This window comes from Micromonospora sp. BL1 (genome assembly GCF_003667485.1).
Taxonomy (GTDB): Bacteria; Actinomycetota; Actinomycetes; order Mycobacteriales; family Micromonosporaceae; genus Micromonospora; species Micromonospora tulbaghiae.
Window position 1 is genome coordinate 1 of record NZ_RCVK01000284.1, and the last position, 57,671, is coordinate 57,671.

The window sequence follows — 57,671 nt, forward strand, 5'->3', positions numbered from 1 at the left end:
GGGTGTGGGTGGCCTCGGCGCGACATGATGTCTGCAGCGCCGAGACGGGGCGCGAGGCCGCATGATGGAGGGCGGCCGACGAAGACAGGAGTGAGGTACCGGTGGACCCGCTCGATCGCATCGACGAACTGATCGCCATGGTGGAGCAGGCCCGCTCCGTCCCGATGTCGCGCAACAACTGCATGGTCGACCGGGGCGAGATGATCGCCGCGCTCGACGAGCTGCGCGCGGAGCTTCCCGCGGACCTGCGCCGGGCCGCCGCGCTGCTGGAGGAGCGGGACAAGATCATGGAGGCCGGCAAGCGTGAGGCCGACCGGATCATCAGCGAGGGTGAGGCGGAACACGCCCGGCTGGTCTCGGTCAACGAGATCACCGTCTCGGCCGAGCACGAGGGCGCCCGGATCATCGCCGAGGCACGGGCCGAGGCGCAGCGCCTCCGCGAGGAGGTGGACGACTACGTCGACACCGCGCTGGCCAACTTCGAGCAGTTCCTCACCCGGGCGCTGGCCTCGATAGAGCGTGGCCGCGACAAGATGCACGCGCTGCGTGAGATCGGCACCTTCGCCGGGGACGAGGCGGACCGCCCGCTACCCTTCTGAGCGGCGCGCGGGCCGGTCGCCGACAGCCGGCTGCCGTCGGGCCGGAGGTGAGCCCCCGGTTCGACGGTCCGCCCGTCTGGCAGGTAACCTTCTTTGTCGGCCTCTCAACGGCCGGAGTCTGACTATGCCCAAACACTCGCCAAGCACACTCGACCCCAGGTCGCCGCTGGTCCTCGACACGAGGGAACTGCCGCGCCGACCTGGCGCGTTGCGTACGCACAAGCGGGTCGTGCCGGCACCGGCGGACCTCGGCGTCGAGTTGATCGGCGTGCCGGAGGGTGCGGACCTCGACCTCGACCTGAGGTTGGAGTCGGTGTCCGAGGGCGTGCTCGTCTCCGGGACCGTCACCGGTCCCGTCAAGGGCGAGTGCGGCCGCTGCCTGCGCGAGATCGACGACTCGTTGGCCGTGACGATCCAGGAGCTGTACGCGTACGAGCACAGCACCACGGACGACACGACCGACGAGGACGAGGTGGGCCGGATGCAGGGCGATCTGATCGACCTGGAGCCGGCGTTGCGGGACGCGGTGGTGCTGGCGCTGCCGACGAACCCGCTCTGCCGGGAGGACTGCCCAGGCCTGTGCCCCGAGTGTGGGGTGCACTGGGACGATCTGCCGGCCGACCACAGCCATCAGCAGGTCGACCCGCGTTGGGCGAGCCTGACGCAACTGACCCGTACAGAGGAGTAAGAACCGTGGCCGTCCCCAAGCGCAAGATGTCGCGCAGCAACACCCGCGCCCGCCGGGCGAACTGGAAGGCCTCGGCGGTGGCGACCGTGGCCTGCCCGCAGTGCAAGTCGGCCAAGCTGCCGCACGCCGCCTGCTCCGTCTGCGGCACCTACAACGGCCGTCAGGTCCTCGAGGTCTGACCCGGCCGCCGAGTGACGTCCCCGACCACCGGTCGGGTGACGCGCGCACCAAGGCTCTCGCCCGGTGCCCCGGCTCCCGCCACCGCCGACCGGCTTCAGGCCGGCGGACCGTCGGAGCCGGGCACCGCGCGGATCGCCGTCGACCTCCTCGGCGGGGACGATGCTCCCGCCGTCGTGGTTGACGGCGCTCTGCGAGCGGTACGCACGGATCCCGCCCTGCACCTGCTGCTCGTCGGCCCGATCGAGGTGGCCGACGAGCTGATCGGTGCGCTCGAACCGGCCCAGCGCGCCCGGGTCACGGTCCGCCCGGTGCGGACCGCCGTCGGCATGGCCGACCATCCCACCGCCGCCCGCGGCGAGAGCACGGTACGCACCGCCGTGCAGGCCGTCCGCGACGGACTCGCCGACGCGGTCGTCTCCGCCGGCTCGACCGGCGCCACGGTCACCGCCGCCGCGCTCGGCCTCGGCCGCTGGACCGGGATACGCCGGCCCGCGCTCGCCGCCACGCTGCCCGCCGTCGAAGGACCGGTGGTGCTGCTCGACGTCGGCGGCACGCTCGAACCCGGCCCGGCCACGCTGGCCCGCCACGCCCTCCTCGGCGCCGCCTACGCGTCGGTGGCCCACGCCGTCACCGCGCCCCGCGTCGGGCTGCTCTCCGTCGGCCTCGAAACGGGCAAGGGCGACCGCCTGCGCCGGATCGCCGCGCCCGCGCTCGCCGCCGCGCCGCTGCCCTGCGACGGCCGCTACGTCGGCCTGGTCGAGGGGTACGACATCTCGCTCGGTGCCCGCGCCGACGTCGTGGTGACCGACGGCTTCACCGGAAACGTCCTGCTGAAGGCCATCGAGGGCGCGTACGCCATGGCCGGCGGCCCACCGTCACGCGGCGGCGCCCCGCGTGCCGCGGCCCTGCTCGGGGTGGGCGGCACCGTGGTCGTGTGCCACGGCGCGGCCGGCTCCGAGGACGTCGCCTCCGGTATCGCGCTGGCCGCCCACCTGTGGCGCCGTGACGCCGCCGGGACGGTCCGCGGCCTGCTCGACGACATCCCGCACGATCTCGCACCTGACCGACACGACACCGAGGTAGCACCATGACCAACGACAAGCGGCGGCGTGCTCCCGTCGGCCACCTGGAGGCGGCCTTCGGGGTGTCGCTCGACCCGGAGCTGCTGGAGCGCGCGCTGACCCACCGCTCGTACGCGTACGAGAACGGTGGCCTGCCCACGAACGAGCGGCTGGAGTTCCTGGGCGACTCGGTCCTCGGCGTGGTGATCACCACAGCGCTGTTCCACAACCACCCCGACCTGCCCGAGGGGCAGTTGGCGAAGCTGCGCGCCAGCGTGGTCAACATGCGGGCGCTCGCCGACGTGGCGCGTGGCCTCGGCCCGGACGGGCTCGGCGCGTACCTGCTGCTGGGCAAGGGCGAGGAGGCCACCGGCGGACGGGACAAGGCGAGCATCCTGGCCGACACGCTGGAGGCGCTGCTGGGCGCGATCTACCTCCAGTACGGCCTGGACACCGCGGCCATCGTGATCCACCGGCTGTTCGACCCGCTGATGGCCGAGTCGGCGGGCCGGGGCGCGGCACTGGACTGGAAGACCAGCCTCCAGGAGCTGACCGCCGCGCTCGGGCTCGGCGTGCCCGAGTACCGGATCGAGGGCACCGGGCCGGACCACCTCAAGACGTTCACCGCCTGGGTGGTGGTGGCCGGCAACCGCTACGGCGGCGCGGAGGGGCGCAGCAAGAAGGAGGCCGAGCAGCGCGCGGCCGAGTCGGCCTGGCGCACGCTCACCGAGCAGGCCGAGGCGGCGGCACGGGCCGAGGCGGACGCGGCGGCGCAGGCCCCGGACGGGACGAGCCCACAGGCCGACACGACGGATGTCGAGGCGGGCGCCGGCCGTGCCTGAGCTGCCCGAGGTCGAGACCGTCCGGGTGGGACTCGCCCAGTGGGTGATCGGCCGGCGGATCGCCGCCGTCGAGGTGCGCCACCCGAGGGCGGTACGCCGGCACGCGCCCGGTGGCGCGCACTTCGCCGACGTGCTCGCCGGCCGGACGATCACCGGCGTACGGCGCCGGGGCAAGTACCTCTGGCTGCCGCTGGACAGCGGCGACGCGGTGATCGGCCACCTCGGCATGTCCGGCCAGCTGCTGTTGCAGCCGGTCGGCGCGGCCGACGAGCTGCACCTGCGGGTCCGGTTCCGGTTCGCCGACGACGGGCCGGAGCTGCGCTTCGTCGACCAGCGCACGTTCGGCGGGCTGTCCGTCTCCGAAGGCGGGGCGGAGCTGCCCGCGGAGATCGCGCACATCGCCCGCGACCCGATGGACCCGGAGTTCTCCGACGAGGCGTTCGTGGCGGCGCTGCGCCGCAAGCGTACGGAGGTCAAACGCGCGCTGCTCGACCAGACGCTGATCTCCGGGGTGGGCAACATCTACGCCGACGAGGCACTGTGGCGGGCGAAGCTGCACGGCGCCCGCCCGGCCGACGCGCTCACCCGTCCGGCCGCGCTGCGGCTGCTCGGACACGTCCGGGACGTGCTCGCCGAGGCGATCAAGCAGGGCGGCACCAGCTTCGACGAGCTGTACGTCAACGTCAACGGCGAGAGCGGCTACTTCGACCGGTCGCTCAACGCGTACGGCCGGGAGGGGGAGCCCTGCCCGCGCTGCGGCGCGCCCATCCGGCGCGAGGCGTTCATGAACCGGTCCTCCTACAGCTGCCCGCGATGCCAGCCGCGGCCCCGGGGCACCCTCCGGGGATGACCCCGAGCCGGTTCGGGGTTGCGCCGGTGTGCATCGCCCGACGGTCCCCGGAGACGCGCCGGAGCATACCCGGAGATGCCCTTTTCCGCCCGGTCCGCGCGGCCGGAACCGGCCGCGCGGACCTCGCCGCCCGGATCGGGGACGAGCGGGGGCCGTTCCCCGATGTCGGGGCCCCCGCCTGCTGCCTAGCGTCATCCTGGGTCGGCGCAGGGCCGGCATCAGGAGGGTGGAACCCGGGACATGGGCAGGCGACCGGTGACCGTGCGGCTGGCACGGTGGAGTGCGGAGCATCCGTGGCGCGCGATCGCGTTGTGGGTGGTCTTCGTGGCGGTGTGTTTCGTCGGCGGCAGCGCCGCCGGGCTGAACGAGGCCACCGACGAGGATCAGGCGATCGGCGAGTTCGGACGGGCACAGCTGATCGTCGACAGTGGCGGGTTCGACCAGCCGGCCACGGAGAACGTGCTGATCACCGCCCGGTCGGGTCCGCTCGACGAGGCCGCCGCGAAGGCCGCCGCGCAGGACGCGGCGGACCGGCTGCGGCAGGTCGACGGCGTGGCGTCGATCGGTACGCCGATGCCGTCGCGCGACGGCAGCGCGCTGCTGGTGCCGATCACCATGTCGGGCGACCCGGGCACCGCCGGGGACCGGGTGCAGCCGCTGCGGGACACCACCGCGAAGGTGCAGGTCGCGCACCCGCAACTGCGGGTGGAGCAGGTCGGCGGCCCGTCGATCGACAAGGCGCTCGACGACACGCTCGGCAAGGACTTCAAGCGCGCCGAGCTGCTCAGCCTGCCGGTGACGCTGGCCATCCTGATCATCGCGTTCGGCGCGCTGATCGCCGCCGGGGTGCCGGTGCTGCTGGCGCTCTCCTCGGTGGCCGCCGCGATGGGTCTCTCCACACTCGCGTCGCACCTGGTGCCGGCCACCGACACCACCGCGAGCGTGATCCTGCTGATCGGCATGGCGGTCGGTGTGGACTACTCGCTGTTCTACGTGCGGCGGGAACGGGAGGAACGGGCGAAGGGCCGGTCCGGCCTGGACGCCGTGGAGATCGCGGCGGAGACCTCCGGGCACGCCGTGGTGGTCTCCGGCACCGCCGTGATCATCTCGATGGGCGGTCTGCTGCTCGCCCAGGACGCGATCTTCTCCTCGCTGGCGGTCGGCTCGATCCTGGTGGTGGCGGTCGCCGTGATCGGCTCGCTCACAGTGCTGCCGGCGCTGCTGGCGAAGCTGGGCCGCTGGGTGGACCGGCCGCGGGTGCCGCTGCTGTGGCGCCTCACCGCCCCGCGCACCGGGCGGGACGGGCAGCCGGCCCGGCCCCGGTTCTGGCCGGCGGTGCTCAAGCCGGCGCTGCGCGCGCCGGTGGCCACGCTGCTGATCTCGGTCGCGCTGCTGCTCGCGCTCGCCGCGCCCGCGCTCGGCATGAAGCTGAAGTTCCCCGGCCCGGAGGACGTGCCGCGCAACACCGCGGCCATGCAGGCGTACGACCGGCTCACCGCGGCGTTCCCGAGCAACGGCACCAGTCACACGGTGGCCGTGCGGGCGCCCGCCGAGCAGGCCGACCGGGTGCGGGCCGCGCTCACCGACCTGGCCGGCCGTACCACCGCCGACCCGCTCTTCGCGCCGGCCGAGGGGGACGGCCCGAAGATCCAGGTGTCGGCGGACCGGCGGGTGTCGGTGCTGGAGGTGGCCACGCCGCACGCCAGCCGCTCCGACGAGGCGTCCCGGTCGCTGCACGAGCTGCGCGAGGACCTGGTCCCAGCCACGCTCGGCGGCATCCCGGGCGTGGAGTACGCGGTCGGCGGCGGCGTGGCCGCCAGTGAGGACTACGCCGCCCACATCTGGGCGAAGCTGCCGATCGTCGCGGCGTTCGTGCTGGCGCTGACGTTCCTGGTGATGGCGTGGACGTTCCGGTCGGTGGTGGTGGCGCTGACCTCGATCGTGCTGAACCTGCTCTCCGCCGGCGCCGCGTACGGGCTGCTGGTGCTGGTCTTCCAGAGCGACTGGGCGGAGGGGCTGCTCGGCTTCACCTCGATGGACGCGATCGTCACCTGGCTGCCGCTGTTCCTGTTCGTGGTGCTGTTCGGACTGTCCATGGACTACCACGTGTTCGTGGTGAGCCGGATCCGCGAGGCGGTCGACCGGGGGATGCCCAACCGGGAGGCGGTGGCGCACGGCATCACCTCCTCGGCCGGGGTGGTGACCAGCGCGGCGGTGGTGATGGTGGCGGTGTTCTCCATCTTCGCCACGCTCAGCATGATCGACTTCAAGCAGCTCGGCATCGGCCTGGCGGCGGCGATCCTGCTGGACGCCACGATCATCCGCGCGGTCGTGCTCCCGTCGGTGATGACGCTGCTGGGTGACGCGAACTGGTGGGCGCCGCGCTTCATGCGCCGCCGTACGGCCGCCCCGGCGGTCGAGCCGCCGCCCGCACCGGCGCCGGAACTGGTCGGCGCCCGCTGACCAGGGCGCCCAGGCGGCGTACGGCCCGCACGACATGCCCCGGGAGTCACGGCTCCCGGGGCATGCCGGTTCCGGTTCTTCGCCGTGGACTAAGGCCCCGACCAGCGGGGCATCTGGGCCGCCATGGACGAACAGCTGTCGCCGGCGGCCCGTCGCGCCCCGGCCTCCGCATCCCGCCGGCGGGCGTCGTGAGCACCGACGCCGACGGGCGGGGGCGCCGGGGCGTCAGGGCAGCGCGCACGGCTCCCGCCAGGAGTCCAGCTGGCGGTCCTTGCGGATCGAGGCGAAGCCGTAGCCGACCGAGGTGACGCAGAAGTCCGCCGGCTCGCCGGTGTACTCGACGTGGAAGACCGGCTTGCCGGCGTCGACGAACGGCAGCAGCTTCGCGCACTCGCGGCGGCGTACGCACTCCTGGTTGACCGCGAAGTCGAAGTCGGGGGCCAGCGCGGCCACCTGCGCGACGTCGTCGACCAGGCCGGGGGAGAGGTCCAGCTTGCGGGCCAGCCCGGCCAGCCGGCGGTTGAACAGCAGCTGGTCGTCGAAGTCCAGCGGGAAGCCGGAGCGGTGCCGGTAGCCGTCCGCGTCGGCGAACGCCACCGCGCCGAAACCCTTGCCTCGGCACAGCCGGAACCGGTCGGCCAGCACCGGCGCGAGCGCGTCCCAGTTCCGTACGTCCAGGAAGCGGCTTCCCGGCCGCCCCGGCACGGCCGTGCCGCGTACGGCGACGGGGAAGCGGGTGGCGTCCGGTTCGTCGGCGGCGTACGTGCCGACCCGGACGTGGCAGACCAGCCGGCGGTCCTGCTCGCGCAGCGCGGCGGTCTCGGCCGAGGTGGTCGCCACCGGGTCGAGGAGGAAGACGTCGGCGTCGACAGTGGTGTCCACCGGGGCGGTGAGCTGCCACTGCCAGCGCCAGCTGCCGGCCTGGGCGGCCGGCCAGGGCGTGGGCGCGCCGGGCGGCGTGATCGGCCGGCGGCAGGCCGGCACCGGGGCGAGCAGCAGCGCGGTCAGCGCGAGCGCCACGCCCCGGCGCGGGCCACGTCGGCGGACGTGGGCCGACCGGGAGCGCGGCACGGCCCACACCGGCCGGATCCGCATCGACAGCTCCCCGGACGCGGGCGGCCCGACGCCGCCCCCGACCGGTCAACGAGCGCCGGGCCGGTCACGACGCGCGGTCAGCTCGGGGTGGCGAAGACCTGCGTCCAGTACGGCCCGTTGCTGCGCGCGACGCCCACACCGATCTGGGTGTACGAGCAGTTGAGGATGTTCTTCCGGTGGCCTTCGGAGTTCATCCAGCCCTCCATGACCGCCGCCGGGGTCTGGTAGTTCCAGGCCACGTTCTCGCCCACCATGCGGTAGCTGTAGCCGGCGGCCTTGACCCGGTCCCAGGGCTGGCTGCCGTCGCTGCCCGTGTGGTCCATCTTCTTGTGGTCGGCCTGGTCCTGGCTGTGCCGCTGGGCGGCCAGGTTCAGCTTGGCGTTGACGGTGAGCGCCTTGCAGCCGGCCTTCGCCCGCTCCTGGTTGACGATCGTGACGACCTTCTGGAGTTCGGCGCTGAGCCCGGTCGTGGCGGTGGCCTTGGTGCTCGTGGAGCCGCCGCTCGACCCGCTCGACCCGCCGCCGCTCGGGGCGCTGCTGCGCTCCTGCTGCCGCGACGGTGCGGTGCTGCGGCTCGGCTTAGGGGTGGCCTTCTTCGTCGGGCTCGGCGCGGCGGTGGTCGGTACGGCCGACGGGCTCGCCGAGTCGGGGGCGAGCGCGTCGGCCGGCCCCTCCTCGGTGCCGTCGGGCGCCTGCGGCGCGGCGGCCACCGGCGCGTCGGCGGACGTGCGCTTGGTGCCCTGGTCGTCGCCGGGCAGCAGGACGGCGCCCACGCCGAGGCTCACCACGAGCGTCGCCGCGGCGGCGGCCCCGCCGATCACGAGCGGCCGGGACAGGCGCCGCTTCGGGCGCCGGTCGTCGGCGGGGGTGTCGGTCGCCGGCTGCCAGGTCGCGGCGGGCTGCTCCCAGCCGCCGGCCGGCTGCTCGTGCCCCTGCCAGGCGGTGGGCTGTTCCTGGCCCTGCCACGCCGCGGGCTGTTCCTGGCCCTGCCACGCCGCGGGCTGCTCGTGGCCCTGCCACGCGGGCTCCTGGCCGTGCCAGGCGGCGGTCGGCTGCTCCTCGCCGTTCCACCGGTCCCGGGGCGGCGGGTAGGAGCCGGCGGGTCCGTAGGCCGGGGGCGCGCTCTCGGGGCGGTAGCCCTCGGCGGCCGGCGCGGGTCCGTGACCGGCGGGCGGCTGCTGCGCTCCGTCCCCGAACAGGTACGACGACCGCGGCTCGGGCCGGTCGCTGAGCCACGCCGGACCCTCGTCGGTCGGCGGCTCGGGACGCCGGCGGGCGCCCTCCGGTTCGATCGGGTCGTTCCAGCGGTACACGCCTGTCCCCTCCACGGGTCGGTTGCGGGCCCGGGTGACGCTACGGGTGCGCTCCAAGCTGCGGCAACGTGGCTAAGAAAGAGTTAAGGCGAAGCCGGCGGCAAGGATGAGTCGTTCACACATTTCCGGCGTACAGTAAAGGCGTCCGGACAGAGCGTGTCCGCGCCTTGTGGCAGCCCCCCGGCGAGTGGACCGGCCGACGTGGAGATGATCTACGGCCTTGGTCAACTTGACGAAGGAGGGGGTTTCGGCTCAATATGTAGGTGTCGCCAGTCGCGCCCAGCCATGCCCCGATGCAGTGGGAATGGTAGCCGCGAACATCATGGGCGCGCGTTGGCCGGCCTTTCCGGCAGCGCACATCAAGGAGTCAGCATGGCGAAGGCCCTCTACGGCCACGTAAGTGCAGCGCCCGACCGGCGTCTGCTCGACGAGGTCACCCGACTGCGTGCCAGGGTTCAGGCACTGGAGTTCGAGATCACGCGTCTGCGCGCCGACAACGATCGGCTCGCGGCGGCAGCGGCGGAGGCGGATGACCTCCTCCGTCTGGCTGAGCCCGCACTGACCTGATCTCCAGTTGTCGGAAAACTGAATCGCACCACACCGAAAAGCGCGCCGACACTCAAGTGCCGGCGCGCAGCCATGTTCGTACCCCTTTTCGTCGCTGCCGCCGCAATTATCGATCTTGCGGAACCGCCCGGAATTGCGCCCGGTAATTGTGATCATGCATTTCCGTTCCCTCCGCGACCACCGGGCCGAAAGCGGACAGCAGGTCCGGCGGGTGGGTCGCGTGGCGGCGGCGCCCCGGTCCCGGGTTAGTCTGCGGGTTCACCAGGTCCGCGCAGCCGGCGACGGTACGGCGGCCACCGGACGAGGATCGAGAAGGTGCATCTCAAGAGCCTGACGGTGAAGGGCTTCAAATCCTTCGCCTCCGCCACGACGTTGAAGCTGGAGCCCGGGATCACCTGCGTGGTGGGCCCGAACGGCTCCGGCAAGTCCAACGTCGTCGACGCCATCGCCTGGGTGCTCGGCGAGCAGGGCGCCAAGGCGCTGCGCGGCGGCAAGATGGAGGACGTCATCTTCGCCGGCACCGCCGGGCGGGCGCCGCTGGGCCGGGCCGAGGTCACCCTCACCATCGACAACACCGACGGCGCGCTGCCGATCGAGTACACCGAGGTCTCCATCACCCGCCGGATGTTCCGCTCCGGCGAGAGCGAGTACGAGATCAACGGCGACTCCTGCCGTCTGCTGGACATCCAGGAGCTGCTGTCCGACTCGGGCATCGGCCGCGAGATGCACATCATCGTCGGGCAGGGCCGGCTCGACGGGATGCTGCACGCCAAGCCGGAGGACCGGCGGGCGTTCATCGAGGAGGCGGCGGGCGTCCTCAAGCACCGCAAGCGCAAGGAGAAGGCGCTGCGGAAGCTCGACGCGATGCAGACCAACCTCAACCGTCTGACCGACCTCACCGCGGAGCTGCGCCGCCAGCTCAAGCCGCTGGGCCGGCAGGCCGAGGTGGCCCGCCGCGCCGCCGGGATCCAGGCCAACCTGCGCGACGCCCGGCTGCGGCTGCTCGCCGACGACCTGCACACGCTGCGGACCACACTGGACAAGGAGATCGCCGACGAGACCGCGCTGCGCGAGCGGCGCGAGCTGATCGAGGCCGAGCACGGCGAGGTGCAGGGCCGCCTCGGCGAGCTGGAGGCGGCGCTGGCCGAGGACGCGCCGCTGCTCGCGGCGGCGCAGGACACCTGGTACCGCCTCTCCGCGCTCCAGGAGCGGTTCCGCTCGATCGAGCAGTTGGCCCGGGAGCGGCTGCGTCACCTCAGCGCCGCCGGCGACGACGAGCGCCCCGGCCGCGACCCGGAGCAGCTGGAGGCGGAGTCGCGGCGCGTACGCGAGCAGGAGGAGGAGCTGCGCGCCGCGCTCACCGAGGACCAGATCCGGCTGGCCGAGGCGGTCGAGCACCGCCAGGAGCTGGAACGGCAGCTCGCCGCCGCCGAGCGGGAACTGGTCGCCGCCGCCAAGGCCATCGCCGACCGGCGGGAGGGGCTGGCCCGCCTGACCGGCCAGGTCAACTCCGCCCGGGCGCGGACCACGAGCGCCGGCGAGGAGATCGAACGGCTGGCCGTCGCGCACACCGACGCGATGGGCCGGGCCGAGAAGGCGCAGGCCGACCTGGACGCGGTCGCCGAACAGTCCACCGAGGCGGACCGGGACAACGCCGACCTGGACGCCCGGCACGACGAGGCGGTGGCCGTGCACGAGCGGGCCCAGGCGGCGGTGCGCAGCCTGGCCGACGGTGAGCGCGCCGCCGAGAAGGACGCCGCCACCTGGAAGGCCCGCGAGGAGGCGCTCGCCATGGGCCTGCGCCGCAAGGACGGCGCCGGTGAGCTGCTCGCCCGCGCCGACCAGGTGCCGGGGCTGCTCGGCAGCCTCGCCGGGCTGCTCACCGTCGCCCCCGGTGACGAGGCAGCGCTGGCCGCCGCGCTGGGTGGCCTGGCCGACGCGGTGGCGGTCAGCGGCGTGGACGAGGCGGTCGAGGCGATGCGGCTGCTGAAGATCTCCGACGCCGGCCGGGCCGGGCTGCTCGTCGGCAGCCCCGCCGGGCCGGGCATGGACGGCTCCGCCGACGCGCTGCGCCCGAAGCTGCCCGAGGGCGCCCGCTGGGCCCCGGACCTGGTGGAGTGCTCGGCCGCGATCCGCCCGGCCGTGCACCGGGCGCTGCGCGACGTGGCGCTCGTCGACGACCTGGCCGCCGCGTCCGCGCTCGTCGCCGCGAACCCGGAGCTTCGCGCGGTCACCCCCGACGGCGACGTGGTCGGTGCGTACGCGGCGGCGGGCGGGTCGGCCAAGGCGCCGAGCTTCATCGAGGTGCAGGCCGCCGTCGAGGAGGCGCGCGCCAACCGGGCCACCGCCGAACGCGCCGCCGCCGAGCTGCGCGAACAGCTGGCCGAGGCGCGCGCCGAGGTGACCGCTGCCAAGGAGGCGGTGCAGCATGCCGCCGCCGCCAAGCGGGAGGCGGAGAGCCACCGCAACGCCGCCGCGCGCCGCCTCGCCGAACTGGGCGCCGCCGCCCGCTCGGCGAAGGCGGAGACCGACCGTCTCGGCGAGTCCCGGGCCCGCGCCGAGGCGGCCCGGGAACGGGATCTGGCCGCGCTCGCCGAGTTGGAGGAACGGCTCCGGCTGGCCGAGGCCACCCCGATCGACGCCGAGCCGTCCACCGAGGAGCGGGACCAGCTCGCCGCCATGGTGCCGCAGGCACGGCAGAACGAGATGGAGGTCCGGCTCGCGGTGCGTACCGCAGAGGAGCGGGTGGCCTCGATCGCCGGGCGGGCCGACTCGCTGGCCCGGCAGGCCACCGCCGAACGGGCGGCGCGGGAGCGCGCCGCGGCCCGGCGCGCGGCCCGCACGCGCGGCGCCCAGATCGCCCGGGCCGTGGTCGGCGGCGCCCGCGAGGCGCTCACCCGGCTCACCGTCTCGATCGCCCGGGCCGAGGAGCACCGCGACGCGGTCGCCCGCGAGCGCGCCGCCCGCGAGGCCGAGCTGTCCGAGGTACGCGGCGCGGCCAAGCGCCTCGCCGCCGAGCTGGAACGGCTCACCAGCCAGGTGCACCGCGACGAGGTGGCCCGCGCCGAGCAGCGGATGCGCATCGAGCAGCTGGAGGCGAAGGCCGCCGAGGACTTCGGGCTGGACGTGGCCACGCTCGTCGCCGAGTACGGCCCGGACCGGCTGGTCCCGCCGACCGACGCGGACGTGGCGCTGGCCGAGAAGGACGGCCGGCCGGTGCCCGAGCCGGTCCGCTACGAGCGGCCGGTGCAGGAGAAGCGGGCGGCCAAGGCGGAGCGGGAACTGGCCCTGTTGGGCAAGGTGAACCCGCTCGCGCTGGAGGAGTTCGCGGCGCTGGAGGAGCGCTTCAAGTTCCTCTCCGAGCAGCTGGAGGATCTCAAGGCCACCCGGCGCGACCTGCTCACCGTGGTCAAGGACGTGGACGACCGCATCCTGGAGGTCTTCGCCAGCGCGTTCGAAGACACCGCCCGGGAGTTCGAGCAGGTCTTCACCGTGCTGTTCCCCGGCGGCGAGGGCCGGTTGGTGCTCACCGACCCGGAGGACCTGCTCACCACCGGTGTCGAGGTCGAGGCCCGCCCGCCGGGCAAGAAGATCAAGCGGCTCTCGCTGCTCTCCGGCGGGGAGCGGTCGCTGACCGCCGTGGCGATGCTCGTGGCGATCTTCCGCGCCCGGCCCAGCCCGTTCTACATCATGGACGAGGTGGAGGCGGCGCTCGACGACGTGAACCTGGGCCGCCTGATCACGCTGCTGGCGCAGTTGCGGGAGAAGAGCCAGCTCATCGTGATCACGCACCAGAAGCGGACCATGGAGATCGCCGACGCGCTCTACGGGGTGACCATGCGCGCCGGTGTGACCCAGGTGATCAGCCAGCGGCTCAACCGGGCCGACGACGAGGAACAGGTGACGAGCGAGTGAGTCGGGAACGCGCCACGGCGCTCCTGGTGGACTTCGACGGCGTGCTGCGCCGCTGGGATCCGGCGGTGGCCGCCGGTGTCGAGCGGGAGTACGGGCTGACCGAGGGTGTCCTCGGTGAGATCGCGATGTCCTGGGGAATGCTCCAGCCGGTGCTCACCGGCCAGGTCAGCCACGCCCAGTGGATGATGAGCGTCGCCGACGCGCTGACCCCCGCGGTCGGCGTGGATCGGGCGCGTGCGGCCGTTGCGGAGTGGCAGAGCTACCGCGGCGAGGTCGACCCGGAGGTGCTGGCGTTCGTCCGCGAGGTGCGGGCGGCGGGCATCCGGGTGGGGCTGGGCACCAACGCCACCGACCTGCTCGACGCCGACCTGGCCGCGCTGGGCCTGACCGAGGAGCTGGACGTGATCGTCAACTCCTCGGTCATCGGGGTGCACAAGCCGGCGAAGGAGTACTTCCAGGCCGCCTGCGAGGCACTGGAGACGCCGCCGGCGCGGGTGCTGTTCGTCGACGACGAGGACCGCGCGGTGGCCGGTGCCCGGGTGGCGGGCCTGTCCGCGCACCGCTGGAGCGGCCCGGCCGACCTGCGGTACCTGCGGGCGGCGCTGGCGTACTGAGCCGGGTCAGCTTCCGGTCACGCCGTCGACGCGTTCCCGGATCAGGTCCGCGTGGCCGTTGTGCCGGGCGTACTCCTCGATCACGTGCACGTACACCCAGCGGAGGCTGATCTCGCCGGTGCTGCCGTCGGGCAGGCGGTGCCGGAACGTGTGGTCCAGCGGCAGGTCGGCAACGGCTCGGTCGGCCGCCTCGATCTCGGCCCGCAGCGTGGCGAACGCCTCGGCCGGGTCCGCGTCGGCGATGTCGTTGAGGTCGGCGTCCGGGTCGGTGCTGTAGTCGTAGAGGTCCGGCAGGTCCAGGCCGGCGGCGCGGTGGCGGAACCACCACCGTTCGACGTCGGCCAGGTGCCGGACCAGGCCGAGCAGCGTCAGCCCGGAGGGCTCCACGCTCGGTGTGCGCAGTTGCTCGGCGGTCAGCCCGGCGCACTTGTGTTGCAGGGTGTCACGGTGGAGGTCGAGCCAGCCTTGCAGCATGGTGCGCTCGTCGGCGACGTAGGGCTCGTGGCGGCGGTCGATCTCGGGTGCGGTCCAGGTCATCCGAGGGATGCTAGGTGAGCGCCGGGCACGCCGCGACGCGTTAACCGCCGGGTCACGGCACCACGACGACCGGCCAGCGGCCGGTGCGGACCAGCCGGGTGGCGACCGAGCCGACCAGCCTGTGCCCGGCCTGCTCGGAGGAGCCGACCACCACCATGTCGGCGCGGTGCTCGTCGGCGGCCCGGCACAGCTCGGTGTAGGCGTCGCCGCGCCGGCACAGGAACGTCACCGGCAGGTCCAGTTCCTCGGCCCCGCGCCGGCACTCGTCGCGCAGCTCGTCGGCCAGCTCGTCGTGGGTCTGCTGGACCGCCCCGGCCACCACGCCGGAGAGCATCGCGCTGTACGAGGCCGGCGAGCTGACGAACACCGCCACCAGCGTGGCGCCCTGCCGCCGGGCCAGTCCGGCGGCGTACGCGGCGGCGCGCATCGAGGTGCGGCTGCCGTCCACGCCGACGAGGACCACCCGTGGCCCGTCCGTACCCCGTTCGTAGGGCAGCGGACGGGTCCGCGGGCCGTACCGCTCACGTTCCGCGGCGTCCATCGTCAGTCTCCCGCTCGCGCCGGGATCGCGTCGGCCGTCTCCCGCCCGGCGGGGACCGGCTCGGCGTTGGAGCGGCGCAGCGGCACCTCCCGGATGAGGACCACCGCGACGAGGGCGAGCAGCCCGAACGGTGCGGCGGCCAGGAAGATGTCACCGGCGGCGTGGCCGTACGCGGCCTCGACCACGTCCCGGATCGGGCCGGGCAGCGTGTGCACGTCCGGCAGCCCGCCGCCGCCCGACCCGGAGGCCGGGATGCCGAGGCGGCTCAGGCCGTCGGCCATGTAGCCGGTGACCCGGTGCCCGAGCACCGCGCCGAGCGCGCTCACGCCGATCGCGCCGCCGAGGCTGCGGAAGAACGCCACCACCGAGCTGGCCGCGCCGAGTTCGTCCGGGCGGACCGTGTTCTGCACGGCCAGCACCAGGTTCTGCATGCTCATGCCGACGCCGAGGCCGATCAGGGCCATGAAGACGGCGAGGTGCCAGTACGGTGTGTCCGCGCGCATGGTGCCCATCAACGCGAAGCCGGCGGTGAGCAGCACCGAGCCGATGACCAGCCAGCTCTTCCAGCGGCCGGTGGCGGTGATGATCCGGCCGACCACCGTGGAGGAGACCAGCAGGCCGCCGATCATCGGGAGCGTCATCAGGCCGGACATGGTCGGGCTGGCGCCGCGGCTGATCTGGAAGTACTGCCCGAGGAACACCGAGGCGCCGAACATGCCGACGCCGACCGCGATGCTGGCGACGACGGCGAGCGTGATGGTGCGGTTGCGGAACAGCCGCGGCGGGATCATCGGGTCGGCGGCACGCTTCTCGACCCGGGCGGCGAGCACACCGAGCGCCGCCGCGCCGGCCACCATCACGCCGCTCTGCCAGGAGATCCAGTCGTACTTGTCGCCGGCCAGCGTGATCCAGACGAGCAGCAGCGAGACGGCGGCGGTGATGAGCGTGGCGCCCCACCAGTCGATCTTCACCTCGCGCTTGACCACCGGAAGGCGCAGCGTCCGCTGGAGCACGACCAGGGCGAGCACGGCGAACGGCACGCCGACGTAGAAGCACCAGCGCCAGCCGAGCCAGGAGGTGTCCACGATCACGCCGCCGATCAGCGGGCCGCCGATGGTGCCGACGGCCATCACGGCGCCGAGGTAGCCGCTGTACCGGCCGCGCTCGCGCGGCGCGATCATCGTCGCCATGATCACCTGGGCGAGGGCGGTGAGGCCGCCCGCGCCGACGCCCTGCACGACCCGGCAGGCGATCAGCTCACCGGTGGTCTGTGCCTGCCCGGCGAGCACCGAGCCCAGCACGAAGACCACCAGGGAGAGCTGGACCAGCAGCTTCTTGCTGAACAGGTCGGAGAGCTTGCCCCAGATGGGCGTGGTCGCGGTGGTCGCCAGCAGCGTCGAGGTGACCACCCAGGTGTACGCGGACTGGCCGCCGCGCAGGTCGGTGATGATCCGCGGCAGCGCGTTGGAGACGACCGTGGAGGAGAGGATCGCGACGAACATGCCCAGCAGCAGGCCGGAGAGCGCCTCCAGGATCTGCCGGTGGGACATGTCGACGGCGGTCGCCCGTGCGGGCGCAGTCGCCTGAGTCATCGTGGATTGCCTCCGGAGCGGGGGAGAAAGGTTGCCTCGGGCAACCGTATGAGGTGGTTGCCCAAAGCAACAACTTCACCCGGGCGGGCTTTGTTCCGGGTGGGGCCGGGTCAGAACGACTCGTTGAAGCGGTGCATCAGGCGGGCGAGGTCCGCGACGTCCTCTTGCGGCCAGCTTTCGAGGGAACGCCTTATCTGTCCGAGTCGGGCCGCCCGGGCCGCGTCGAACCGCCGGGTGCCCTCCTCGGTGAGGCTGAGCTGGGCCGCCCGGCGGTCCGTCGGGTCCGGGTCGCGGCGGACCAGGCCCAGTGCCTCCAGTCCGCCGATCTGGCGGCTGAGCGTGCCCTTGCCGATGCCCAGCTTCGCGGCCAGGTCGGTGAGCCGGATCGAGCCCGAGCGGCGCAGCCAGAGCAGCAGGCCGTACGCGTTGGGCTCCAGATTCGGGTGGACCTCGCGGGCGATCTCCCAGGACAGCGCCCGGCCGCGGCGCAGCAACGCGGTCAACTCGTGCTCCACGGCGCGCAGCGTCTCGTCCACGCTCAGAGGGTACTCAGTCCCCGTCGCTGAGTTGCTGTTGCGCCACCGGCCGCAGCTCGCCGTCGCTGGTCGTGCCCTCGATCACCACGGCGGCCTTACGGCCCTGGTGGGTGAGCGTGGCCACCGCGTTGCCGAAATAGGGCCCGGCCAGCTTCCGCCAGCGCACCGGCGGGCGGCGTACCCCGGCCGAACGCGCCAGCGCCCGGGTCGCCCCGGCCGGACCCGGATTCCAGCCGAGCGTCATCAGCGGGCGCATGCCGGCCGGCACCTGGTTGTGGATCGGCGAACAGGTGAGCTGGTGCACCGGCGTGCGGACGTCACGGTCGGCGAACCGGGCCCGGGCCACGTACGAGTGGTGCACGTCACCGGAGAGCACGCTGATCGAGGCCGGTCGCGCGTACGCCGGCCCGGCGCCCACCCGCGCCCCGGTGCGCGGCGCGGTGCCGCTGCCCAGCCGCGCGAACAGCTCGCCCAGCGCCTCGAACGAGCGCCGGAACGCCGCCCAGTGCTCCAGGTCCAGGGCCCGGCGGATCTGCTCGGAGAGCCGGGCCACCCAGGGCCGGCTGGAGTCGGCCAGGCGCTCGTTCCACGCCTCGACGTGGTGGATGCCCGGCGGCAGCAGCCACGGCAGCGAACTGCCCACCACCAGGTGGTCGTAGGTGCCGTGCGCCTGGTCGAGGAACCACGACCACTCGCCCGGCGGCAGCATCGCCCGGTTGCCCGGCTGGAGCACCCGGCTGGACCGGTTGTCCAGCATGACCAGGCGGGTACGGCCCAGGTCCAGCGCGTAGCTCCACTGGTACTGCACGGCCCGCCAGCGCTCGGTGTCGTGCGCCAGGTCGGCCTCCTTGTCGACCCGCTCGCCGAACTCGTGCAGCACGCTCGTGGCGTCCTCGGCGGCCATCACCTTCGCGTACACCGGATCGGCGGCGATCTCGTCCGGGCTCAGGTTGCCCAGGTGCTGATAGACCCAGTAGGAGGCGAGGCCGCTGCGGATCCGCTCGGCCCACCACGGCTGCTCGCGCATGTCCGCGCGCCACGACTGCGAGGTGTTCCAGTCGTCGATCACCTCGTGGTCGTCGAAGATCATCACGCTCGGCACTGTGGAGAACAGCCAGCGGATCTCCGGGTCGCGCCACGACTCCAGATAGAGCTTGGTGTACTCGTCGAAGCTGACCACCTGCGTCGCCGGGGCGTCCTTCGGCCGCCGCCGGCGCCGCTTGAGCAGCCGCCGCACCGTCGGCGAGGTCTCGTCCGCGTACACCTGGTCGCCGAGCAGCACCAGCAGGTCGGGCAGCGCGGCGTCGTCGGGCGCGGCCATCACCCGCCGGGCGTACGCGTCGAGCGCGTCCGGCGGCAGCTTCCGCGCGGTGGAGTGTTGGGTGGTCTCCCGGCAGGAGCCGAACAGCAGCCGCACCGGCTGGTCCGCGTCGTCGAGCGCGCGGGTCCGGATCACGCTGGGCGGGAACGACGAGTCGGGCAGCGGCCACGCCACCTCGTCGTCGATCAGCACCTCGTAGGTCGTGACGCTGTCCGGGGTGAGCCCGGTCACCACCACGATCGCGTAGTGGTGGTCGTACGCGGAGAAGGTCGGTGCGCTGCCGGTGGCGCCGTCGGCCGTGCGGACGGTGACCACCGCGGGCGCGCTGGTCTCGACCCAGACGGTCGCCCGCGTGTCGACGACCCGGCGCAGCAACGGGCCGATGAGCAGGCGGGAACCGGGCACGACATACACCTCCGACAAGATCGTTTCGGCTGTTCCCTACCCGGCCGGCGGTTGCGGTACGCCTTCCGGTGCGAGCGTACCCGCAGGTTGTTCGCGTGCCGAGGCGGTGAGTGGGACGCCGTCGCCGGCATCTGACAGGATTTCGGGCATGACGGAATACCTCCTCGTCGCTCTCGCCCTGCTCGGCGTGCTGATCATCGGCGGCCTGAGCCTCGTGGTGCCCCGGCTGCGCCGGCGCCCGCAGCCGCCGCTGCCGCGTACGGAGGTCGACACCCGGACGGAGGAGGACCTGGCCGGCCCGCCGGTCGAGGCCCCGGAGGCGGAACTCACCACCGGCGTGGTGGTGGAGGCGCCGCCGGCCCCTCCGGTCGAGGTGCCGCAGGTCGAGGTGCCGGAGCCCACGGCCGGCCGCCTGGTCCGGCTGCGCTCGCGGCTGTCCCGCTCGCAGAACGTCTTCGGCAAGGGCCTGCTCGGCCTGCTCAGCCGCGACCGGCTGGACGAGGACACCTGGGAGGAGATCGAGGACAGCCTGATCACCGCCGACGTCGGCATCGACGCCACCCGGGAGATCGTCGACCGGCTGCGCGAGCGGACCCGGGTGCTCGGCACCCGTACCGGTGACGAGCTGCGGGCGCTGCTCGCCGCCGAGCTGGTCAACGCGCTCGACCCGGGCCTGGACCGCGCGCTGCGCACCGCGCCGAAGGAGGGCGTCCCGGCGGTGGTGCTCGTGGTCGGCGTCAACGGCGCCGGCAAGACCACCACCTGCGGCAAGATCGCCCGGGTGCTGGTCGCGGACGGCCGCAGCGTGCTGCTCGGCGCGGCCGACACGTTCCGGGCCGCCGCCGCCGACCAGCTGGAGACCTGGGGCGGCCGGGTGGGCGCCGAGACGGTCCGCGGGCCCGAGGCCGCCGACCCGGCGAGCGTCGCGTTCGACGCGGTCAAGCGCGGCATCGACACCGGCGTCGACACCGTGCTCATCGACACCGCCGGCCGGCTGCAGAACAAGGTCGGCCTGATGGACGAGCTGGGCAAGGTCAAGCGGGTGGTGGAGAAGCACGGCCCGATCGACGAGACGCTGCTGATCCTCGACGCCACCACCGGCCAGAACGGGCTGGAGCAGGCGCGGGTCTTCACCGAGGCGGTGAACGTCACCGGCGTGGTGCTGACCAAGCTCGACGGCACGGCCAAGGGCGGCATCGTGATCGCCGTGCAGCGCAAGCTCGGCATCCCGGTCAAGCTCGTCGGCCTCGGCGAGGGCAAGGACGACCTGGCCCCGTTCGACCCGGCCCAGTTCGTCGACGCGTTGCTCGGCACCGAGCCGCTCGCCCGGGACGCGTAGCCTCTCCCGTGACGACTGACGATCGCGCCTACGCGGGGTGGCGCGACCCCAGCCACCCGTCGCCACGCCTCGGGAGACCGTACGTGACTTCGCAGGAGATCCCGCTGCACGGCGGGAACGTGAGCACAGTGGTCCGTGTGGGCGACACGGTCCGGCGCAACGCCGGCCCGTGGACGCCCTCCGTGCACGCGCTGCTGCGCCACCTGGAGTACGTCGGATTCACCGGCGCGCCCCGGGCGCTCGGCATGGACGAGCGCAACCGGGAGGTCCTGTCGTACCTGGAGGGGGAGTGCGGGGAGTACCCGCTGGCCCCGCACTGGGTCACCGACGAGGCCCTGGTGACGGTGGCCACCATGCTGCGGATGTTCCACGACGCGCAGTACGGCTTCACCCCGCCGCCCGGTGCGGTCTGGCGCTCGTTCGGGCCGCCCCCGCCGGACACCGAGGTCATCTGCCACCACGACGCCGCGCCGCACAACGTGATCTGGCGGCCGGACGGCACGCTCGGGCTGATCGACTTCGACCTCGCCTCGCCCGGCGCCCGCATCTACGACGTGGCGTACGCGGCCTGGACCTGGGTGCCGATCTTCTCCGACCGCGACTCGATCACGCTCGGCTGGAAGCACCCGGACCGGCCGCGCCGGCTGCGGCTGTTCGCCGACGCGTACGGGCTGATCCCGCGCGACCGGCACCGCCTCATCCGGACCATCCGCAAGCGCATCGTCGACCACGTCGAGGGCATCCGGCGGATGGCCGCCGCCGGTGAGCCGGCGTTCGTCCGGATCGTCCACAAGGGTCACCTGCGTCGCCCTATGCGCGACCTGCGGCTGCTCGACTACGAGCGGCACCAGCTGGAGTACGCGCTCCGCTGACCAAGATCGGCGTTCTTCACACGCCGGAAACAACCCGTCACGCGTCGGAAATCGCGCGGTGTCGCTGAAGGAAACAGCCGGCGACAAAGCTTCCGCGCAACCGGCTGACGGGCGATGCTGCCAGGTCTCAGTCGGAGGGAGGAATACGACAACGAGAGGAGGCAGCGTGGAGATCGACACCGGGAACACTGCCTGGTTGCTTGTCTCGACTGCCCTCGTGCTGCTCATGACCCCCGGTCTCGCGCTGTTCTACGGCGGCCTGAACCGGTCCAAGGGCGTTCTGAACATGATGATGATGAGCTTCTCGTCCATCGGGCTCGTCAGCATCCTGTGGCTTTTCTACGGCTTCACCGTCGCCTTCGGCGAGGGCGGCAGGTTCTGGGGTGACCTGGGCCAGTACCTGGGCACCAAGACCTTCGTCGGCGAGAACGACCTGTGGGGCGAGACCGGCATCCCGATCTACGTCTTCATCGCCTTCCAGATGATGTTCGCGATCATCACCGTGGCGCTGATCAGCGGCGCGCTGTCCGACCGGGTGAAGTTCGCCGGCTGGCTGCTGTTCGCGTTCGGCTGGGCCACGCTGGTCTACTTCCCGGTCGCCCACATGGTCTGGGGCGGCGGGCTGATCGGCGGCGACATCGGCGCGCTGGACTTCGCCGGTGGTACCGCCGTGCACATCAACGCCGGTGCGGCGGCGCTCGCGCTGGTGCTCGTGCTCGGCAAGCGGGTCGGCTGGCCGCGCGAGAGCATGAAGCCGCACAACGTCCCGATGGTCGCCCTCGGCGCCGCGCTGCTGTGGTTCGGCTGGTTCGGCTTCAACGCCGGCTCCGAGCTGACCGCCGACGGGGTCACCGCGCTGGCGTTCATCAACACCCAGGTCGCCACCGCCGCCGCGCTGCTCGGCTGGATCGTGGTGGAGTGGTTGCGCGACGGCAAGCCGACCCTGGTCGGCGCCTCGTCCGGCGCGATCGCCGGTCTGGTCGCGATCACCCCGGCCTGTGCGTTCATCACCCCGGCCGCAGCGGTGCTGCTGGGCGTGGTGGCCGGTGCGGTCTGCGCCCTCGCGGTCGGCCTGAAGTACCGGCTCGGCTACGACGACTCGCTCGACGTGGTCGGCGTGCACTTCGTCGGCGGCTGGATCGGCTGCCTCTGGATCGGCCTGTTCGGCACCGCCTCGGTCAGCTCGCTGGTGGAGACCGACGGCCTGTTCGTCGGCGGCGACGCCTCGCTGCTCGGCAAGCAGGCGATCAGCGCGCTGATCGTGAGCGTCTACTCGTTCGTGGTCGCCTTCGTCCTGGGCTTCGTGATCGACAAGACGATCGGCCTGCGGGTCTCCGCCGAGGCCGAGGTCGACGGCATCGACATCGCCGAGCACGCGGAGAGCGGCTACGACCTGTCGCCCACCACGGGCAGCAGCGGTGGCGCGTTCGCGATGGCCGGGATCGGCGCCGGCAAGCCGGCCGCGGAGCCCGCCGTCGAGACCGACGAGTCCGCGCCGGTCAGCGAGAAGGTCGCCGGTTAACGTTCCTGGGATGGAGGGGTTGGACATGAAGCTGGTGACCGCGGTCATCAAGCCGTACCAGCTGGACGCGGTGAAGGAGGCCCTGCACGCGCTCGGCGTGGCCGGGCTGACCGTCAGCGAGGTCCAGGGCTACGGCCGGCAGAAGGGGCACACCGAGGTCTACCGGGGTGCCGAGTACACGGTCGAGTTCCTGCCCAAGATCCGGGTCGAGGTGCTCACCGACGAGATGGACGTCGACAAGATCGTGGACGCGATCGTCGGCGCCGCCCGGACCGGCAAGATCGGCGACGGCAAGGTCTGGGTGACCGGCGTCGAGGAGGTCGTCCGGGTGCGTACCGGCGAGCGCGGGCTCGACGCCCTCTGATCGCCGGATCCGCCGACATGACCTCGTTGACCACCGCCACCGGCCCCTCCGAGGGCCAGGCGGTGGTCAACGAGGTCGTCGGCGTACCCGGGGGCATCGGCGCGGCCGCCCGGTCCGCGCGGGCCGACGCGCTCGACGCCTGGCTGTGCCGGGCCTTCCCGGACCGGGACGGCGTCGCGCTCGTCGCGGTGGGCGGGCTGGGCCGCCGCCAGTGCGCCCCCTACGGCGACCTCGACCTGGTGCTGCTGCACGCCGGGGTGCCCGGCATCGACGAGCTGGCCGCGTCGCTCTGGTATCCGATCTGGGACGCCGGACTGCGGCTGGACCACTCGGTGCGCACCGTCGCCGAGGCGCTGTCGGTGGCCCAGGACGACGTCAAGGTCGCCCTCGGCCTGCTCGACGCCCGGCACGTGGCGGGCGACCCGGCGCTCACCGACCAGCTCTCCCGTACCGCCACCGACCACTGGCGGCGGACCGCGATCCGCCAGCTCCCCGGCCTGCGCGAGATCACCGCCGCCCGCTGGGAGGCGCACGGCGAACTGGCCTTCCTGCTCGAAGGCGACCTCAAGGAGGCGGCCGGCGGGCTGCGCGACGTGGGCATCCTGCGCGCCATCGCCACCGCCGGGGTCACCGACGCGCTCCGCCCGGCCGTGTACGCGGCACACCGGCGGCTGCTGGACACCCGCGACGCGCTGCACCAGCAGGTGGGCCGCCGGGTCGACCGCCTGGTCGCCCAGGAACGCGACGGCGTGGCGCGCCTGCTCGGCGCCGAGGACGGCGACGCGCTGCTGCGGCTGGTGGCCGGCGACGCCCGCACGGTGAGCCACGCCCTCGACGACGCCTGGCGGGCCGCCGACCGGCTCCGCTCCGGGCGGCACCGCGCCGCGCCCGGCCGTCCGCTGCGCCGCCCGGTCGCCCGGGACGTGGTGGAGCAGGACGGGGAACTGGTGCTCGCCCGCACCGCCATCGGGGCCCGCCCCGACCCGAGCCTGTCGCTGCGCGTGGCCGCCGCGGCCGCCACCACCCGGCTGCCGATCGCGCGGGCCACCTGCGAGTGGCTGGCCGCGTACTGCCCGCCGCTGCCCGCGCCCTGGCCACCGGCGGCCCGCGCCGCGCTGATCACCCTGCTCGGCGCCGGTCCCGGCCTGGTGCCCGCCTGGGAGACCTGCGACAGGTACGGGCTGATCGACCGCTGGCTGCCCGAGTGGACCCGGATGCGCAGCCTGCCCCAGCACAACCCGGTGCACCGGTTCACGCTCGACCGGCACCTGGTGCAGACCGCGTACGAGGCGAGCCGGCACACCCGCGACGTGGAACGGCCGGACCTGCTGCTGCTCGGCGCGTTCCTGCACGACATCGGCAAGGGACTGCCCGGTGACCATTCGACAGTGGGCGCGCCGCTGGCCGAGGCGGTCGCCACCCGGGTCGGGCTGCCGCCGGACGAGGCGGTGCTCATCGGCACACTGGTCCGGCTGCACCTGCTGCTGCCCGACGTGGCCACCCGGCGCGACCTGTCCGACCCGAAGACCATCGCGGGGGTCGCCGGGCGCGTCGGCGACACCGGCACGCTGGAACTGCTGCACGCCCTGGTCCGCGCCGACGCCGCCGCCACCGGCCCGGCCGCCTGGTCCGGCTGGAAGGGCCGGCTGATCGCCGAACTGGTGAGCCGGGTGCGCACCACGCTGGACACGGGCGTGGTGCCCGCCCCGCCGGCTCCGGACCCGGCGCTGGTGGCGGGGCCGCTGCCGGTCGTACACCTGGGGGAGGACCGGGTGTCGGTGGCCGCGGCCGACCGGCGCGGGCTGCTCGCGACGGTCGCCGGCTGCCTGGCGCTGCACCGCCTGGAGGTGATCTCCGCGGACGCCGCCACCGTCGACGGCCGGGCCCTGGTCGAGTGCCGGGTGCAGCCGCGCTACGGGCTGGCCCCGGAGCCGATCGCGCTCAGCGCCGACCTGCGCCGCGCGGTCGGTGGCGACGTCTCGGTCATCCAGCGGCTGCGCGGCCGGGCGCTCGCCGCGCGCGGCCAGGGTGCCGCACCCCGGGTGGTCTGGCACCGGGAGGCGGCCACCGACGCGGTCCTGCTGGAGCTGCGGGCCGCCGACGCGGCCGGGCTGCTGTACCGGGTGACCTGTGCGCTGGACGAGGCCGGCGCCCAGGTGCGCGCGGCCCGGATCTCGACGCTCGGCGGCGACGTGGTGGACACGTTCTACCTGGTCGGCGGCGGGCTCTCGGACGAGGAACGGGCCCGGATCGAGGCCGCCGTGCTCGCCGCCGTGTAGCGGAACGGGCTGCCGGGCCGGAGCGGGCGGGTGGGTGGCGGGCTACCCTAACGGTGGGCTGGACCACCGGCCCGGCAGCATGTGCCCGCCGAAAACGACAAACGGGATGTTCGCGTGTTTGACACCTTGAGTGACCGCCTGTCCGGGATCTTCACCAAGCTCCGCGGCAAGGGCCGGCTCACCGACGCCGACATCGACGCCACCGCGCGCGAGATCCGGATGGCGTTGCTGGAGGCCGACGTCGCCCTGCCGGTCGTCAAGGGCTTCATCGCGAACGTCAAGGAGCGGGCGCGGAGCGCCGAGGTCTCCCAGGCGCTCAACCCGGCGCAGCAGATCGTCAAGATCGTCAACGAGGAGCTGATCAACGTCCTCGGCGGCGAGGGGCGGCGGCTCCAGTTCGCCAAGAACCCCCCGACGGTGATCATGCTGGCCGGCCTCCAGGGCTCCGGCAAGACGACGCTCGCCGGCAAGCTGGCCCGCTGGCTCAAGAGCCAGGGCCACCAGCCGCTGCTCGTCGCCGCCGACCTCCAGCGTCCCAACGCCGTCGGGCAGCTCCAGGTGCTCGGTGGCCGGGCCGGCGTCGAGGTGTACGCCCCGGCGCCCGGCAACGGCGTCGGCGACCCGGTGCAGGTGGCCCGCGACTCGATCGAGCACGCCCGCCGCGCCGCCCGGGACATCGTCATCGTCGACACCGCCGGCCGGCTCGGTATCGACACCGAGATGATGCAGCAGGCCGCGAACATCCGCGACGCGGTCCAGCCCGACGAGGTCATCTTCGTCATCGACGCCATGGTCGGTCAGGACGCGGTGCGCACCGCCGAGGCGTTCCGCGACGGCGTGGGCATCACCGGCGTGGTGCTGTCCAAGCTCGACGGCGACGCCCGCGGTGGCGCCGCGCTCTCCGTCCGCGAGGTGACCGGCCAGCCGATCCTGTTCGCCTCCACCGGCGAGAAGCTGGAGGACTTCGACGTCTTCCACCCGGACCGGATGGCCAGCCGGATCCTCGGCATGGGCGACGTCCTCACTCTGATCGAGCAGGCCGAGGCGGCCTTCGACTCCGATCAGAAGGAGAAGATGACCGCCAAGCTGATGGGCGGGGAGACCTTCACGCTGGAGGACTTCCTCGACCAGCTCATCGCGGTCCGGCGGATGGGCCCGATCGCCAACGTGCTGGCCATGATGCCGGGCATGGGGCAGATGAAGGACCAGCTCGCCGAGCTGGACGACAAGCACTTCGACCGGGTCACCGCGATCATCCGCTCGATGACCCCGGCCGAGCGCACCAACCCGAAGATCATCAACGGCTCCCGCCGGGCCCGGATCGCGGGCGGCTCCGGCGTCACCGTCATGGACGTCAACCAACTGCTCAACCGCTTCGCCGACGCGCAGAAGATGATGAAGCAGATGGGCGGCATGATGGGCCTGCCCGGCGGTGGCCGGCGCAAGGCGACCAAGTCGCCGAAGAACAAGCGCAAGGGCACCAAGGGCGGCGGGCGGCCGCGTACCGGCGCCGGGATGCCGGGCGGCTTCCCGGGCGGCATGCCGCAGCTCCCGCCGGGCCTGGACCCGGGTGACCTGGCCGGTGGGCAGGGCCTGCCGCCCGGCTTCAAGCTCCCGAAGATCGACTTCAACAAGCTGGGCAAGGGCGGCGACAAGGGCCCCCGCTAGCGTGTCGGTGACGGTGGGCGACATTGCTGTCTCTTAAGGTGATGTCGCCCCCTGGAAGGAGATGTCAATGACCGCGGCCCCGATCCTGCCGGAGCGGCACGAGTGGACGGTCGACGACCTGGGCGAACTGCCCAAGGACCTTCCGTACGAACTGATCAACGGAAGGTTGATCGTGCCGTCGCCCACTCTGCTGCACCAGGACATGTGTGTCGAGTTGCTGCTCGCGCTCCGCGTCAACTGCCCGAAGGAGTACCAGGTCGGGATCGACCTGTCGATGCGGGTCGACCACCGGAACGAGCCCTGGCCGGACGTCGTCGCGGTCGTGCGGGGTAACGCCAACCGGAGCCCGTTGCCGGTCGAGGACGCGGTGCTCGCGGTCGAGGTCATCTCGCCGACCTCCACCTTCCGCGACATGTACGACAAGGCCAGGGTCTACGCGCACGCCGGTGTCCGCTCCTACTGGGTGCTCGACCCGGTCAAGGAGAAGATCACGCTGACTGAGTACGTGCTCGGCGCCAATCGCGAGTACAAGCAGGTCAGTCAGGCCGAGGACCTGTTCGTCACCGAGCGGCCCTGGAAGGTCTCGGTCGATCTGCCGGCGCTGACCGCGCGCCGCAACGACCTGCTCGCCGGCGAGGAGGACTGATCGGGTAGGACTGTGCACATGGCTCTGCACGTGCGCGGTGTGTTCCTTCCCGACGACGAGGTCCGGGACGTCTGGCTGGTCGGCGACCGGGTCACCTTCGAACCGGTGCCCGGCGCCGAGACGGTGGCCGACGGCGGTTTCGTCCTGCCCGGCCTGACCGACGCGCACTGCCACATCGGCATCGCCCGCGGCGGCAGCCCGATCACCTCCCTCGACCAGGCCCGGGAGCTGGCCCGGATCGACCGGGACGCGGGCGTGCTGGCGATCCGCGACGCCGGCTCGCCGTACCCGTACCCGGAACTGGAGGACGAGCCGGACCTGCCGCGACTGTCCCGCGCGGGCCGGCACGTCGCGCCGCCGAAGCGCTACCTGCGCGACATCGGCGTGGAGGTCGGCGCCGCGGAGGTGGCCGCGACGGTGGCCGCGCAGGCCGCGGCCGGCAACGGCTGGGTCAAGCTGGTCGGCGACTGGATCGACAGGGGGGTGGGGGACCTGGCGCCGGCCTGGGACGCCGACACCATGACCGCGGCGGTCGCCGCCGCGCACGCCGCCGGGGTACGCGCGGCGGTGCACACCTTCTCCGAGTCGGCCGTGGAGATCATGGTGCGGGCCGGGGTGGACTCGGTGGAGCACGGCACCGGGCTGAGCCTCGACCTGATCGACCTGATGGCCCGGCAGGGCACCGCGCTGGTCCCCACGATGATCAACATCCGGACGTTCGGCCACATCGCGGAGCAGGCCCGGCCCAAGTTCCCCGGGTACGCCGACCACATGCTCGCCCTGCGCGACCGCTTCCCCGAGGTGGTGCGCGCCGCGCACGAGGCGGGCGTGCCGATCTACGTCGGCACCGACGCGGGCGGCGGCATCGACCACGGCCTGGCGGCCGAGGAGATGCTGCTGCTGCACGAGCAGGCCGGGATGTCCGCCCCGGACGTGCTGGCGGCCGCCTCCTGGGGGGCCCGCGAGTGGCTCGGCTTCCCCGGGCTGGTCGAGGGCGGCCTCGCCGACCTGGTGGTCTACCGCGAGGATCCGCGCCGCGACCTGCGCGTGGTCCGCGCGCCCAGCCGGATCGTGCTGCGCGGTCGGGTCGTCCGCTGACGGGCCGGATCGTCCGCTGACCGGCCGCGCTCGTCGTCGGCGGCCCTAGCGGGTCGTCGCCGCCATCAGGAACAGGCGCACCGCCAGGTCGGCCAGCCGGTCGGCGGTCTCCTCGACCGGGCCGCCGGGCAGCACGATGTGGCTCACCACCAGGCGTACGACGCTGTCCGCCGCGAACGCCAGCGCCGCCGGGTCGGCGTCCGGCAGGCGGTGCCCGGTCCACTCCAGCAGCGCCGCCGCGGCCTCGGCGAGCACCAGTTCGGACCGGGTGGTCAGGTACGGCAGCAGCTCCTCCGAACCGCCCCGGGTGCTGGTCAGCACCGCCCGAACCAGCGGGTTCTCGGCGGCCGAGGCGAGGGTGCGGTGGATCGCCGCGTACGCGGCCGCGCGGACGTCCGAGTCGTGCTCGTCGAGCGCGGACCGGACCTGGCCGACGAACCGGTCCACCTCGTGCCGGGCCAGCGCATCACCCAGGCCCGCCTTGGTGCCGAACTCGTTGTAGACCGTCTGCCGGCTCACCCCCGCCGCGCTCGCGACGGCGCCCATCCGGACCCCGGCCCAGCCGGTCGTGACGGTCAGCGAACGGGCGGCGTCGACGATCGACTCGCGCACCGGTGTGACATTCCTCGGCTTAGGCATGGTGATCGAAGTCTACGGGCGCTCGTCAGCGCACCTCGAGTTCGTACTCCGCCTCGACCCGGAACGATCGGCCGTCGTGGCCGCCGAAGGTCAGGTGGTGCGTCCCCGGCGCGGGTGGCGGCACCAGACCCCACAGGCCCCAGCAGGAGACGTGCACCGGCCACGGCCACGCGGTGACGACGTTGTTGAAGAACCCCCGTACCGGGAACGAGGCGGGGGAGCCCGCCGGCCGCACCGGCACCGCGACCCCGTCCAGTTCGGCGTGCCCGCCGGCGTGGGGCATCGGCGCGACCGGGCCGTCCCGGCGGCCGACCCGCCAGCAGCAGATCGCCGGGAAGAACAGGGGGCGACCCGCCGGTACCACGCAACGCCGGGCGACCCCGCCGCCCTGCGTGCCGGCGAGGAACCACACGTCGTCCGGCTGGTGGCGCCCGCCGTGCCGGCCGGTGGTGTCCTTGAGCGGGTTGACCGGCTGGCGGTGGGCGGCCACCCAGGCCACCCAGCGGGCGGCGAGCGGGGCCAGCGCCGGTGCCGGGTCGGGGCTGGGGGAGAGCATGACGGCAGATGGTAGTGCGGGCGCGCCCGGCTGCGGCGACCCGTCACGGGACGCATAGGATGTGCGGTCATGGCACGCGTGCTCACTCCCCGTGCGGAGGACTTTCCCCGCTGGTACCAGGACCTGATCGCCAAGGCGAAGCTGGCCGACAACGGCCCGGTCCGGGGGACCATGGTGATCCGACCGGCCGGCTACGCCATCTGGGAGCGGATGCAGGCCGAGATGGACGCCCGGATCAAGGCGGCCGGCGCGGAGAACGCGTACTTCCCGCTGTTCATCCCGGAGAGCTACCTCAAGCGCGAGGCCGAGCACGTCGAGGGCTTCTCGCCGGAGCTGGCGGTGGTCACGCACGGTGGCGGCAAGCAGCTCGCCGAGCCGGTGGTGGTGCGCCCCACGAGCGAGACGGTCATCGGCGAGTTCATGGCCAAGTGGATCGACTCGTACCGCGACCTGCCGCTGCTGCTCAACCAGTGGGCCAACGTGGTCCGGTGGGAGCTGCGCCCGCGGATCTTCCTGCGTACCAGTGAGTTCCTCTGGCAGGAGGGGCACACCGCGCACGCGACCCGCTCCGACGCCCGCGCCTACGCCCGGCGGATCCTGCACGAGGCGTACGAGGACCTGATGGTCAACGTGCTCGGCATCCCGGTGGTGGTCGGCCTGAAGACCGCCCGGGAGCGCTTCGCCGGCGCCACCGCCACGTACACGTGCGAGGGCATGATGGGCGACGGCAAGGCGCTCCAGCTGGGCACCAGCCACGAACTGGGCCAGAACTTCGCCAAGGCGTTCGACATCAGCTACTCCTCGGCCGAGGGCGGCCGGGAGCACGCGTGGACCACCTCCTGGGGCACGTCCACCCGGATGCTCGGCGGCCTGATCATGTGCCACGGCGACGACAACGGGCTGCGGGTGCCGCCGAAGCTGGCGCCGGCCCAGGCGTACGTGATGATCGTCAAGGACGGCGACGGCGTCGGTGAGGCGGCCCGGAAGCTTCACGACGCACTGCGGGACGCCGGGGTGCGGGTGGCGCTCGACGACCGGACCGACACCGCGTTCGGCCGCCGCGCCGTCGACGCCGAGCTGCGCGGCTACCCGGTGCGCGTCGAGGTCGGCCCGCGTGACCTGGCCGCCGGCAACGCGGTGGTGGTCCGGCGTACGGACGGCTCGAAGGCCCCGACGCCGGTCGCCGACGTGGTCGGCGCGGTGCTGGCCGCGCTGGAGGCCGACCAGCGGGCGCTGCACGACCAGGCGCTGGAGTTCCGCCGGTCCCGCACCGTCGAGGTGTCGACGCTGGCCGAGGCGATCGAGGCGTCCGCCACCGGCTGGGCGCGGGTGCCGTGGTCGGCGGTCGGCGTCGAGGGCGAGGCCGAGGCGAACGGTCAGGGCGTGACGGTCCGTTGCCTGGTGCGCGCCGACGGCTCGGTGCCGGACTCGGAGGACGAGCCCGACCTGGTGGCGATCCTCGCCCGCGCGTACTGAGATGCGACCCGGCGATCCGGCCGGCCGGTTCGCGCCGGGGCGGCTGATCCTGCACCGGAACGTGCGGCACGGCCGGATCGGCTGGGTCCGGTCGGCCCGCGTGGTCTCCGACGACGAGCGCGGCCTGCTGCTCTGGGTGGCGCGGACGGCGCCGGTCGCGCACGAGGTGACGGAGGCCGGCCTGGGCATGCGGGCCGTGCCGTTCGCCGAGTGGGTGACGTCGTCCTACCGGCTCGCGCAGGGGCTGTGGAACGGTCCCCCGGTGCTGAAGTTCCTGCCCACGGGCGCGGCCCACTCGGTCTGGTGGTTCCGCGACGCGGCAGGGCGCTTCCAGAACTGGTACGTGAACCTGGAGGAGCCCGGCGTCCGCTGGGACGACGGCGCGGTGGCCGGGGTCGACATGGTCGACCAGGACCTCGACGTGGTGGTCCACCCGGACCTGAGCTGGGAGTGGAAGGACGAGGACGAGTTCGCCGAGCGGCTGGCGTTCCCGGAGCACTACTGGGTGGCCGACGAGAAGGCGGTACGCGCCGAGGGCGAGCGGGTGATCCGGATCGCCGAGGCGGGCGAGTTCCCGTTCGACGGCACCTGGTGCGACTTCACTCCACCCGCGGAATGGGATGTACCGGACGAACTTCCGCCCGGTTGGGACCGTCCGCCGGTGCGCTGAACCGGTGTCCTCCGTCACGGCCCGCCCCGTCCCGGGCGTGGTGTCCGGGTCCGGTGTGAGAGTTCCGGGCCGGATCTGGCAGAATGGGTCGCTGGTATCCGGCGCGCGTCCGGCGCCCTCTAACCCGGGCGCGTCGCCAGTTCACCGAGCAGTCTCCGGCCCAAACCCCACTGTGCCGGTCGGCGCTCACCCGCCACACCGCCCGTACGGGCCGGTGAGATCGCAACAGGAGCGAAACAACTGTGGCCGTAAAGATCCGGCTCCTGCGGATGGGCAAGATCCGCAACCCGCAGTACCGCATCGTCGTCGCCGACTCGCGCACCAAGCGTGACGGTCGCGCGATCGAGTTCGTCGGTGTGTACCAGCCGAAGGAAGACCCTTCGGTGATCGAGGTCAAGTCGGAGCGGGTCCAGTACTGGCTCTCGGTCGGCGCCCAGCCGAGCGAGGCCGTGCAGCGCCTGCTGGAGCTGACCGGTGACTGGCAGAAGTTCAAGGGCCTGCCCGCCCCGCCGCCGCTGAAGGTCGCCCCCGAGCGGGCCGACCGCAAGGCGGCGTACGAGGCCGAGGCGAAGGCCGCCGCCGGCGTGGCGGACACCCCGGCGAAGCCGGCCAAGAAGGCCGCCAAGCCGGAGGCCGAGGCCCCCAAGGCCGAGGAGCAGACCGGTGCCGAGTCCGGCGAGCAGGCCTGACATGCCGCTGCGTCCCGCTCTGGAGCACCTGGTCAAGGGCATCGTCGACCACCCGGACGACGTCCGGGTGCGCATGGTCGACTCCCGTCGGGGCAAGCGCCTCGAAGTCCGCGTGCACCCCGAGGACCTCGGCACGGTGATCGGGCGGTCCGGCCGGACCGCCAAGGCGCTGCGCCAGGTCATCGGCTCCATCGGCGGGCGTGGGGTACGCGTCGACATCGTCGACTCGTACTGATGCTTCTCGTCGTCGGCCGGATCGGTAAGCCGCACGGCATCCGCGGTGAGGTCACCGTGGAGGTGCGTACCGACGAGCCCGAAGCACGGTTCGCCCCCGGTTCGGTGTTGACCACCGAGCCGGGGGTCACCCCGTCGGAGCCCGGCGCCTGGCGGGTGCCGCCGACACTCACCGTCGAGTCGGCCCGCTGGCATCAGGGCCGCCTGCTCGTCGCCTTCGAGGGCGTGCTGGAGCGCGACGTCGCCGAGGCGCTGCGCAACACGCTGCTCGGCGTGGACAGCGCCGACGTCGCCCCGCCGGAGGACCCGGAGGAGTTCCACGACCACCAGCTGGTCGGGCTCACCGTGGTCACCCGCGACGGCGAGCACGTGGGCGAGGTCGCCCGCATCGACCACGCGCCCGCGTCCGACATGCTGGTGCTGCGGCGCCCCGAGGGGCGTACCGCGCTGGTCCCGTTCGTCAAGGCGATCGTGCCCGAGGTGGATCTGGCCGGCGGTCGCGTCGTCGTCGACCTGCCCGGCGGTCTGCTCGACCTCTAGCTGGAGCCACCGCATGCGCGTCGACATCGTGTCGATCTTCCCCGAGTACTTCGCCCCGCTGGATCTCTCGCTCATCGGCAAGGCCCGGGCGAACGGCACGCTGCGGCTGGCCGTACACGATCTGCGGACCTGGACCCACGACGTGCACCGCACCGTCGACGACACGCCCTACGGCGGCGGTCCGGGCATGGTCATGCGGCCCGAGCCGTGGGGCGAGGCGCTGGACGCGCTGGCGCCCGGCGAGCTGAGCCCGGACGGGCACACGCTGCCCCGGCTGCTCGTGCCGTCGCCCGCGGGCGTCCCGTTCACCCAGGCCCTGGCGCACGAGCTGGCCGCCGAGTCGCACCTGCTGTTCGCCTGCGGCCGGTACGAGGGCATCGACCAGCGGGTGCTGGACCACGCGGCGACCCGGATGCCGGTGACCGAGGTCTCCCTCGGCGACTACGTGCTGTTCGGCGGCGAGGTGGCCGTGCTGGTGATCCTGGAGGCGGTCACCCGGCTGCTGCCCGGCGTGCTCGGCAACGCCGGGTCGCTGGACGAGGAGTCGCACGCGCACGGGCTGCTGGAGGCACCGCTCTACACCAAGCCGGCGAGCTGGCGCGGGCTGGACGTGCCCGAGGTGCTGCGCTCCGGCGACCACGCCAGGATCGACCGCTGGCGGCGGGACGAGTCGCTGCTGCGGACCGCGGCCCGGCGCCCCGACATGATCGGCGCGCTGGCCCCGGAGACGCTCGACAAGCGGGACCGGGCGACGCTGGACCGGGGCGGATTTTCCTCGCCGCCGGGGCATGTGGCAAAGTAGAGGGGTTGCCGCATCCGTCCGCGCCGTGGGCGGCTGCGAGGACCCTCGACCGGGGCCGGTCTCGCCGGTCACCACCCGGGGGTCAGAATCACCCATCCGCGCATCGACTGACGATGCGCCGTGAGCCTCACGAGGACACAGCGATGAACATCCTGGACGCCCTTGACGCCCAGTCGAAGCGTACCGACCTGCCCGACTTCCGTGCCGGTGACACCGTCAAGGTGCACGCGCGGGTCGTCGAGGGCAACCGGTCCCGGGTCCAGATCTTCCAGGGCGTCGTCATCCGCCGCCAGGGTGACGGTCTGCGCGAGACCTTCTCGGTCCGCAAGGTCAGCTTCGGCGTCGGCGTGGAGCGGACCTACCCGCTCAACGGCCCGGGCATCGACCGGATCGAGGTCGTGACCCGCGGTGACGTGCGTCGCGCCAAGCTCTACTACCTGCGTGAGCTGCGCGGCAAGAAGGCCAAGATCAAGGAGCTGCGGGAGAAGCAGCCGGCGAACTGACGTCCGTACGCCACGCCGCCCGAGCTGCGCGGATGTCGTATCGACCAGACCGCATTACCCTGGTCGGTACGGGCGCAGCCGGACGGTGCGAAACGGTCCACTACCGCCCGTGGGGTCTCCGAGGAGACTCCCGGGCGGTAGTGTCGTTTCCGCGGACCGGAGAGTGGCATGGTGCAGATGGTTGACGAGGACGGCGCCGTCGATCCCTGGCGCCGGCGGGCCCGCCGCGGCCGCCGCCAGATGCCGCTCTGGCAGGAGCTGCCGCTGCTGCTGATCGTGGCGTTCTGCCTCGCGGTGCTGATCCGCACCTTCCTGCTCCAGGCGTTCTTCATCCCCTCCGGGTCGATGGAGAACACGCTGCTCGTCGGCGACCGGGTGCTGGTCAACAAGGTCGTCTACGACGTCCGCGACCCGGTCCGCGGCGAGGTGGTGGTGTTCCGGGGCACCGACCGCTGGGTCGCCCAGGAGGCGCCCGCGCCGCCGGCCAACTTCGCCGGCCGGGTCGGCCGCACGCTCGGCGACCTGGTGGGCGTCAGCCGCCCCGGCGAGAAGGACTTCATCAAGCGCGTCATCGGCGTACCGGGCGACAAGGTCTGGTGCTGCGACGACGGCCGGGTGGTGGTCAACGGGGTGCCGCTGGACGAGCAGGCGTACGTCTCCGAGGACTCCCCGGTCGAGCTGCCGCCCAATCCCAAGGAGTGCCGGTCCCGGCAGTTCACCGAGGTGGTGGTGCCGCCGGGGCAGATCTTCGTGATGGGTGACCACCGGCTGGTCTCGCAGGACGCCCGATGTCAGGGGCCGGTGCCGATCGAGAACGTGGTCGGCCGGGCCTTCATGATCGTCTGGCCGTCGCAGCGGTGGACCACTCTGTCCGTACCGGAGACGTTCACCAGCGTGCCCCGCGCGGACGCCGCGCCCGCGGGGCCGCTGCCGGTGGATCCCGACCCGGTCGGCGGCGTCGTCCTGATCCTCCCGGTCGCGGCGACGCTCACCGTTCTGGCGGGTTCGGGGCGACCGCGCCGTACCCGGCGACGTAGGCTCCTCCCGTGATCGACGAGCAGACCGAGAAGCCCCGCAGTTCCTTCTGGAAGGAGCTGCCCATCCTCCTGGGCGTGGCGATCCTGGTCGCGGTGCTGGTGCGTGCCTTCGTGCTGCAGACCTTCTTCATCCCGTCGCCGTCCATGGAGAACACCCTCAAGATCGACGATCGGGTGCTTGTCAACAAGCTGGTCTACGACTTCCGCTCGCCGCACCGGGGTGAGGTGATCGTCTTCAAGGCGCCCACCGAGTGGAGCGGCAACCCCGACGGCGAGGACTTCATCAAGCGGGTGATCGGCGTCGGCGGCGATCACGTGGTCTGCTGCGACCGCACCGGCGGCCAGGAGCGGCTGGTCATCAACGGCAAGCCGATCGACGAGCCGTTCATCTTCCCCGGCAACAAGCCCGCCGACCAGGACTTCGACGTCACCGTGCCGAAGGGGCGCCTGTGGGTCATGGGCGACCACCGGGAGGCGTCCGGCGACTCGCTGGAGCACTGGCAGCAGTCGGGCGAGGACATCAACGTCGCCACCATCCCCGAGGGCGAGGTCGTCGGCCGGGCCTTCACCATCTTCTGGCCGGTCAGCCGCGCGACCTGGCTCAGCGTCCCCGAGCAGTTCGACGGGATCCCCAATCCCTGAGCCGGCCCGCGCCACGCTCCGGCACGCCGGCCCCGGCTCGGCGGCGGGAGGGCGTGGTCGTTCGTCGCAGGCGTCTGGCAGGCTGGTGCGGTGACCGTCTACACCCCTCGTCGCGCGGCCCGGGTGCTGCTGGTCGACGCGTCCGACCGGGTGCTGCTCTTCCAGGGCAGTGATCCGGCCCGGCCGGGTCACCGCTACTGGTTCACCCCCGGCGGCGGGCTGGACCCGGGGGAGTCCCCGGCCGACGGCGCCGCCCGGGAATTGGCCGAGGAGACCGGCTTGCGCATGGCCCCGGCCGAGCTGGGCGCGCCGGTCTGGGCGGAGACCGTCGAGTTCCCGTTCGACGGCGTCTGGTACCGCCAGGAGCAGCAGTTCTACCTGGTCCGGGTGACGGGCTGGGAGGTCGACACGGCCGGCTTCAACGACGTCGAACGGGCGAGCGTGCACGGGCACCGCTGGTGGCCGGTCGCCGAGCTGGCCGCCTCCGCCGAGCGCTACTACCCGCCGGACCTGCCCGGCCGGCTCGGCGCCGTGCTGGGGGGAGGTGGCGCGTGCTGACCCCGCCGCGCACCGTGGTGCGCCGCGACGGCGGCCTCTACGCGCTGGAGCGGGCCCTGCAACGGCGCGGCTTCCGGCACGTGGCGGGCGCCGACGAGGCCGGTCGAGGCGCCTGCGCCGGGCCGCTCGTGGCCGCCGCCGCGATCCTGCCCGAGGGCCGGCGCGGCGAGATCGACGAGCTGGCCGACTCGAAGCTGCTCACCCCCGCCGCCCGCGAGCGCGTCTACGACGAGGTGGTGGCACGGGCCCTGGCGTACGCAGTGGTGGTCATCCCGGCCGAGGAGGTCGACGCCCGCGGGCTGCACGTGTGCAACCTCGCCGCGATGCGCCGGGCGCTCGCCTCGCTCACCACCCGCCCGGAGTACGTGCTGACCGACGGCTTCGGCGTCGACGGGCTGGACGTGCCGGGCCTGGCGGTCTGGAAGGGCGACCGGGTGGCCGCGTGCGTGGCGGCGGCGAGCGTGCTGGCCAAGGTCACCCGGGACCGGATCATGGTGGAACTGGACGGGCGGTTCCCCGGCTACGGCTTCGCCGAGCACAAGGGCTACATCACCGCCGAGCACAGCGCTGCCCTGCGCGCGCTCGGGCCCTGCGGGGAACACCGCTTCTCGTACGTGAACGTGGCCGCCGTCTCCGGACGGGACGGCCGGCCTCCCCGCGCCCGCCGACCGGTGGGCGCCGACGCGGCTCGGCCCGAGCCCGCGGCCGGGCTGCCGGGTCTCGGGCCCGGAGCGTTCGCCGGCCGCCCGGACGAGCCGATGGGGCACTGCGGCGCGTCAGGGGGTACCGTCGGCGTGGCGTTGGGCGAGCAGCCGCGACCTCCGGCGTCGGTGGGGGAAGATGTGGTCATGGAAGGCGGAGTGCGATGAGCGCGGAAGATCTCGAGAAGTACGAGACCGAGATGGAGCTGCAGCTCTACCGGGAGTACCGGGACATCGTCCGCCAGTTCTCCTACGTGGTGGAGACCGAGCGCCGTTTCTACCTGGCCAACCAGGTCGACCTGCACGTGCGCAACTCCGACGGCGAGGTCTACTTCGAGGTCGAGATGCACGACGCCTGGGTGTGGGACATGTACCGCCCTGCCCGTTTCGTCAAGAATGTTCGAGTAATGACGTTCAAGGACGTCAATGTGGAAGAGCTCGAAAAGCCCGACATCTCGCTTCCCGCAGATTCCGGATTCGGGAGCTGACCGCAGGCGGCTGACCGCCCGGGATCACTCCGCCGGCACGACCACCTCGACCCGCTGCACCAGGTTGTTCGCGAACCCACCCCGGTTCCACGGCTGCTCGACCGGCTGGGTACGCCCCGACGCGTCGGTCGCCCGGGCGCCGAGCACGTACCGCCCCGGCGTCGCCGTCCAGCTCACCGACCACCGGCGCCACGCCCACTCGCCACCGGCCGGCTCGTCCAGGACCGCCGGTGTCCACGTCTCGCCGCCGTCGACAGTCACCTCGACCGAGGTCACCGGCGCGTGACCGGACCAGGCCCGGCCGTCCAGAGTGCACGGTCCCGGCCGCAGCACCCGGGTGCGGGACATGAAGTCCGGGAACCCGGGCGGACGCACCAGCGCACGCGGCTCGATCCGGGTCACCGGCACGCCCGGGTCGTCGGCGTCGCGTCGCAACCGGTAGGCCACCGCGTTCTGGTAGCCGTCGAACGGCCCGGTCGTCACGCTGATGTCGCGCAGCCACTTCACGTGCGCCATGCCGTACCAGCCGGGCACGATCAGGCGCAGCGGCGCGCCGTGCTGCGGCAGCAGGGGAGCGCCGTTCATCTCGTACGCCAGCAGCACCTCCTCGCGCAGCGCGTCGGCCACCGGCAACGCCCGCTGGTAGTCCTGCTCGACACCGCGCTCCACCCCGTGGTCCGCGCCGGTGAACACCACGTCCACCGCGTCGCCGGACAGGCCGGCCTCGCGCAGCAGCGGCGCCAGCGGCGTACCGGTCCACTCGGCGTTGCCCACCGCCTCCACCAGCCACGGCTGGCTGACCGGCCGGGGATGCAGCAGCGCCCGGCCGTTGCCGGCGCACTCCAGCGTGACCCGGTGGGTCACCCGAGGCCGGTCGCGCAGCGCCGCCAGGTCCAAGCGAAGTGGACGCTCGACCGCGCCGGACACGCTCAGCGCGTACGCGGCCGGGTCGACGTCCGGGATGTCGTAGTGGATGAGCAGGTAGTGCAGGCCCGCCGGGGTCACGTCGTACCGCAGCGCCTCCAGCGGGATGCCGTGGTTACGCGCGGCGAGCTGAAGCTCCTCGGCACTGATCGCCTCGTCCGGCCCGGCCACCCGGGAGGGCCGGCTGACGTCGTCCACAGTGGTCATGACTGCTCCGTCCGCTCCAGCACGTCGTAGCCCACGAACGTGAACATCCGCGCCCCCGCCGCCAGCGGGCGGGGCGTGCCGGTGAAGCGGTGCGCGCCGACGCCCACACCGTCGGCCGGGCTGTTCACCGCCACCGACTCGAAGCCCTCCTCGGCGAACCACTCGCAGATGACCGGCACCAGGTCCGGCTCGCGCCGGTGCCGCGTCCACAGCACCGTGCCGCCTGTGGCGCAGAGCGAGGCGCAGTGCCGCACAGTGGCCCGGATGTCGTCGTCGGTGATGTTGCCGAAGATGCCGCAGGCCAGCACCAGATCCGCCGGGGCCAGGTCGGCGTAGCGGTCGGTCAGCGAGGCGTCCCCGGTCACCACCTCCACGCCGGTGAGCCCCGCGTCGGCGGCCGCCCGGCGGGCCAGGTCGGCGTTGCGTGGATCCAGTTCGACCAGGCGGGCGGTCACGTCGCCGCCCCGGGGATGGGCGGCCAGCACCGGGATCAGGTCGCGGCCCTGACCCGCGCAGAGGCTCAACGCGCGCAGCGGGCCGGGCGGCGCCACGTCCAGCGCGTCGGCCACACGCTGCCGCACCTCGGCGAGTCGCCGGGCCAGTGCGGACTCGGGCTGGTCGTAGTCGCTGTGCCAGGCGTACCAGTCCTTCGTCACCCGGCCAGCATAGGCGTCCGGGCCGTAGCAGATCGGCCCCGATTCCGGCGCTCGTCCACAGCCGGTGCGTCGTCCACAGTGCGGTCGTGCGGGGCTCGCGGGACGTGCCCGTGGTGGGCAGGGTGTCCGGCGTGCGTTCCTCCATCTCTCACGTCGGCCGGGCCGTGCTGCCGGTGTTGGTCCTCGTCGCCTGCCTGCCGGGCGCCTCCGCGCCGTCCCGGGCGGCGCTGTCGTCCTCGGCCGGGCCGCCGTCGTCCCGGGCCGGTGCCCATTCATTCGTGGCCGGGCCGTTCGCCGGGTCCGCGGCGGGCGCCCATTCGTTCGTGGCCGGGCCGTTCGCCGGTTCCGCGGCGGGTGCCTCGGCAGCCGGTGATCCGATGGCGGGTGTCTCGGGGCGGGAATCCGGGCTGCGCCCGGTGGGCGGTTCCGGTGGCCGCTGCCGGGCGCTCCCCGGGTGGTGCGGCGGTTCGACCCGCCGCCGCAGCCCTGGCTGTCCGGGCACCGGGGCGTCGACCTCGCCGCCGCACCCGCCACGCCCGTGCTGGCGGCCGGTGCGGGGACCGTCCTGTTCGCCGGGTCGGTCGCCGGCCGGCCGGTGCTCACCGTCGGCCATGCCGACGGGCTGCGCACCACATACGAGCCGGTCCGCTCCCGGCTCACCGCCGGTACCCGCGTGGACGCCGGCACGCCGGTCGGCGACCTGCTCGCCGGGCATCCCGGCTGCGCGGAGGCGGCCTGCCTGCACTGGGGCCTGCGGCGCGAGACCGAATACCTCGATCCGCTGGCCCTGCTCGGGCTCGGCCGCGTGCGGTTGCTGCCGCTGCACCCCGTCTCCGACGGTTCCGCGGTTGTCGCCGGCTGATCGGCGGCGGCGCCGGTCGGCGGCGCGCAGCTCAGCCCTGGGCGAGCAGCGTGGGCAGCCGGACGGCCAGCCGGTCGTACTCGTCGGGGGTGTTGTAGACCTGGCCGCACAGCCGCAGGTAGCCGCGCCCGTTCCAGCCGGCGACCGACACCTCGGCGGAGAGCCGGTCGGCGATCCGGGCCCGGAGCTCCCGGGCCGCGTCCAGCGTCGTCGCGACACCGGGCGGCAGCGGCACGAGCCGCATCGCGACCGCCGGTCCGCCCGGCTCCGGCAGCCGCTCCGGCGCCACACCGAGCGCGTCCCCCACGACCCGTTGCCCGTACGCGGCCAGCGCCGCGTTGTGCGCGCGTACCCGGTCCACGCCGAGGCTGCGCAACGTGAACAGGCCCACCGGGGCGGCCAGCCAGCCGGTGTAGTCGAGCGTCGCCTGCCACTCCACCCGGACCGGGAACCCGCTGTCCTGCTCCCACGAGACGACGAGCGGCTGGATCTTCTCCCGCCACTGCGGCGTCACCACGAGCACGGCGGTGCCGCGCGGCGCGTACGCCCACTTGTGCAGGTTGCCGACCCAGAAGTCGGCGCCGACGGACGCGACTGTGGCCGGCAGCATGCCCGGCGCGTGGGCGGCGTCCACCAGCACGGGCACGCCCTGCTCCCGGGCCACCGCGACGATCGCCGCGGTGGGGAACAGCCGGGCGGTCGGCGAGGTGAGCTGGTCGACGATCAGCAGCTTGGTACGCCCGGGGCGCAACCCGTTGCGGACGATCTCGACCACCTCCTCGTCGGTGGCCGTCAGCGGCACCGGCAGGGTGCGGGACACCGCCCCGGTGCGGCCGCACTCGCGGGTGACCGACAGCGCCACCGCCCCGTACCCGTGGTCGGTGGTCACGATCTCGTCGCCGGGGCGCAGCGCCAGCGACTGCAACACGACGGCCGCGCCCGTGGTGGCGTTGCCGACGAGCGTGGTCCCGTCCGGGTCGGCGCCGAGGAACGCGGCCAGGTGCCGCCGGGCGTGGGCGATCCGGTCGACCAGGCCCTGCGTGAAGAACCGCAGCGGATTGGCCTCCATCTCGTCGCGCAGGCGCTGCTGGGCGCGTTGCACGGCGATCGGTACGGCGCCGAACGAGCCGTGGTTGAGATGGCTGACGGAGGGATCGAGGGAGAAGAGCAGCCGAGCCCCGGGAATCGGCTCGGGTGGCTGCGGCACCGTCATCCGTCGATCCTAGCCCGAGATGGATCATGCGCTGGGCGGATTCCGCCCGCAGACCGTGCCACCGACGCTGCCTGCGCGCCCGTGGCGGTCAGGCGCGGGGGTGGGCCTGCCGGTACGCGGCGCGGAGCCGCTCCACCGAGACGTGCGTGTAGATCTGCGTGCTGGCGAGCGACGAGTGCCCCAGCAACTCCTGTACGGCGCGCAGGTCCGCGCCGCCTTCGAGCAGGTGCGTGGCGGCCGAGTGGCGCAGCCCGTGCGGCGTGACCCGCGGCACCCCGGCGGCCCCGGCCCACGCGGCAACGATCCGCCGTGCGGTGGTCGGGTTGAGCCGTCCGCCCCGCGCCCCGAGCAGCAGCGCCCGGCCCGAGCCCGGGGCCAGCAGGGCGGGCCGCCCGTCGCGCAGCCAGGCGTCCAGCGCCCGCTGGGCCGGCACTCCGTAGGGCACCGACCGCTCCCGCCCGCCCTTGCCCAGCACGCGTACCACCCGGCGGGCCTGGTCGACGTCGGTGACGTCCAGGCCGCACGCCTCGCTGATGCGTACCCCGGTGCCGTAGAGCAGTTCCAGCAGCAGCCGGTCGCGCAGCAGCACCGCGTCGGGCGGTCCGTCGCCGGCCGCCTCGGCGGTCGTTCCGTCGTCGCGTCCGAGCCCGGCGCCGTCGGGGTGGGCCGTCGAGCGGTCGGCCCTGGGCGGGCCCGGACGCTGCTGCGACGGCGCCTCCACCAGGGCGGCGGCCTGGTCGGCGCGCAGCACGGTGGGTAGTTCCCGCCGGGCCCGAGGGCTGGCCAGCGGTGCGGCCACGTCGTCGGCGAGCAGGCCGGTCCGGTGCGCCCAGGCGCTGAACGTCCGGGCCGCGGCGGCGCGCCGTGCCATCGTCGTCCGGGCCGCGCCCATGGTCCGCTGCTTCGCCAGCCAGCTACGAACTACGGCGAGGTCCAGCTCCGGCAGTTCGGCGCAGCCCATCCGGACGGCGTGGTCCAGGAGCGACACGAGATCCGTGACGTACGCCCGGACGGTGTGGACGGAGCGGTTGCGGACCCGCGACAGGTGGTCGGCGAAGTCGTCCACCGCCTCGCGCATCGACGCGGGCAGCTCCTCGTGCGCGTCCCGCGTGCCGCGCCGCCGCTGACTCACCGCGGCACCCGGTCCGGGCGTACGCGGTCGCGGCGGGGGAGGCGGACGACGATCACCGTCCCAGCGTAAGGCGGAAGTGCCCTCGTCCGCCGTGCCGCCGTCCCCGCCGTTCACCGAGCCGGCCCGGCCGTCACTCCGCCGTCCGGCGTCGGTCGGTCGGCCGGCGTGTGCCGTCCGCCACGTCGGACGCGCCCTTCCGGCGCCGGATCAGTGCCGACGCGTGGAACGGGGGTGGCAGAAGCGGGTCTGGACAGGGGAAACTCATGCTGCGGCACGCTTCCGGTGCGGCGACCGGCGGGCAGCGTGGCCGAGCCGGCCCTGACGGAGGGTCGATCCGGCCGCGATCAGGCGAACGCGTCCCCGTGACGGTGACGCCGCTACGAGGAGGGCCGAGAGTGGGAGTGGACGCCGTCCTCTACCGGCAGGTGTCGGCGGGTGACAGTCGCCGCCGGCCCGTGTACGTCTCGATCGAGGTCGTCGCGGACCCGCAGGACGTGCTGCTCGACCTGCTCAAGCGTGTCCGCGGCGGTGGCCGGACCCCGCTGCTGGACCGTGTCGACCCGCTCGGCGAGCTGACAGTGGGCGCCGAGCGGATGTCGCAGCTGCTCGCCGAGCTGCGGTGCCTGGCCGAGGTGGCCGGAGCGCCGGCCGAGGTCGACCACGTCCACCGGCTGGCCCGGCTCGTCCGCCGGTGCGCGGAGCGCCGCGACGCCGAGATCCGGTTCGAGGGCGACTGACGCGTTCACGTCCGGGCCGCCGGTGACGAGGGCGCGAGCGCGTAGCCGCCGTCGCGGCGTACCACCATCGCCAGTTCCTCCAGCATGGACAGCTTGCGCATGGCGGTACGCAAATCCACGCCCGCGCGCGCCGCGACGCTCTCCAGGTCGAGCGCCCGGCGGCGCGGCAACGCCTCCAGCACCTGGGTGGCCTCCTCGTCGAGCCGGTCCCGTGCGCGCTCGGGCGCCCGGGCGGGCGGGGCCAGGTCGTACCCGATGCGCCCCACCTCCTCCAGCACGTGCGCGACGTTCGTGACCAGCCGGGCCTCCGGCCGTTCCCGCAGCACCTCGTGCCCGCCGACGGACATCGCTGAGGTCACCGGTCCGGGCACCACCATCGCCGGCCGGCGCAGGCCGAGCGCCCGGTTGAGCGTCTGGGTGGCGCCGCTGCGGGCGGCGGCCTCGACCAGCACCGTGCCGCTCGTCGCCGCCGCGATCACGCGGTTGCGGATGAGGAACCGTGGCCGCAGCGGCTCCGCGCCCGGAATCCACTCGCTCACCAGCAGGCCGGTCTCGGCGATCCGGTCGAACAACGCGGCGTTGCCCATCGGGTACGGGCGGTCCACCCCGCAGGCGAGCACGGCGACGGTGCGCCCGCCCGCCGTCAACGCGCCCCGATGCGCGGCGGCGTCGATGCCGAACGCCCCACCGGAGACCACTGTCCACTCCCGGTCGGCCAGGCCGTAGCCCAGCTCGGTGGCGATGTGCGCGCCGTAGGGGGTGGCCGCCCGGGCGCCGACCACCGCCACCGAGCGCGCCAGCGCCTCACCGAGCGGCCACGCCCCGCGTACCCAGAAACAGAGCGGCGGGTCGGTCTCCACGTCGACCCGCCGGGTGGCCCCGGACAGCGCCAGCCGGCGCAGGTCGCCGACCTGAGCGGGCCATTCGTCGTCCTCGGGGGTGACCAGCCGGGCGCCGAGCCGTTCGCCGCGGGCCAGCGCCTCCGCGGCGACCGCCCGGGCGTCACCGGAGGCACCGCGCGCCGCGACGGCCGACCGGAGTGCCCGTTCCGGCGCCTCGCCGGACAGCAGCAGGTCGAGCGTGGCGACCGGCCCGATCCGCTCCACCAGGGCGTACACCGACCGGGTGCCGGGCTCGGCGAGCCAGGTGAGCGCCACCCGCGCCAGCCGGCGGTCGTCGGCGCTCACGCGACCTCCCCGGTCCTGAGCTGGATGGCCTCCGCCACGTCGTCGTGGCCGGGCCGGTCCCGCCCGTCCAGGTCGGCGATGGTCCAGGCGAGACGGAGTACGCGGTCGTAGCCGCGCGCGGACAACGAACCGGTGTCGAGCCGGTGGCGCAGATCCCTGGTGACCCGGGCGGGCAGGTGCCACGGCGGCCGGCGCAGGTCCGGGCCGGGGACGTCGGCGTTCACCCGGTGCCCGGTGGCCGCCCAGCGATCGGCGGCGGCGTGCCGCGCGGCGACCACCCGGGCGGCGACGGTGGCCGATGACTCCTGCGCGGCGTCGGTGCTCAGCAGCTCCGCCGCGCGTACCGCCTTCAGCTTGACCTGCACGTCCACCCGGTCGAGCAGCGGACCCGACAACCGTCCCAGGTAGCGTCGCCGGGCCAGCGGCGGGCACTCGCAGTCGACGTCACCGGAGGGCTTCGCGCACGGGCAGGGATTGGCCGCCAGCACCAGTTGGGTGCGGGCCGGGTACTCGGTGGCACCGCGGGTACGCGCCACCCGCACCCGGCCGCTCTCCAGCGGCTGCCGCAACGCCTCCAGCGCGCTCTTGCCGAACTCGGGCGCCTCGTCCAGGAACAGGACCCCGCGGTGGGCGAGCGACACCGCGCCGGGCCGGGCCAGCCCGGAACCGCCTCCGACGAGCGCGGGCACCGTGGCGGTGTGGTGCGGCGCCTGGAACGGGGGACGGCGCAGCAGCCCGCCGCCGGGCGGCAGCAGGCCGGCGATCGAGTGCAGCGCGGTCACCTCCAAAGCTGCCTCGTCGTCCAGCTCCGGCAGGATCGAGGGCAGCCGCTCGGCGAGCATGGTCTTGCCGGCGCCGGGTGGGCCGAGCAGCGCGAGGTGGTGGCCTCCGGCGGCGGCGATCTCCAGGGCGCGCCGCCCGAGCGGTTGCCCGGCCACGTCGACCAGGTCGGGCCCGGCCGGGCCGCCGAGCGGCACGTGGGCGGGTGGGGCGAGCAGGGGACTGCCGTTGCGGACGTGGGCGACGAGCCGGTGCAGGGTGTCGACCGCGTGCACCCGTACGCCCGGGATGACTGCCGCCTCGGCGGCGTTGCCGGCGGGCACGACGACGCGGGTGTGCCCGGCGCGGGCGGCGGCGGCGACCATGGGCAGCGTGCCGCGGACGGGGCGTACCGCGCCGTCGAGGCCGAGCTCGCCGAGCACGACAGTGGCGTCCAGGGCGACCGGTGGCAGCTCGCCCGAGCCGGCCAGGACGGCGAGCGCGATGGCGAGGTCGAACGCCGAGCCGTACTTGGGCAGGGTGGCGGGAAGCAGGTTGAGGGTGATGCGCCGGTTGGGCCACTTCTGGCCGGAGTTCACGATCGCGGCGCGGACCCGGTCGCGCGCCTCGTGCAGCGCGGTGTCCGGCAGGCCGGAGATGATCACGGCGGGCAGTCCGGGCGCCAGGTCGGCCTCGACCTCGACGAGGTGCCCGGCGACTCCGGCCAGGCCGACGCTCAGCACTTTCGCGTACCCCATGTCAGAACGCGCCGCGGAGGTGCTCGACGCGGGCGGGGCCGGTGAGCGGGAGCCGGACGGAGAGCACGTCGAAGCGGACCTCGTCGGCGGTGGTCCCGGTCTGGGCGAGCCAGCGGGCGGCCAGGCCGCGCAGCCGGCGGGCCTTGGCGTGCACGACGGCCTCGGCGGGGGAGCCGAACTGCTCGCCACGGCGGGTCTTGACCTCGCAGATGGCGAGGACCGGGCCCTCCCAGGCGATGATGTCGATCTCGCCCTCGGGACAGCGCCAGTTGCGGGCGACCGGGCGCAGGCCCGTCTCGATCAGGTGCCGTAGCGCGCACCGCTCGCCGTACGCCCCGACGGCTCGGTTCCGGTTCGTCATGCCGGCCAGGATGCGCCGGGGCGGCCCGGGGCGGCGGGACGGATGCGGCTGCCCTGTGGACAAGCTGACGGTTGTGGACGGAGCCACGATCACCGGATCGACGTGGTAAGGCTGCCAGCCGCACATGCGAGACGCCAGTGGCGGACGGTGACGGCGGTGACGGCCTCGGGAGCATGTGGGCGGTTTGCGCTAACCAGTTGTGACGTCTCTTTACAGGGCGTGTAGCTGATCTTTACTGTCGCATCGCTGAGGAGCAATGAACGGGGGCTGTCATGAACTTGAGCTTGATCTGTAGAACGACCGTCGCGCTGAGCCACTCTCGCCGACCAGTCGTCGATCAACTCGCCCGCTGAGAGCCGCTCGCGCTGACACATGCCGACGTCGGGCGCCGGAGCGACCGCCGTCCGTTACAGGTTCTTGATTTCCACGCCTTGAGTCCCGTGCCCCGCACGGCCCTATGACGTGCCAAACGCAATGAGGAGTGTCTAGGTGAGAGCACCTGGATCGATTTTCGCGTGGCGTCGTCGCGGTTTCGCCGCCGCAGTCGTCACGCTAGCCCTGATCGCGGTCGGCAGCCCGACCCTGCTGCCGTCGCCAGCGGTGGCCGAACCGCCGGCGTCCCCGGACGTACCCGTGCTGGGCGAGGTCGACGCGCTGGCGCAGGCCAGGAAGCTCAAGATGCAGGTCGAGGTCACCAGCCTCAAGAGCGAGAACTCACGTGTGCTCGCCACGCCCCAGGGCAACCTGGTGCTGGAGTCATACGTGGAGCCGCAGTGGACGAAGACTCGTAATAACAACTCGTGGCAACGGATCGATACCCGGCTCGAACGGCGAGCCGACGGTTCGCTGGGGCCCGTGGCGACGCTGGCCGACGTGTCGTTCAGCCAGGGCGGAAGCGCACCGGCGATTCGGCTGCCGGTGGCCGATGGGCAGGTGTCGCTGTCCTGGCCGGGGGAGCTCCCGGCCCCCTCGCTCGACGGCGACACCGCCGTCTACGCCTCGGTGCTGCCGGACGTGGACCTGCGGCTGCGGGCCTTGCGCGACGGGTTCACCTGGGCGCTCGTGGTGAAGTCCGCGCAGGCCGCGGCGAACCCGATGTTGAACGAGTTGCGCTTCTCGCTGCGGACGACGGGGTCGCTGACCAAGCGGTCCAAGGCCGGCGGCGGATTCGAGGTGGTCGACCCGACCGGTAGCCCGATGCTGTCCGCGGGCGGTGCGCTGATGTGGGATTCGGCCGGGGTGGCGCCGAAGGCTCCTGCGGGGACGAGCCGGGCGGCAGCCGACTTCGCCGCCTGGGACCGGCGCGAGTCGTTGCGGGTCGCGCCGGACCACGCGCGCAAGGCGGAGATTCCGACCCGGGTGCAGGGCGACGACCTGGTCATCGTGCCGGACCAGGCGCTGCTGCGCGGCAAGACCACGGTCTTCCCAGTGGTCATCGATCCGTGGAGCACGATCGAGAAGACCCGGTGGGGTTACTCGAGCACCAACAACGCGACCCGCAACGATGGTGTGGCCCGCGTCGGCCGGGACCCCGAGGGGTCCGGCACCTACCGGTCGTACTTCTCGTTCAAGCTCACGTCGCTGTCCGGCAAGACCATCCGCAGCGCCAAGTTCCTGACGGAGATGACGCACTCGTGGGACTGCGGCAACACCCCAGTGAACCTCTGGCGGACGGCCGACATGGCGACCACAGGCAAGCAGACCTGGTCCGGGCCGAGCTTCTCCACTTGGTTGGAGAAGCGGTCCGGGCACGCGCACAAGCCATCCACCGGTGAGGGCTGCTCCGACGACCCCCAGCCGGATCAGCCGATGGAGTTCGCCAGCCCGAACGTCACCGCGGACATCAGTGCCAACCGGGGCCAGGAGATCTACACGCTGGCGCTGTCGACCCGCGAGTCCGACGGCACATCGGAGTCGACGAGCAACTGGTGGAAGAAGTTCGACCCTGTGCAGACCAAGCTGACGGTGGAGTACAACACCAACCCCAACACCCCGACGGCTGCACAACTGTCGACCCACGCCGGCTACACCGCCCCGCCGCAGGCGTGTGTGACCGGTACGTCACGGCCGGCAGTGCGCTCGGACTTCCCGTGGCTGAAGGCGACGGTCAGTGACCCGGACGGCAGCGGTGGTGGCAGCCTCTCCGGCGTCTTCACCCTCCAGAAGCTGGTGGGTGGCACCTGGACGAACGTGTCCGGCTGGCCCAAGACCGACTCCGGGGTCGCGCCCGGAGCCAAGGCCGAGTTGCAGCTGTCCGCGAAGACGGTCAACGGCGAGATCTACCGGTGGCAGGTGCAGACCAAGGACACGCTCGGCGGTTCCTCCACGGCGTCCCCTTGGTGCGAGTTCTCCGTCGACTACTCAGCACCCGAGGCGACCCCCGGAGTTGTCGCCGCCGACGGCCTCTACCTGGAGTCGCCGCCCCGGGGCACGAACCAGGACCTGCGGGGATCGGTCGGTTACACCGGGCGCTTCACCTTCTCGGCCAACGGTGCCGCAGACGTATACGACTACGTCTACCAGATGAACGGTGGTCCAGAGATGGTCGTCCGTGCCAGCAGTCTCGGCGGCACCGCCACCACCGTGGCGACGCCCACCCTGCGGCATGAGAACGTGCTGACCGTCCGCAGCCGCGACCAGGCCGGGAACTCGTCCGCCCCCTACGACTACGCCTTCCTGGCAGGCGACCCGTCCGGTCCGGTCGCGCACTGGGCGATGGATGAGGGAACCGGTCTGATCCTGAACAACAAGGTCGAGGGCGCTCCGGTGGCGACCATGAGCCCGTCCCCGGCCTGGGCGGACTCGCGTGTGCTGGGGACGAGCCGGCGAAGCGGCAAGGACTGGGCGGTCAAGTTCGACGGCGACGATCAGGCCGCGACCACAGGCCCGGTCATCGACACCACCCGCAGCTTCTCCTTTGCGGCCTGGGTCCGCGCCGATGTGGCTGGTGGGGTGGTCATGGCGCAGGTCGGCACGAACAAGAGCCCGTTCGAACTCCAGTACCATCCGGCGAAGCAGCGATGGTGCTGGGTCAGCTACGCATCGGACACGGTGAACGCTCTGGCGACCCCGTCACCCGCGTGCGGTACCGGGCCGGTGCAACCGGGCGTGTGGGTACACCTCGCCGGTGTCTACGATGCCGGCTCGACCAACCAGCTCTCGTTGTACGTGAACGGGGTCCGCAAGGGCGTGGGCATAACCAACGCCTCCGTGTGGTCCGCGTCCGGGCCGCTGATGATCGGTGCCGCGCGCAACGGGGCACCGACCGGTTGGATCAACGGTGCCATCAGCGAGGCCCGGGTCTGGGACCGGGTCATCGACCCGGAGACGGACCTGTCCGAGATCGTGGCGCCCGTCCGGGTCGGCCAGTGGGACATGGACAGTGACGACCAGGACGAGCCGAGGGAATCGGGCGACTCCTCCGACTACCGGACGCCACTGACTCTCGGTCCGGCACCGGCCGCGAACTGGACCACGGAGGGCTTCAACGGATCGACTGCCCTGCGCTTCGACGGAATCTCGGGTGCCGCACAGACCAGCGGTCCGGTGCTGCGCACCGACCAGTCGTACACCGTCTCGGCGTGGGTGCGGTTCGCAGGTGGCGCGGGCGCCCGCACGGTGATCGCCCAGGACGGCGTGAACATCTCCAGTTCGTTCCTGAGCTGTCGTACCGACGCGAACGGGTCGAAGTGGTCGATCATGCTCCGCTCCGGCGACTCGACCGCCGCGCCCGGGTTCTACGTGACCGGCGGCACCTGCCTGGTCAACCAGTGGACGCACCTCACGGCCGTGCAGGATGCCACGAGCCGGACGATGAGCCTCTACGTGGACGGCAATCTGTTGAGTCAGCTCACCCCCACCTTCAACCCGTGGCACGGAACAGGCGGGCTGGCGGTCGGCCGAGGCAAGTGGGGCGCGCCCACCGACTACTTCAACGGTGACATCGACCGTGTCCAGGTGTGGCAGGGCGCGCTGAGCGCCGCAGAGGTCCAGGCGGCGTTCGCCGCAACCGACTGACCCGCGTCTACCCGTCCTGTCCGCAACGCAGGTGCGGCAACCTCTCGTTCTTGAAGGGCAGAAATGAGAATCGATCGAACCGGCCGACCGCAGCCAGGCGGAGGGCGGATGCGGGTCAGCGCCGCGGTGCGGCGGGGCGCCCGTCGCACCCTCGTCGCGGGTTTGGCCGCGGTCCTCGCCGCCACGCTCGGCGGCCAGTTGCCGGCTCGCGCGGAACGGCCGGAGCAAACCCCCCACCTCGACCCGCAGCGGTACTCCTCCGCCCCGCTGCACAAGGCCGCGTCCAGCAAGCGGATTCCCGACAAGGACGCCGCGGCGGCCAAGGTGCGGCGTCCCGCACCGGTCTGGCCGACGGCGGGTTCGGCCGAGGTGTCACTGGCGGCCACCGCCGGCACAGCGGCAACGCCGAGCCGGGCTGGGTCGCTGCCGGTCACGGTCCGGTCGGCTACCGCGTCGTCGACCAGCCGCACCGCGGTGGCCGCGCCCGCCAAGGTCCGGGTCGAGGTCCTGCCGAAGGCCCAGGCCGAAGCGGTCGGCATCAACGGCCTGCTGGTACGCCTCGGACGCGCTGACGGAGTGCGAGCGGCCGTCCCGGTCGAGGTGGGTATCGACTACACCGCCTTCGCGACCGCGTACGGCGGCGACTGGGCGTCGAGACTGCGGTTGGCGCAGTTGCCCGACTGTGCCCTGAGCACCCCGACCGCGGCGGACTGCCACGGCACACCGTTGAACTCGCGTAACGACGTGCGGACCCGGACGGTCACCACCACCGTGTTGGTGCCCGAGGCCCGGTCCGCCGCGGCCTTCGCCCTGGCCGCCGGTCCCTCCGGTGGAGCTGGCAACTTCGCCGCGTCCAGCCTCGCTTCCACGTCGTCGTGGAGCCACAGCGGTGCCACCGGCAGCTTCCAGTGGTCGTACCCGATGCGTGTCCCGCCGGGCCCCGGCGGGCCGGAACCGACTGTCGGTCTCGGCTACTCCTCCCAGTCGGTGGACGGCCGGCACGCGGCGAGCAACAACCAGCCGAGCCTGTTCGGGGAGGGCTTCGAATACTCACCGGGCTTCGTCGAGCGGCGCTATAAGGCGTGCGCCGATGACATGGGCGGCAACGCGAACAACTCGGTCAAGACCGGGGACCTGTGCTGGGGCCCGGAGAACGCTGTCATGTCGCTCAACGGCAGTACCGTCGAGCTGCTCAAGGGCAGCGACGGCACCTGGCATCCCCGCAGCGAAAACGGCACCAAGGTCGAACTGCTCACCGCGTCGGAGTACGCCAACGGCGACAACGACAACGAATACTGGAAGGTCACCGGCACCGACGGCACCCAGTACTGGTTCGGACGCCACCGGCTTCCCGGTTGGACGACCGGTCGCCCGACGACCAACTCGGTACTCACCGTTCCGGTGTACGGCAACAACCCTGGTGAGCCCTGCAACGCCGGCACCTTCGCCGCCTCCGACTGCAACGGGGAGCCGCAGGCCTGGCGGTGGAATCTGGACTACGTCCAGGACATCCACGGCAACACCATGTCCTACTGGTGGGCCAAGGAGACCAACTACTACGCCAAGAACCTGGCGGGCGCGACGCCCATGGTCTACGACCGGGCCGGCTACCTGACCCGTATCGACTACGGCAGCGACAACCGGGACAACAACGAGTACGCCGCCACGTCGCCGTACATCGAGAACGTGCCGGGACGTATCGAGTTCACCAACGTGGACCGGTGTCTGCAGAACTGCACCACGAAGAACGCGACGAACTGGCCGGACACTCCCTGGGACCAGAGTTGCACCGCGTCGACCAACCCGTGCACCAACGGCTCTCCCACGTTCTGGTCCGCCAAGCGCACCACGGAGATCACCACCAAGGCGTGGAAGGCGTCCGCCTCGGCCTACCAGAAGGCGGACTCGTGGACCTTGCGCCACGCGTTTCTCGACCCCGGTGACGGCACGCGCGCCGGTCTCTGGCTCGACGGCATCACCCACAAGGGCCTCAACGGCGGCACGATCACGACCCCGGAGGTGACCTTCTCCGGCATCCAGATGCAGAACCGGGTGGACGCCGCCGGGAGCGACTGGGCCCTGGCGATGAACTGGCACCGGGTCAACCTGATCACCCTGGAGACCGGCGGACAGATCTTCGTCACCTACAAGCAGCCGCAGTGTGTCAGGGGCAGCGTGATGCCCTCGGTCGGCGCGCTGGACAGCAACAAGCTTCTCTGCTACCCCGTCAAGTGGACACCCCCCGGGTATACCGACAAGGTCACCGACTTCTTCCACAAGTACGTGGTCGAGGAGGTCCAGCAGATCGACCCCACCGGTGGGTCGAGGCCGCTGCGCACCGCGTACGAGTACCTCAACAACGACAACGAAGCGTTGTGGCACTACGACGACGACACCGGCATCACCCCGGACGACCGCCGCACCTGGTCGCAGTGGCGTGGCTTTCCCCGGGTGGTGACCTACGTCGGTGAGGGCGCCGCACGGACCAAGACCGAAACCCTCTACTACCGGGGGATGTACGGCGACAAGCTCGCCGGTGGCGGCACCCGCACGACGCAGGTGCAGGGCCTCGAAGGCGGAGCCGTAAACGACTACGACCACTTCAGCGGCTCACCCCGCGAGACGATCAGTTGGCTGGGCGGGAACGTGCTGTCCGCGACCGTCCACACGATGTGGCGTTCCGAGGCGACGGCCACCCGGGCGGGAAGCCCGGTCGCCGAATCCCGGTATACCCGGGTACGCACGGTGAGTTCCCGTACCGCCACGGACTCGGGCTGGCGGCGCAGCACGTCGACCACCGACTTCGACGACTACGGCATGCCGACCACCCAGGAGGACAGCCCCGACGGCAGCCCCACCGGCGACAAGCGGTGCAGCAAGACCGAGTACATCCGCAACACCAGCCGGTGGCTGCTCACGCCGGTCAAGCGGATCAACGGATGGGTCGGGGCCTGCTCCGCCACGCCCACCAGCGAGCAGCAGATCCTCGGCGACGTCCGGTTCAGCTACGACGGGCAGGCGTACGGCACGGCACCGGACAAGGGGCTGCTCACCACGACCGAGAAGATCGTGGCCTTCGCCGGCGGCAACCGCACCTACCAGCAGGTGGGGACGGCCAAGTACGACCTTCGGGGCCGTACGACCGAGGTCACCGACATCGCCGGGAAGAAGACGACGACATCGTACGTCCCGGCCACGGGCGGGCCGGTCATCCAGCGGACGACCACCAACCCGTTGCAGTGGACCACGACTGTCGACCTCGACCCGGCCACCGGCCTCGCGCTCAAGAGCACCGACGTCAACAACTACGTCACCGAGTACACCTACGACGCCTTGGGCCGCGCTCTCCAGGTGTGGTTGCCCAACCGGGCGCGTGCCACCTACCCGAGCGCCCCGTCGACCAGTTACGCCTACACGCTGTCGAAGACGGCGCCGTCGTACGTGGTGACCACCGCGCTGAACGCCCTCGGCGGCAACGACACCTCGTACATGATCTTCGACGCGCTGGGCCGCCAGCGGCAGACACAGGAACCGGCCAACGGCACCGGCCGGATCATGACCGAGACGTTCTATGACGCGGCCGGTCGCATCTACAAGTCCAACTCGGCCTACTACGACTCCGGCGCGATCGAGACCACGACCATCAGGTCGCGGCTCGACCAGGACGTGCCGAGCCAGACCCGGGCTCTCTACGACAACGCCGGCCGTCAGACCCACTCGCTGCTGCTCGGCTCGGTCGCTAGCGTCCAGGTCGAGAAGGCCAGAACCTCGACCACGTACCACGGCGACCACGTGACCGTGGAGCCGCCGGTCGGACAGGCCGCCACCACTGTGTGGACCGACCCGTACGGCCGGACGGAGAAGTTGTGGCAGTACCACGGGCGGACCGCCACCGGGACCTACGACGAGACGAAGTACACCTACCACCCGGTCGGGCAGCTCGCCACGGTCAAGGACCCGTCCGGTAACACCTGGTCCTACACCTATGACATCCAGGGCCGGTTGGTCTCGTCGAGCGACCCGGACGCCGGCACCGCCTCGAAGCAGTACAACACCCTGGGGGAGTTGGAGAGGACCACTGATTCCCGCCCCGACACGCCTGACCTCTGGTACACCTACGACGAGGTCGGACGGCCGCTCACCACCCGTGAGGGCAGCCTGACGGGGCAGAAGCGCACGGAGCTGACCTACGACTCGCCGGTCAAGGGCGTCACCAAGTCGTCGTCACGGTGGATCGGGTCCGAGGAGTACCGCTCCGAGGTCGTGTCGGTCGACAAGATGTACAACCCGACGCAGACCAAGCTCACGCTTCCGTCGTCGCAGGCCGGGTTCTGCGGTATCGGCAAGGTCACCTGTAGCTTCACGTCCAAAGCGACCTTCCTGGGGGACGGCTCACCCAACACCCTCACCGTCCCGGCCGCGGGTGGTCTCGACCAGGAGGTGCTGAACTACAAGTACGACACCACGTACGCGATGTTGGACCGGCTGGCCACCGACTACATCGACGCCACCTACTACGTGGTCGACGCCGGCTACAGCAACCTGCACGAACTGAGCACGATCACCCGTGCCACCGCGTTGACGGGCGCGAAGTCGGTCCAGAGCAAGAACCTGTACGACGACACCACTGGCCGGGTCCGCAGCAGTTCGGTGACCCGCTCGGTCGCACCGTCGTACGTGGTGAACACGTCCTACGACTACGACGCCAGCGGCAACATCACCAAGATCGACGACAACACGGGTGCTCGACCACGCGACACCCAGTGCTTCACCTACGACCACCAGCGCCGGCTCACCGAGGCGTGGACTCCGGCTTCCTTCGACTGCACGGCGAAGCCGCAGACCGAGACGGAACTGGGCGGCCCGGCACCGTACTGGCAGCAGTGGTCGTTCGGCGCGCCAAACGACCCGAAGGGCCGCATCGGTAATCGTCTCACCCAGATCGAGCGCGGGACCGCGACCGGCACTGTGACGACGTCCTACTCCTACCCGGCGACGGGCGCGGCACAGCCGCACCGGCTCAACGGATGGAGCAGGACCGACAGCACCGGCACCACCACCGGCTCGTACACCTACGACGAGACCGGCAACATGAAGAGCCGGCCGGGCAAGTCCGGGCAGCAGGCCCTCACCTGGGACGTCGAGGGGCACCTGGCATCGGTGACCGACAGCACCGGCACCAGCTCCTACATCTACGACGCGGGCGGCAACCGGCTCATCGCCACCGATCCCACCGGAAGCACTCTGTTCCTCGGGGATCAGGAGATCCGCAAGAACGGCACCACGGGGCAGGTGACGGCCACCCGCTACTACTCGTTCGGCGGAGAGGTGGTGGCGCAGCGCACCGTCACCGGCATCACCTGGCTGGCCAGTGACCACCAGGGAACCTCGCAGGTCAGCATCGCCAACGACACGAACCAGACCATCACCCAGCGCCGCCAGACGCCCTACGGGGCGCCACGGGGCGCGGCGGTTACCTGGCCCAACCAGCAGGGATTTCTCGGCGGTTATCAGGATCCCACGGGCCTGACCCACCTCGGAGCCCGCGAGTACGACCCGACCATCGGCCGGTTCATCTCGGTCGACCCGATCAACGACCCGGGCAACCCCCAGCAGTTGGCCGCGTACACCTACGCGTCGAACAACCCGGTCACGTTCAGCGACCCGAGCGGTCTGATCATCCCCGAGTACCTCAACCCGACGGACGATCTCAGCCTCGGCATGTGCAATCACCATGGTCTCGGGGGCTATGCGTGCCAGAACTATACGGAGGGCACGAGCGGCCAAGGCCAGGGCGACACCCGCTACGACGGCAGTGGTGGGCCCGCGAAGAAGACCGGCCGGCAGAAGACGCACGAGTTTCTTGAGGGTTGCGGCCTGTACCTTCCCGTGGGCGCCGGATGCGACGTTGTCAACGGAGTCGTCTACGCCACCGAAGGAAACTGGCGGGAGGCCGCGCTGTCCGGCGTCTCGACCGTGCCCGGACTCGACTGGGCGTGCAAGATCGGCAAGTGGTGCAAGAAGGTTATCGACTGGGGAGCCGACAAGGCCGGCGCAGTCGTGGCGCGCGTGCGGTGGGGCAAGCCTCCGGCGATCAATCCGGCGGCCGAAGCCAGAGAGATGGCCGAGCTAAAGAAGGCGATTCGCGAGACCCCGCGGCCGCCGGCGTCGAAGACGCCTGAACCTCCGAAGAAGGAGCCCGTCGCGCCTGCCAAGGGCAAGACCGGCGGGGACAACGGTGGAGGCGCACCCAGTTCAAAGGGTGGCTGCCCGACCCACAGTTTCTCACCGGACACCCCTGTCCTCATGGCTGACGGGACGACGCAGCCGATCGCCGAGGTGCGGGAGGGCGACCAGGTCCTCGCCCACGACCCCGAGCGCGGGGCTACCAGTGCCCAGACGGTGGAGAAGCTGCA

General features: G+C 72.6%; 49 protein-coding genes and 1 pseudogene (1 of these 50 running past the window's edge). 34 read left to right on the forward strand and 16 right to left on the reverse strand.

Annotated features, from left to right (window positions below; all coding sequences use genetic code 11):
- Window positions 1–101: 101 nt before the first annotated feature.
- From EAD96_RS20690 to EAD96_RS20720, 7 genes are all read left to right on the forward strand, one after another.
- Window positions 102–599, forward strand: coding sequence for a hypothetical protein (locus EAD96_RS20690; RefSeq protein WP_018786307.1), 498 nt, complete (start codon window positions 102–104; stop codon window positions 597–599).
- Between the two features lie 124 nt (window positions 600–723).
- Window positions 724–1,287: a DUF177 domain-containing protein gene (locus tag EAD96_RS20695; protein WP_120571197.1), complete on the forward strand. Its 564-nt coding sequence runs from the start codon at window positions 724–726 to the stop codon at window positions 1,285–1,287.
- Window positions 1,288–1,292: 5 nt separating this feature from the next.
- Window positions 1,293–1,466, forward strand: coding sequence for a 50S ribosomal protein L32 (rpmF, locus tag EAD96_RS20700; RefSeq protein ID WP_030500827.1), 174 nt, complete (start codon window positions 1,293–1,295; stop codon window positions 1,464–1,466).
- Between the two features lie 132 nt (window positions 1,467–1,598).
- Window positions 1,599–2,558: a phosphate acyltransferase PlsX gene (locus EAD96_RS20705; protein ID WP_199733247.1), complete on the forward strand. Its 960-nt coding sequence runs from the start codon at window positions 1,599–1,601 to the stop codon at window positions 2,556–2,558.
- Complete coding sequence (gene rnc, locus EAD96_RS20710) at window positions 2,555–3,370, forward strand: ribonuclease III (protein WP_121685472.1); 816 nt, start codon at window positions 2,555–2,557, stop codon at window positions 3,368–3,370. Before EAD96_RS20705 ends, rnc begins: the two co-directional genes overlap by 4 nt.
- The gene (gene mutM / locus EAD96_RS20715; RefSeq protein ID WP_121685515.1) at window positions 3,363–4,220 is read left to right on the forward strand and encodes a bifunctional DNA-formamidopyrimidine glycosylase/DNA-(apurinic or apyrimidinic site) lyase; all 858 of its coding nucleotides are present in this window, start codon (window positions 3,363–3,365) and stop codon (window positions 4,218–4,220) included. The genes rnc and mutM overlap by 8 nt, the downstream gene beginning before the upstream one ends.
- 240 nt (window positions 4,221–4,460) lie before the next feature.
- Window positions 4,461–6,683: an MMPL family transporter gene (locus EAD96_RS20720; protein ID WP_121685473.1), complete on the forward strand. Its 2,223-nt coding sequence runs from the start codon at window positions 4,461–4,463 to the stop codon at window positions 6,681–6,683.
- A 225-nt stretch (window positions 6,684–6,908) separates the two neighbouring features.
- Here the strand turns inward: EAD96_RS20720 and EAD96_RS20725 are convergent, their stop codons facing one another.
- Complete coding sequence (locus tag EAD96_RS20725) at window positions 6,909–7,778, reverse strand: endo alpha-1,4 polygalactosaminidase (protein ID WP_121685474.1); 870 nt, start codon at window positions 7,776–7,778, stop codon at window positions 6,909–6,911.
- A gap of 77 nt (window positions 7,779–7,855) precedes the next feature.
- Complete coding sequence (locus tag EAD96_RS20730) at window positions 7,856–9,091, reverse strand: CAP domain-containing protein (RefSeq protein ID WP_121685475.1); 1,236 nt, start codon at window positions 9,089–9,091, stop codon at window positions 7,856–7,858.
- A 372-nt stretch (window positions 9,092–9,463) separates the two neighbouring features.
- Between EAD96_RS20730 and EAD96_RS20735 the strand changes: the two genes are divergently transcribed.
- From EAD96_RS20735 to EAD96_RS20745, 3 genes are all read left to right on the forward strand, one after another.
- Window positions 9,464–9,658: a hypothetical protein gene (locus tag EAD96_RS20735; protein WP_013284566.1), complete on the forward strand. Its 195-nt coding sequence runs from the start codon at window positions 9,464–9,466 to the stop codon at window positions 9,656–9,658.
- 315 nt (window positions 9,659–9,973) lie between these two features.
- Window positions 9,974–13,573 carry a chromosome segregation protein SMC gene (gene smc, locus EAD96_RS20740; protein ID WP_121685476.1) on the forward strand — a complete coding sequence of 1,200 codons (3,600 nt, stop codon included), beginning with the start codon at window positions 9,974–9,976 and terminating at the stop codon, window positions 13,571–13,573.
- Window positions 13,570–14,187, forward strand: a complete 618-nt coding sequence (locus EAD96_RS20745; RefSeq protein ID WP_121685477.1) for an HAD family hydrolase — start codon at window positions 13,570–13,572, stop codon at window positions 14,185–14,187. The genes smc and EAD96_RS20745 overlap by 4 nt, the downstream gene beginning before the upstream one ends.
- A gap of 6 nt (window positions 14,188–14,193) precedes the next feature.
- On the opposite strand, the gene EAD96_RS20750 is transcribed toward EAD96_RS20745, so the two are convergent.
- The 5 genes from EAD96_RS20750 to EAD96_RS20770 form a co-directional block, all read right to left on the reverse strand.
- Entirely contained in the window at window positions 14,194–14,724 is a 531-nt protein-coding gene (locus tag EAD96_RS20750; protein WP_120571188.1) for a DinB family protein, read from the reverse strand.
- A 52-nt stretch (window positions 14,725–14,776) separates the two neighbouring features.
- Window positions 14,777–15,265 (reverse strand): universal stress protein, encoded by a 489-nt coding sequence (locus tag EAD96_RS20755; RefSeq protein WP_121685478.1) that lies wholly within the window; start codon window positions 15,263–15,265, stop codon window positions 14,777–14,779.
- A 2-nt stretch (window positions 15,266–15,267) separates the two neighbouring features.
- Window positions 15,268–16,857, reverse strand: a complete 1,590-nt coding sequence (locus EAD96_RS20760) for an MDR family MFS transporter (RefSeq protein WP_121685479.1) — start codon at window positions 16,855–16,857, stop codon at window positions 15,268–15,270.
- A gap of 110 nt (window positions 16,858–16,967) precedes the next feature.
- A complete protein-coding gene (locus EAD96_RS20765; protein ID WP_120571185.1) occupies window positions 16,968–17,393 on the reverse strand; it encodes a MarR family winged helix-turn-helix transcriptional regulator in 426 nt (141 codons plus the stop codon).
- Window positions 17,394–17,406: 13 nt separating this feature from the next.
- Entirely contained in the window at window positions 17,407–19,119 is a 1,713-nt protein-coding gene (locus EAD96_RS20770; protein ID WP_121685480.1) for an alkaline phosphatase D family protein, read from the reverse strand.
- Window positions 19,120–19,267: 148 nt separating this feature from the next.
- On the opposite strand from EAD96_RS20770, the gene ftsY reads away from it, so the two are divergent.
- From ftsY to EAD96_RS20810, 8 genes are all read left to right on the forward strand, one after another.
- Complete coding sequence (ftsY, locus tag EAD96_RS20775; RefSeq protein ID WP_120571183.1) at window positions 19,268–20,458, forward strand: signal recognition particle-docking protein FtsY; 1,191 nt, start codon at window positions 19,268–19,270, stop codon at window positions 20,456–20,458.
- An 8-nt stretch (window positions 20,459–20,466) separates the two neighbouring features.
- Complete coding sequence (locus tag EAD96_RS20780) at window positions 20,467–21,330, forward strand: aminoglycoside phosphotransferase family protein (RefSeq protein WP_174361701.1); 864 nt, start codon at window positions 20,467–20,469, stop codon at window positions 21,328–21,330.
- Window positions 21,331–21,496: 166 nt separating this feature from the next.
- Window positions 21,497–22,852, forward strand: a complete 1,356-nt coding sequence (locus tag EAD96_RS20785; RefSeq protein WP_121685481.1) for an ammonium transporter — start codon at window positions 21,497–21,499, stop codon at window positions 22,850–22,852.
- A gap of 25 nt (window positions 22,853–22,877) precedes the next feature.
- Window positions 22,878–23,216 carry a P-II family nitrogen regulator gene (locus EAD96_RS20790; protein ID WP_013284578.1) on the forward strand — a complete coding sequence of 113 codons (339 nt, stop codon included), beginning with the start codon at window positions 22,878–22,880 and terminating at the stop codon, window positions 23,214–23,216.
- A gap of 17 nt (window positions 23,217–23,233) precedes the next feature.
- The gene (locus EAD96_RS20795) at window positions 23,234–25,495 is read left to right on the forward strand and encodes a [protein-PII] uridylyltransferase (RefSeq protein ID WP_121685482.1); all 2,262 of its coding nucleotides are present in this window, start codon (window positions 23,234–23,236) and stop codon (window positions 25,493–25,495) included.
- A 114-nt stretch (window positions 25,496–25,609) separates the two neighbouring features.
- Window positions 25,610–27,163, forward strand: coding sequence for a signal recognition particle protein (gene ffh, locus EAD96_RS20800; protein WP_121685483.1), 1,554 nt, complete (start codon window positions 25,610–25,612; stop codon window positions 27,161–27,163).
- 67 nt (window positions 27,164–27,230) lie between these two features.
- Window positions 27,231–27,809 carry a Uma2 family endonuclease gene (locus EAD96_RS20805; RefSeq protein ID WP_121685484.1) on the forward strand — a complete coding sequence of 193 codons (579 nt, stop codon included), beginning with the start codon at window positions 27,231–27,233 and terminating at the stop codon, window positions 27,807–27,809.
- A gap of 18 nt (window positions 27,810–27,827) precedes the next feature.
- Window positions 27,828–28,907, forward strand: a complete 1,080-nt coding sequence (locus EAD96_RS20810) for an amidohydrolase family protein (RefSeq protein WP_120571179.1) — start codon at window positions 27,828–27,830, stop codon at window positions 28,905–28,907.
- Between the two features lie 45 nt (window positions 28,908–28,952).
- Here EAD96_RS20810 and EAD96_RS20815 read toward each other — a convergent pair whose 3' ends face one another.
- Window positions 28,953–29,546 (reverse strand): TetR/AcrR family transcriptional regulator, encoded by a 594-nt coding sequence (locus tag EAD96_RS20815; RefSeq protein WP_120571178.1) that lies wholly within the window; start codon window positions 29,544–29,546, stop codon window positions 28,953–28,955.
- Between the two features lie 25 nt (window positions 29,547–29,571).
- Window positions 29,572–30,102 carry a hypothetical protein gene (locus EAD96_RS20820; protein ID WP_121685485.1) on the reverse strand — a complete coding sequence of 177 codons (531 nt, stop codon included), beginning with the start codon at window positions 30,100–30,102 and terminating at the stop codon, window positions 29,572–29,574.
- Window positions 30,103–30,171: 69 nt separating this feature from the next.
- Here EAD96_RS20820 and proS point away from each other — a divergent pair, with 69 nt between their 5' ends.
- The 12 genes from proS (at window position 30,172) to EAD96_RS20880 (ending at window position 38,442) form a co-directional block, all read left to right on the forward strand.
- Complete coding sequence (gene proS, locus EAD96_RS20825; RefSeq protein WP_121685486.1) at window positions 30,172–31,578, forward strand: proline--tRNA ligase; 1,407 nt, start codon at window positions 30,172–30,174, stop codon at window positions 31,576–31,578.
- A 1-nt stretch (window position 31,579) separates the two neighbouring features.
- Window positions 31,580–32,248, forward strand: a complete 669-nt coding sequence (locus tag EAD96_RS20830) for a DUF402 domain-containing protein (protein WP_121685487.1) — start codon at window positions 31,580–31,582, stop codon at window positions 32,246–32,248.
- A gap of 242 nt (window positions 32,249–32,490) precedes the next feature.
- Entirely contained in the window at window positions 32,491–32,937 is a 447-nt protein-coding gene (gene rpsP / locus EAD96_RS20835) for a 30S ribosomal protein S16 (protein ID WP_120571174.1), read from the forward strand.
- Window positions 32,912–33,172, forward strand: a complete 261-nt coding sequence (locus EAD96_RS20840) for an RNA-binding protein (RefSeq protein WP_026268109.1) — start codon at window positions 32,912–32,914, stop codon at window positions 33,170–33,172. Before rpsP ends, EAD96_RS20840 begins: the two co-directional genes overlap by 26 nt.
- On the forward strand, window positions 33,172–33,711 hold the full coding sequence (rimM, locus tag EAD96_RS20845) for a ribosome maturation factor RimM (RefSeq protein WP_030269963.1): 540 nt from the start codon (window positions 33,172–33,174) through the stop codon (window positions 33,709–33,711). Before EAD96_RS20840 ends, rimM begins: the two co-directional genes overlap by 1 nt.
- Before the next feature lie 13 nt (window positions 33,712–33,724).
- Window positions 33,725–34,513 carry a tRNA (guanosine(37)-N1)-methyltransferase TrmD gene (trmD, locus tag EAD96_RS20850; protein ID WP_030269961.1) on the forward strand — a complete coding sequence of 263 codons (789 nt, stop codon included), beginning with the start codon at window positions 33,725–33,727 and terminating at the stop codon, window positions 34,511–34,513.
- Window positions 34,514–34,656: 143 nt separating this feature from the next.
- A complete protein-coding gene (rplS, locus tag EAD96_RS20855; protein ID WP_013284591.1) occupies window positions 34,657–35,016 on the forward strand; it encodes a 50S ribosomal protein L19 in 360 nt (119 codons plus the stop codon).
- Between the two features lie 168 nt (window positions 35,017–35,184).
- Window positions 35,185–36,066 carry a signal peptidase I gene (gene lepB / locus EAD96_RS20860; RefSeq protein ID WP_120571173.1) on the forward strand — a complete coding sequence of 294 codons (882 nt, stop codon included), beginning with the start codon at window positions 35,185–35,187 and terminating at the stop codon, window positions 36,064–36,066.
- Window positions 36,063–36,695, forward strand: a complete 633-nt coding sequence (lepB, locus tag EAD96_RS20865; protein ID WP_120571172.1) for a signal peptidase I — start codon at window positions 36,063–36,065, stop codon at window positions 36,693–36,695. Before lepB (EAD96_RS20860) ends, lepB (EAD96_RS20865) begins: the two co-directional genes overlap by 4 nt.
- 90 nt (window positions 36,696–36,785) lie before the next feature.
- A complete protein-coding gene (locus EAD96_RS20870; RefSeq protein ID WP_120571171.1) occupies window positions 36,786–37,253 on the forward strand; it encodes an NUDIX hydrolase in 468 nt (155 codons plus the stop codon).
- A complete protein-coding gene (locus EAD96_RS20875) occupies window positions 37,247–38,122 on the forward strand; it encodes a ribonuclease HII (protein WP_120571170.1) in 876 nt (291 codons plus the stop codon). Before EAD96_RS20870 ends, EAD96_RS20875 begins: the two co-directional genes overlap by 7 nt.
- Window positions 38,119–38,442, forward strand: a complete 324-nt coding sequence (locus EAD96_RS20880) for a DUF2469 domain-containing protein (RefSeq protein ID WP_011905215.1) — start codon at window positions 38,119–38,121, stop codon at window positions 38,440–38,442. Before EAD96_RS20875 ends, EAD96_RS20880 begins: the two co-directional genes overlap by 4 nt.
- Window positions 38,443–38,466: 24 nt before the next feature.
- Here EAD96_RS20880 and EAD96_RS20885 read toward each other — a convergent pair whose 3' ends face one another.
- Together EAD96_RS20885 and EAD96_RS20890 are read right to left on the reverse strand one after the other, a co-directional pair.
- Complete coding sequence (locus tag EAD96_RS20885) at window positions 38,467–39,573, reverse strand: sulfite oxidase (protein ID WP_121685488.1); 1,107 nt, start codon at window positions 39,571–39,573, stop codon at window positions 38,467–38,469.
- Window positions 39,570–40,229: a methyltransferase domain-containing protein gene (locus EAD96_RS20890; protein WP_121685489.1), complete on the reverse strand. Its 660-nt coding sequence runs from the start codon at window positions 40,227–40,229 to the stop codon at window positions 39,570–39,572. The genes EAD96_RS20885 and EAD96_RS20890 overlap by 4 nt, the downstream gene beginning before the upstream one ends.
- Before the next feature lie 392 nt (window positions 40,230–40,621).
- Here EAD96_RS20890 and EAD96_RS20900 point away from each other — a divergent pair.
- A pseudogene (locus EAD96_RS20900) lies at window positions 40,622–41,091 on the forward strand (M23 family metallopeptidase); the annotation flags it as partial.
- Window positions 41,092–41,122: 31 nt separating this feature from the next.
- Here the strand turns inward: EAD96_RS20900 and EAD96_RS20905 are convergent.
- Both EAD96_RS20905 and EAD96_RS20910 read right to left on the reverse strand, forming a co-directional pair.
- On the reverse strand, window positions 41,123–42,304 hold the full coding sequence (locus EAD96_RS20905) for an aminotransferase class V-fold PLP-dependent enzyme (RefSeq protein ID WP_121685492.1): 1,182 nt from the start codon (window positions 42,302–42,304) through the stop codon (window positions 41,123–41,125).
- 88 nt (window positions 42,305–42,392) lie between these two features.
- On the reverse strand, window positions 42,393–43,382 hold the full coding sequence (locus tag EAD96_RS20910) for a tyrosine-type recombinase/integrase (protein WP_199733248.1): 990 nt from the start codon (window positions 43,380–43,382) through the stop codon (window positions 42,393–42,395).
- A 449-nt stretch (window positions 43,383–43,831) separates the two neighbouring features.
- Here EAD96_RS20910 and EAD96_RS20915 point away from each other — a divergent pair, with 449 nt between their 5' ends.
- Window positions 43,832–44,173, forward strand: coding sequence for a hypothetical protein (locus EAD96_RS20915; RefSeq protein WP_121685494.1), 342 nt, complete (start codon window positions 43,832–43,834; stop codon window positions 44,171–44,173).
- 5 nt (window positions 44,174–44,178) lie between these two features.
- Here EAD96_RS20915 and EAD96_RS20920 read toward each other — a convergent pair whose 3' ends face one another.
- From EAD96_RS20920 to EAD96_RS20930, 3 genes are read right to left on the reverse strand one after another with little or no spacing between them, the layout of a single operon-like run.
- Window positions 44,179–45,360, reverse strand: coding sequence for a DNA-processing protein DprA (locus tag EAD96_RS20920; RefSeq protein WP_121685495.1), 1,182 nt, complete (start codon window positions 45,358–45,360; stop codon window positions 44,179–44,181).
- Complete coding sequence (locus EAD96_RS20925; protein WP_121685496.1) at window positions 45,357–46,877, reverse strand: YifB family Mg chelatase-like AAA ATPase; 1,521 nt, start codon at window positions 46,875–46,877, stop codon at window positions 45,357–45,359. Before EAD96_RS20925 ends, EAD96_RS20920 begins: the two co-directional genes overlap by 4 nt.
- Window position 46,878: 1 nt before the next feature.
- Window positions 46,879–47,238, reverse strand: coding sequence for a YraN family protein (locus tag EAD96_RS20930; RefSeq protein WP_121685516.1), 360 nt, complete (start codon window positions 47,236–47,238; stop codon window positions 46,879–46,881).
- A gap of 489 nt (window positions 47,239–47,727) precedes the next feature.
- Here EAD96_RS20930 and EAD96_RS20935 point away from each other — a divergent pair, with 489 nt between their 5' ends.
- Together EAD96_RS20935 and EAD96_RS20940 are read left to right on the forward strand one after the other, a co-directional pair.
- Window positions 47,728–51,255 carry a LamG domain-containing protein gene (locus EAD96_RS20935; protein WP_147457910.1) on the forward strand — a complete coding sequence of 1,176 codons (3,528 nt, stop codon included), beginning with the start codon at window positions 47,728–47,730 and terminating at the stop codon, window positions 51,253–51,255.
- A gap of 108 nt (window positions 51,256–51,363) precedes the next feature.
- Window positions 51,364–57,671 carry the 5' portion of an RHS repeat-associated core domain-containing protein gene (locus EAD96_RS20940; protein WP_121685498.1) on the forward strand. The gene runs 595 nt beyond the window's last position, so only the first 6,308 of its 6,903 coding nucleotides appear in the window; its start codon is at window positions 51,364–51,366; its stop codon lies beyond the right edge, outside the window.

Bases quoted from the DNA above. Each gene is read 5' to 3' on its own strand.
- proS (WP_121685486.1), top strand. From the start codon at position 30,172: ATGGCACGCGTGCTCACTCCCCGTGCGGAGGACTTTCCCCGCTGGTAC.
- EAD96_RS20815 (WP_120571178.1), bottom strand. From the start codon at position 29,546: ATGCCTAAGCCGAGGAATGTCACACCGGTGCGCGAGTCGATCGTCGAC.
- trmD (WP_030269961.1), top strand. From the start codon at position 33,725: ATGCGCGTCGACATCGTGTCGATCTTCCCCGAGTACTTCGCCCCGCTG.
- EAD96_RS20885 (WP_121685488.1), bottom strand. From the start codon at position 39,573: ATGACCACTGTGGACGACGTCAGCCGGCCCTCCCGGGTGGCCGGGCCG.
- EAD96_RS20760 (WP_121685479.1), bottom strand. From the start codon at position 16,857: ATGACTCAGGCGACTGCGCCCGCACGGGCGACCGCCGTCGACATGTCC.
- EAD96_RS20805 (WP_121685484.1), top strand. From the start codon at position 27,231: ATGACCGCGGCCCCGATCCTGCCGGAGCGGCACGAGTGGACGGTCGAC.
- rplS (WP_013284591.1), top strand. From the start codon at position 34,657: ATGAACATCCTGGACGCCCTTGACGCCCAGTCGAAGCGTACCGACCTG.
- EAD96_RS20790 (WP_013284578.1), top strand. From the start codon at position 22,878: ATGAAGCTGGTGACCGCGGTCATCAAGCCGTACCAGCTGGACGCGGTG.
- EAD96_RS20750 (WP_120571188.1), bottom strand. From the start codon at position 14,724: ATGACCTGGACCGCACCCGAGATCGACCGCCGCCACGAGCCCTACGTC.
- EAD96_RS20910 (WP_199733248.1), bottom strand. From the start codon at position 43,382: ATGCGCGAGGCGGTGGACGACTTCGCCGACCACCTGTCGCGGGTCCGC.
- EAD96_RS20810 (WP_120571179.1), top strand. From the start codon at position 27,828: ATGGCTCTGCACGTGCGCGGTGTGTTCCTTCCCGACGACGAGGTCCGG.
- EAD96_RS20720 (WP_121685473.1), top strand. From the start codon at position 4,461: ATGGGCAGGCGACCGGTGACCGTGCGGCTGGCACGGTGGAGTGCGGAG.
- lepB (WP_120571173.1), top strand. From the start codon at position 35,185: ATGGTGCAGATGGTTGACGAGGACGGCGCCGTCGATCCCTGGCGCCGG.
- rnc (WP_121685472.1), top strand. From the start codon at position 2,555: ATGACCAACGACAAGCGGCGGCGTGCTCCCGTCGGCCACCTGGAGGCG.
- EAD96_RS20830 (WP_121685487.1), top strand. From the start codon at position 31,580: ATGCGACCCGGCGATCCGGCCGGCCGGTTCGCGCCGGGGCGGCTGATC.
- EAD96_RS20905 (WP_121685492.1), bottom strand. From the start codon at position 42,304: ATGACGGTGCCGCAGCCACCCGAGCCGATTCCCGGGGCTCGGCTGCTC.
- EAD96_RS20820 (WP_121685485.1), bottom strand. From the start codon at position 30,102: ATGCTCTCCCCCAGCCCCGACCCGGCACCGGCGCTGGCCCCGCTCGCC.
- EAD96_RS20880 (WP_011905215.1), top strand. From the start codon at position 38,119: ATGAGCGCGGAAGATCTCGAGAAGTACGAGACCGAGATGGAGCTGCAG.
- EAD96_RS20755 (WP_121685478.1), bottom strand. From the start codon at position 15,265: ATGGACGCCGCGGAACGTGAGCGGTACGGCCCGCGGACCCGTCCGCTG.
- ftsY (WP_120571183.1), top strand. From the start codon at position 19,268: ATGACGGAATACCTCCTCGTCGCTCTCGCCCTGCTCGGCGTGCTGATC.
- rimM (WP_030269963.1), top strand. From the start codon at position 33,172: ATGCTTCTCGTCGTCGGCCGGATCGGTAAGCCGCACGGCATCCGCGGT.
- EAD96_RS20930 (WP_121685516.1), bottom strand. From the start codon at position 47,238: ATGACGAACCGGAACCGAGCCGTCGGGGCGTACGGCGAGCGGTGCGCG.
- EAD96_RS20695 (WP_120571197.1), top strand. From the start codon at position 724: ATGCCCAAACACTCGCCAAGCACACTCGACCCCAGGTCGCCGCTGGTC.
- EAD96_RS20795 (WP_121685482.1), top strand. From the start codon at position 23,234: ATGACCTCGTTGACCACCGCCACCGGCCCCTCCGAGGGCCAGGCGGTG.
- EAD96_RS20725 (WP_121685474.1), bottom strand. From the start codon at position 7,778: ATGCGGATCCGGCCGGTGTGGGCCGTGCCGCGCTCCCGGTCGGCCCAC.
- EAD96_RS20925 (WP_121685496.1), bottom strand. From the start codon at position 46,877: ATGGGGTACGCGAAAGTGCTGAGCGTCGGCCTGGCCGGAGTCGCCGGG.
- EAD96_RS20735 (WP_013284566.1), top strand. From the start codon at position 9,464: ATGGCGAAGGCCCTCTACGGCCACGTAAGTGCAGCGCCCGACCGGCGT.